Source organism: uncultured Mucilaginibacter sp. (assembly GCF_903893715.1).
Taxonomy (GTDB): domain Bacteria; phylum Bacteroidota; class Bacteroidia; order Sphingobacteriales; family Sphingobacteriaceae; genus Mucilaginibacter.
On the sequence record NZ_CAITNG010000073.1, the window covers coordinates 1 to 46,582 of the forward strand.

The 46,582-nt window shown below is 44.1% G+C and carries 44 protein-coding genes; 21 read left to right on the forward strand and 23 right to left on the reverse strand.

The features are described 5' to 3' along the window. Positions 1-112 precede the first annotated feature (112 nt). The 4 genes from QZX97_RS08850 to QZX97_RS08865 all read right to left on the reverse strand — a co-directional run bounded on the left by QZX97_RS08850 (position 113) and on the right by QZX97_RS08865 (position 2,859). Positions 113-607, reverse strand: a complete 495-nt coding sequence (locus QZX97_RS08850; RefSeq protein ID WP_295652813.1) for a PorV/PorQ family protein — start codon at positions 605-607, stop codon at positions 113-115. A gap of 269 nt (positions 608-876) precedes the next feature. After that, positions 877-1,527, reverse strand: coding sequence for a glycerol-3-phosphate 1-O-acyltransferase PlsY (gene plsY / locus QZX97_RS08855; RefSeq protein WP_295652816.1), 651 nt, complete (start codon positions 1,525-1,527; stop codon positions 877-879). A 43-nt stretch (positions 1,528-1,570) separates the two neighbouring features. Next, positions 1,571-2,419, reverse strand: a complete 849-nt coding sequence (gene nadC / locus QZX97_RS08860; protein WP_295652820.1) for a carboxylating nicotinate-nucleotide diphosphorylase — start codon at positions 2,417-2,419, stop codon at positions 1,571-1,573. Between the two features lie 47 nt (positions 2,420-2,466). Then, positions 2,467-2,859 (reverse strand): DUF4783 domain-containing protein, encoded by a 393-nt coding sequence (locus tag QZX97_RS08865; RefSeq protein ID WP_295652823.1) that lies wholly within the window; start codon positions 2,857-2,859, stop codon positions 2,467-2,469. Between the two features lie 70 nt (positions 2,860-2,929). Between QZX97_RS08865 and gpmI the strand changes: the two genes are divergently transcribed. Both gpmI and QZX97_RS08875 read left to right on the forward strand, forming a co-directional pair. After that, complete coding sequence (gene gpmI, locus QZX97_RS08870) at positions 2,930-4,456, forward strand: 2,3-bisphosphoglycerate-independent phosphoglycerate mutase (RefSeq protein ID WP_295652825.1); 1,527 nt, start codon at positions 2,930-2,932, stop codon at positions 4,454-4,456. After that, positions 4,443-4,982, forward strand: coding sequence for a hypothetical protein (locus tag QZX97_RS08875; RefSeq protein WP_295652828.1), 540 nt, complete (start codon positions 4,443-4,445; stop codon positions 4,980-4,982). The genes gpmI and QZX97_RS08875 overlap by 14 nt, the downstream gene beginning before the upstream one ends. Here QZX97_RS08875 and QZX97_RS08880 read toward each other — a convergent pair. Continuing rightward, positions 4,975-5,604: a tetratricopeptide repeat protein gene (locus tag QZX97_RS08880; protein WP_295652830.1), complete on the reverse strand. Its 630-nt coding sequence runs from the start codon at positions 5,602-5,604 to the stop codon at positions 4,975-4,977. The two genes, QZX97_RS08875 and QZX97_RS08880, sit on opposite strands and share 8 nt — an antisense overlap. Before the next feature lie 153 nt (positions 5,605-5,757). Then, entirely contained in the window at positions 5,758-7,797 is a 2,040-nt protein-coding gene (locus QZX97_RS08885; protein ID WP_295652833.1) for a M13 family metallopeptidase, read from the reverse strand. Between the two features lie 252 nt (positions 7,798-8,049). On the opposite strand from QZX97_RS08885, the gene lon reads away from it, so the two are divergent. The 3 genes from lon (at position 8,050) to QZX97_RS08900 (ending at position 12,803) form a co-directional block, all read left to right on the forward strand. Beyond that, positions 8,050-10,524, forward strand: coding sequence for an endopeptidase La (lon, locus tag QZX97_RS08890; RefSeq protein WP_295652870.1), 2,475 nt, complete (start codon positions 8,050-8,052; stop codon positions 10,522-10,524). Positions 10,525-10,536: 12 nt separating this feature from the next. After that, complete coding sequence (locus QZX97_RS08895; RefSeq protein WP_295652872.1) at positions 10,537-10,770, forward strand: hypothetical protein; 234 nt, start codon at positions 10,537-10,539, stop codon at positions 10,768-10,770. Between the two features lie 329 nt (positions 10,771-11,099). Beyond that, the gene (locus tag QZX97_RS08900) at positions 11,100-12,803 is read left to right on the forward strand and encodes a M3 family oligoendopeptidase (protein WP_295652875.1); all 1,704 of its coding nucleotides are present in this window, start codon (positions 11,100-11,102) and stop codon (positions 12,801-12,803) included. 58 nt (positions 12,804-12,861) lie between these two features. Here QZX97_RS08900 and QZX97_RS08905 read toward each other — a convergent pair whose 3' ends face one another. Continuing rightward, on the reverse strand, positions 12,862-13,251 hold the full coding sequence (locus QZX97_RS08905) for a hypothetical protein (RefSeq protein WP_295652878.1): 390 nt from the start codon (positions 13,249-13,251) through the stop codon (positions 12,862-12,864). A 183-nt stretch (positions 13,252-13,434) separates the two neighbouring features. Here QZX97_RS08905 and QZX97_RS08910 point away from each other — a divergent pair, with 183 nt between their 5' ends. Then, entirely contained in the window at positions 13,435-14,766 is a 1,332-nt protein-coding gene (locus tag QZX97_RS08910; RefSeq protein ID WP_295652880.1) for an alpha/beta fold hydrolase, read from the forward strand. Positions 14,767-14,774: 8 nt separating this feature from the next. On the opposite strand, the gene QZX97_RS08915 is transcribed toward QZX97_RS08910, so the two are convergent. Continuing rightward, entirely contained in the window at positions 14,775-15,263 is a 489-nt protein-coding gene (locus tag QZX97_RS08915; RefSeq protein WP_295652883.1) for a DinB family protein, read from the reverse strand. Positions 15,264-15,445: 182 nt separating this feature from the next. Here QZX97_RS08915 and QZX97_RS08920 point away from each other — a divergent pair, with 182 nt between their 5' ends. Further along, positions 15,446-16,126, forward strand: coding sequence for a porin family protein (locus QZX97_RS08920; RefSeq protein WP_295652887.1), 681 nt, complete (start codon positions 15,446-15,448; stop codon positions 16,124-16,126). 80 nt (positions 16,127-16,206) lie between these two features. Here QZX97_RS08920 and QZX97_RS08925 read toward each other — a convergent pair whose 3' ends face one another. Together QZX97_RS08925 and holA are read right to left on the reverse strand one after the other, a co-directional pair. Next, on the reverse strand, positions 16,207-18,849 hold the full coding sequence (locus tag QZX97_RS08925) for a carboxypeptidase-like regulatory domain-containing protein (RefSeq protein ID WP_295652890.1): 2,643 nt from the start codon (positions 18,847-18,849) through the stop codon (positions 16,207-16,209). 257 nt (positions 18,850-19,106) lie between these two features. After that, positions 19,107-20,129, reverse strand: coding sequence for a DNA polymerase III subunit delta (gene holA, locus QZX97_RS08930; RefSeq protein WP_295652893.1), 1,023 nt, complete (start codon positions 20,127-20,129; stop codon positions 19,107-19,109). Between the two features lie 124 nt (positions 20,130-20,253). Here holA and QZX97_RS08935 point away from each other — a divergent pair, with 124 nt between their 5' ends. After that, entirely contained in the window at positions 20,254-20,715 is a 462-nt protein-coding gene (locus QZX97_RS08935) for a type I restriction enzyme HsdR N-terminal domain-containing protein (protein ID WP_295652894.1), read from the forward strand. On the opposite strand, the gene QZX97_RS08940 is transcribed toward QZX97_RS08935, so the two are convergent. Then, entirely contained in the window at positions 20,703-22,523 is a 1,821-nt protein-coding gene (locus QZX97_RS08940) for a response regulator (RefSeq protein ID WP_295652898.1), read from the reverse strand. The two genes, QZX97_RS08935 and QZX97_RS08940, sit on opposite strands and share 13 nt — an antisense overlap. A gap of 109 nt (positions 22,524-22,632) precedes the next feature. Then, a complete protein-coding gene (locus QZX97_RS08945; RefSeq protein WP_295652903.1) occupies positions 22,633-25,305 on the reverse strand; it encodes a valine--tRNA ligase in 2,673 nt (890 codons plus the stop codon). Between the two features lie 338 nt (positions 25,306-25,643). Between QZX97_RS08945 and QZX97_RS08950 the strand changes: the two genes are divergently transcribed. Further along, complete coding sequence (locus QZX97_RS08950; RefSeq protein ID WP_295652906.1) at positions 25,644-27,713, forward strand: M13 family metallopeptidase; 2,070 nt, start codon at positions 25,644-25,646, stop codon at positions 27,711-27,713. 195 nt (positions 27,714-27,908) lie between these two features. Here the strand turns inward: QZX97_RS08950 and gpmA are convergent, their stop codons facing one another. Next, positions 27,909-28,598, reverse strand: coding sequence for a 2,3-diphosphoglycerate-dependent phosphoglycerate mutase (gpmA, locus tag QZX97_RS08955; RefSeq protein ID WP_295652908.1), 690 nt, complete (start codon positions 28,596-28,598; stop codon positions 27,909-27,911). Positions 28,599-28,718: 120 nt separating this feature from the next. On the opposite strand from gpmA, the gene QZX97_RS08960 reads away from it, so the two are divergent. From QZX97_RS08960 to QZX97_RS08975, 4 genes are all read left to right on the forward strand, one after another. After that, on the forward strand, positions 28,719-29,306 hold the full coding sequence (locus tag QZX97_RS08960; protein WP_295652911.1) for an acetate uptake transporter: 588 nt from the start codon (positions 28,719-28,721) through the stop codon (positions 29,304-29,306). A gap of 150 nt (positions 29,307-29,456) precedes the next feature. Beyond that, complete coding sequence (locus QZX97_RS08965; RefSeq protein WP_295652914.1) at positions 29,457-29,684, forward strand: hypothetical protein; 228 nt, start codon at positions 29,457-29,459, stop codon at positions 29,682-29,684. After that, complete coding sequence (locus tag QZX97_RS08970) at positions 29,677-30,003, forward strand: MmcQ/YjbR family DNA-binding protein (protein ID WP_295652915.1); 327 nt, start codon at positions 29,677-29,679, stop codon at positions 30,001-30,003. The genes QZX97_RS08965 and QZX97_RS08970 overlap by 8 nt, the downstream gene beginning before the upstream one ends. A 5-nt stretch (positions 30,004-30,008) precedes the next feature. Further along, positions 30,009-30,674 (forward strand): hypothetical protein, encoded by a 666-nt coding sequence (locus tag QZX97_RS08975; RefSeq protein ID WP_295652917.1) that lies wholly within the window; start codon positions 30,009-30,011, stop codon positions 30,672-30,674. Here QZX97_RS08975 and QZX97_RS08980 read toward each other — a convergent pair. The 9 genes from QZX97_RS08980 to QZX97_RS09020 all read right to left on the reverse strand — a co-directional run bounded on the left by QZX97_RS08980 (position 30,671) and on the right by QZX97_RS09020 (position 37,090). Next, entirely contained in the window at positions 30,671-31,219 is a 549-nt protein-coding gene (locus QZX97_RS08980) for a glycosyl hydrolase 108 family protein (RefSeq protein ID WP_295664578.1), read from the reverse strand. The genes QZX97_RS08975 and QZX97_RS08980 overlap by 4 nt on opposite strands. A 95-nt stretch (positions 31,220-31,314) precedes the next feature. After that, positions 31,315-32,715: an OmpA family protein gene (locus tag QZX97_RS08985; protein ID WP_295652922.1), complete on the reverse strand. Its 1,401-nt coding sequence runs from the start codon at positions 32,713-32,715 to the stop codon at positions 31,315-31,317. 340 nt (positions 32,716-33,055) lie between these two features. After that, positions 33,056-34,234, reverse strand: a complete 1,179-nt coding sequence (locus QZX97_RS08990) for an aminotransferase class I/II-fold pyridoxal phosphate-dependent enzyme (protein WP_295664579.1) — start codon at positions 34,232-34,234, stop codon at positions 33,056-33,058. 23 nt (positions 34,235-34,257) lie between these two features. Continuing rightward, positions 34,258-34,689: an OsmC family protein gene (locus QZX97_RS08995; RefSeq protein ID WP_295664580.1), complete on the reverse strand. Its 432-nt coding sequence runs from the start codon at positions 34,687-34,689 to the stop codon at positions 34,258-34,260. 341 nt (positions 34,690-35,030) lie between these two features. Beyond that, on the reverse strand, positions 35,031-35,345 hold the full coding sequence (locus tag QZX97_RS09000; RefSeq protein WP_295648301.1) for a hypothetical protein: 315 nt from the start codon (positions 35,343-35,345) through the stop codon (positions 35,031-35,033). Next, positions 35,338-35,475: a hypothetical protein gene (locus tag QZX97_RS09005; RefSeq protein WP_295648298.1), complete on the reverse strand. Its 138-nt coding sequence runs from the start codon at positions 35,473-35,475 to the stop codon at positions 35,338-35,340. Before QZX97_RS09005 ends, QZX97_RS09000 begins: the two co-directional genes overlap by 8 nt. A gap of 92 nt (positions 35,476-35,567) precedes the next feature. Beyond that, positions 35,568-36,065 (reverse strand): DUF6141 family protein, encoded by a 498-nt coding sequence (locus tag QZX97_RS09010; RefSeq protein WP_295648296.1) that lies wholly within the window; start codon positions 36,063-36,065, stop codon positions 35,568-35,570. A gap of 65 nt (positions 36,066-36,130) precedes the next feature. Continuing rightward, entirely contained in the window at positions 36,131-36,616 is a 486-nt protein-coding gene (locus tag QZX97_RS09015) for a hypothetical protein (protein WP_295648295.1), read from the reverse strand. A 57-nt stretch (positions 36,617-36,673) separates the two neighbouring features. Then, a complete protein-coding gene (locus QZX97_RS09020) occupies positions 36,674-37,090 on the reverse strand; it encodes a DUF3052 family protein (protein ID WP_295648292.1) in 417 nt (138 codons plus the stop codon). A gap of 173 nt (positions 37,091-37,263) precedes the next feature. Between QZX97_RS09020 and QZX97_RS09025 the strand changes: the two genes are divergently transcribed. From QZX97_RS09025 to QZX97_RS09045, 5 genes are all read left to right on the forward strand, one after another. Continuing rightward, positions 37,264-38,502 (forward strand): nucleoside recognition domain-containing protein, encoded by a 1,239-nt coding sequence (locus QZX97_RS09025; RefSeq protein ID WP_295648290.1) that lies wholly within the window; start codon positions 37,264-37,266, stop codon positions 38,500-38,502. Between the two features lie 17 nt (positions 38,503-38,519). Next, positions 38,520-40,586, forward strand: a complete 2,067-nt coding sequence (locus tag QZX97_RS09030) for a S9 family peptidase (RefSeq protein ID WP_295664581.1) — start codon at positions 38,520-38,522, stop codon at positions 40,584-40,586. A gap of 510 nt (positions 40,587-41,096) precedes the next feature. Continuing rightward, positions 41,097-41,240, forward strand: coding sequence for a hypothetical protein (locus tag QZX97_RS09035; RefSeq protein WP_295664582.1), 144 nt, complete (start codon positions 41,097-41,099; stop codon positions 41,238-41,240). A gap of 75 nt (positions 41,241-41,315) precedes the next feature. Then, complete coding sequence (locus QZX97_RS09040; protein WP_295648283.1) at positions 41,316-41,717, forward strand: OsmC family protein; 402 nt, start codon at positions 41,316-41,318, stop codon at positions 41,715-41,717. Between the two features lie 222 nt (positions 41,718-41,939). Further along, entirely contained in the window at positions 41,940-42,797 is an 858-nt protein-coding gene (locus QZX97_RS09045; RefSeq protein WP_295648281.1) for an N-acetylglucosamine kinase, read from the forward strand. A gap of 4 nt (positions 42,798-42,801) precedes the next feature. Here the strand turns inward: QZX97_RS09045 and QZX97_RS09050 are convergent, their stop codons facing one another. Next, entirely contained in the window at positions 42,802-43,494 is a 693-nt protein-coding gene (locus QZX97_RS09050; RefSeq protein WP_295664583.1) for an NUDIX domain-containing protein, read from the reverse strand. Positions 43,495-43,618: 124 nt separating this feature from the next. Here QZX97_RS09050 and pfkA point away from each other — a divergent pair, with 124 nt between their 5' ends. The 3 genes from pfkA to gap are packed head-to-tail and all read left to right on the forward strand — an operon-like array spanning position 43,619 to position 46,455. Next, positions 43,619-44,599, forward strand: coding sequence for a 6-phosphofructokinase (pfkA, locus tag QZX97_RS09055; RefSeq protein WP_295648277.1), 981 nt, complete (start codon positions 43,619-43,621; stop codon positions 44,597-44,599). Between the two features lie 4 nt (positions 44,600-44,603). After that, on the forward strand, positions 44,604-45,452 hold the full coding sequence (locus QZX97_RS09060; RefSeq protein WP_295648276.1) for a hypothetical protein: 849 nt from the start codon (positions 44,604-44,606) through the stop codon (positions 45,450-45,452). 7 nt (positions 45,453-45,459) lie between these two features. Continuing rightward, positions 45,460-46,455: a type I glyceraldehyde-3-phosphate dehydrogenase gene (gap, locus tag QZX97_RS09065; protein ID WP_295648274.1), complete on the forward strand. Its 996-nt coding sequence runs from the start codon at positions 45,460-45,462 to the stop codon at positions 46,453-46,455. Positions 46,456-46,582 lie beyond the last annotated feature (127 nt).

Genomic DNA, 46,582 nt, shown 5'->3' on the forward strand with positions numbered 1-46,582 from the left:
ATATAGTTTTCTGCTGTTTGTTTCTTCTTGGTTTCCATTGTCTTAAAGTTAATTAATCTTTGGAAACACTCCACAAGCTTAGCACCCTATCGGTCCACTTTCAGCTGACGATTTACACTGTTAAACCAAGCGAAAAGTTTTCGCCATATTTTCGGGCAAGCGATACATCAAACGAGAACTCGTTAGGGTGTAAAGTACCCAACGAGGTAGCTACATCATCGTAACTGTTAACACTGCCCATGTTAAAATACCGCATTGAGGCACCTATGGTATTACGTTCATCAAGCTTATCGAAAAAGCTGATATAAGCCAGGTTAACATCGGGGAAAACGGTGCGCATCCATGGGCTGTATGAAGCGCTTATGTTTGTTGGTTCTCCAACAAAGGCCAGCTTAGCAGGGTTCCAAAAAGTGGCGTTTGCATCGGGCGATAAAGCAACACCTGCCTCACCCAACGCCCCTGAACGTGCATCGGGCGATATGGTTAAAAATGGCACAGCGGTAGTTATGGCGTTAGCATCACTGCCATTTGCAAAAACGCCCGTGGTTTGCGCCATACTTACGGAAGAGAACAAAAATAGCGCAACGAATGGGTAAAAATATTTCATGTAGAATTGGTTATAATTTAATGGTACAGTTATCGAATCAATGAATAACACTATTAAAAAAAACGACGTTGGTCTGTCAACAAAAAAGCAGTAAAATATAATGAGTAAAATACTAAACTCCTAAAAAAATTAAATATTAAATAGGTTCAGAAATCTACTGCCGGATAAGTATAAATCAAGAAAATATTTGTTCTGAAACTAAAAGACTTTAAGTAATACTTCATTATCACCTCTTCTGTGCTAAGCAAAGTAACAATTGCAGGCAGAAACTATGAAGACCTTTTTTTGAAAAGGTTGACTTTTGATTCGCGCCCGTTCAATAAACGCTCCACATTGCGCTGATGGGTAACCAAAATGAGTACGCAAATAGCCATGCCATATATGATGACGGACTTGTTTACGCCTTCGGAAAAAATGAATGTAACACCAATGAGATAAGTAAAGCTGGCGATAATTGAACTTAAGGAAACGTATTTTGTGATGAGGAGCACAATGATAAATACCACCACGCAAAGCAAAGCTGCCTGTATGTTAACGGCCAACACCATGCCGAAAAGTGTGGCAACACCTTTGCCACCCCTAAAACCCGCAAATATTGGAAACAGATGCCCCATAACGGCTGTAATGCCGAGTGCAAGCTGGTAATTTGTAAAAGCCTGCGAGTGGATGGCCCCGGTAGTTGATACACCGATGAAAAATGCCAGGTTAGTTGCTGTCCAGCCTTTCAGTATATCAATAAGCATTACGGGTATACCGGCTTTTTTACCCAGTACCCTGAAAGTGTTTGTCGCACCGGCATTACCGCTACCATATTCACGCACATCGACTTTGTAAAAAGCCAGACCAATCCATACAGCAGTTGGTATCGAACCAAATAAGTAGGCCAGTATGAGCGCTGAAATCGAATAAGTTGATATCATCTCAGTACAATTATACTAAATGCCAACGTAAACACCATATTAATTAATCATTAAAAGCTTTAAGGCTGAGGTCGAGGCTCTTTACCGAATGTGTTAAAGCACCTATGGAAATGTAATTTACGCCGCATTCGGCATACTCGCGTACATTTTGGATAGTAATGCCGCCGGATGCTTCGGTAACAAATTTGTTGCCTATCATTTCGACTGCCCTTTTGAGGTCCAACACTGAAAAATTATCGAGCAGGATACGTTGCACCCCTCCTGTTTGCATTACCTCGGCCAACTCGTAAAAATTACGCACCTCGATTTCGATATCCAATTGTTTATTGTGCAGTGTTAAGTATTGTTTAGCGTTTGCGATGGCATTGGCAATGCCGCCCGAATAGTCAACGTGATTGTCTTTTATCAAAATCATGTCGTATAAACCAAAGCGATGGTTTACCCCGCCGCCAATTTTAATGGCCAGTTTTTCGAAATAGCGGAAGCCGGGCGTGGTTTTACGGGTATCCAATACTTTTGTATCGGTCCCTTCCAACAGTTTAACAATTTGATGGGTTTGTGTGGCTATTGCCGACATGCGCTGCATGCAGTTGAGTACCAAGCGTTCGGCTTTTAGTATGCTATGTACGCTGCCGTTAACAGTTAGCACAATGTCGCCGTAAACAATGGGTTCACCATCGTGCATCAGGACATCGACCTTTATCGCGTCATCAATACAATTGAAAATTTCTATGGCTACATCAACTCCGGCCAATAAGCCGTCTTCCTTAACCAACAGTTTAGCTTTGCCTAACGTGCCTGCGGGGATGGTTGACAATGAGGTGTGGTCGCCATCACCTACATCTTCGGCAAGGTAACCTTTAATCAATTCGCGGATGATATTTTTATCCAATACAGTGTTTTTTAAAGACGCATCAAAAGTAAAGAAATACTTTAAAGCTAATTGGGTTTTTCTTCGCGAATACTCAATTCGATAAGCTGGTAAACCCCTTTGTTATTTTTAAGTGTGAAGGACGTGCGGTAAGGGCCGTTTTTGGTGGAGATAATGACGATTGCGTACTGCATATCGGGATTGGAATTAATCTTGTGTACCACCGATACGGCATTCGGTGGGTTTTTTGCAAAAAAATTCTGGAGTATTGTTTCGGCTTGCTTCGCGGGATAGGTGTTTTCATCTTCCAAAATACCTAAATCAATATTTGGTGCCAGTGTCTTGTATAGCTCAGGCAGGTTATCCTGCTTCAAGAGGGTTACAGTATGCTCGATAGGATCGCCCGTTCGGGGCTGCAACATGGCCAATGAAAATATAAAAGATAGATAAAGTAATTTCATAGAATGTGATGTACATCAATCTTACGCATAAATATACTTAAAGTTGCCTATATCAAATTATATTTGTGCCGTGGAAAAAACGAACAAAAAAGTAGCCCTCATTATCCTTGATGGTTGGGGATACGGCCGAAATGATAAATCGAACGCCATATTAGCGGCAAATACACCATTTTTTGATTCCATGCTGGAAAAATACCCGCACTCAAAGCTGCAGGCATCGGGCATATCGGTTGGTTTACCGGCAGGCCAAATGGGCAACAGCGAAGTGGGGCACATGAACCTTGGCGCTGGCCGGGTAGTGTATCAGGAACTGGGCCGTATCCACAAAGCTGTTGATGACCAGGAGTTTGACGAAAACCCGGTAATCAAAAACGCTTTTGACTATGCCAAACAACACAAAAAAGATGTTCACTTTATCGGGCTGGTATCCGATGGTGGCGTGCACTCGCATATAAAACATTTGAAAGGCCTTTGCGACGTCGCCGGCCGATTTGAATTGCCCAACGTATACATACATGCTTTTTTAGATGGCAGGGATACCGACCCGAACGGCGGCGTTAAATATATTACCGACTTAGAGAACTATGTTAGCGGAACCAATGTAAAGATAGCATCGGCCATTGGCAGGTATTATGCCATGGATAGGGACAACCGCTGGGAGCGCGTGCGCAAAGCTTATGACATGTTGGTAAACGGCGAAGGCAAACATACCCACGACCTTGAGAAAGCCATTGCCGAATCGTATACCGAAGGCGTTACCGATGAGTTTATACTGCCGATAGTTAAGACTGACGATAACGACCAACCTATCGCGGTAATCAAACCCGGCGACGTGGTGTTATGCTTTAACTTCCGTACCGACAGGGGCCGCGAAATAACCGTGGCTTTAACGCAAAAGGCATTCCCTGAATACAATATGCACCCGCTTGATTTGCACTACATCACCATGACCACTTATGATGAGACCTTTAAAAATGTGCAGGTGGTATTTACCAAGGACGATCTGTCATTCACTTTAGGCGAAACTTTACAAAACGCAGGGAAAAACCAAATCAGGATAGCTGAGACGGAAAAATACCCGCACGTTACGTTCTTCTTCTCGGGCGGCCGCGAAAAGGAATTTGAAAACGAGAAACGTATCCTCATCCCGTCGCCAAAGGTTGCGACCTATGATATGCAGCCCGAGATGAGTGCAGCCGGCATACGCGACGCCATCATTCCTGAATTAAAATCCGGATGGGCTGATGTCATTATCCTTAACTTTGCCAATACCGATATGGTTGGCCATACAGGCGATTTTAACGCAGTTATAAAAGCCGCAGAAGCGGCGGACCAGTGCACCCAAGCTGTTGTGGAGACAGGCATTGCCAATGGTTATTCGTTCATTATTATTGCCGACCACGGCAATGCAGAGTTTATGATAAACGATGACGGCACGCCAAACACAGCGCACACTACCAACCTGGTGCCTTGCATATTGATAGACACGGACTACAAAGAAATAAAAGATGGCAAATTGGGCGATATTGCCCCTACCATCCTGAAAATAATAGGTGTACCCATTCCAAAACAAATGAGTGAAAATGTGCTGGTATAAATCGGGACGCATATTATTGTTGTTTTTATTATTGGCGGCGGCAAGTTGCGCCCCCGAAACCAAAAACGATAAAGGGCAGCTGAGCTACTTTGATATAAAGAAATACTTTGCCGACGAAGCTGCAAGGTTGAGCAAAAAGTATCCGCATATCACAAAAACGGTGAGTTATAACGGGCAACAGGAAACCAAAAGCGTTGCTATAAAGCATTGGCAGCAGGAACTGAACTTGTTTATTGAATCGGACATTAACAAGCCCGCCTGGAAAAACAGCTACATAATTTATAAATGCGATACGGGTATTACCTATTTGAATGTGGATTCGACGTTGCACACGAGGCAGCTGACCGTTTTGCTCAAAAAAGACAAAGTGACAGGCATCAAAGTGGATAACGTTACCGACAATATGCTTTATCAAACCACCGAAAGCCTGGTTTATTATCCGGATAGCCTTTATGTGATAGAAAAGCACCAAAAAGTAAGGCTACTTGGCCGCAACGACTATAAGATAACCGGGAAGTTTAAGTAGGCTGCCTGGCCGATGCTGTGGCCAACAGGTTTTTTGACTGATCCAGCAGTGTCGAGATATCTTTTCGTTCGGGGTTCTCGCTCAGTATTTTATCGAGGTCGGCTACGGATGCTTTTAACGATTCGATGCCGCGGTTCCTGTCGTAAAATTTCGTGGCTTTTTGCAGTTTAAAAATGCCGTATTCCCGGTAAAATATTCCCCGGTTTTGATAGAATTTTGGGTCGGATGGCTCAATTGAGATAGCTTTTGTCAGATCGATAATGGCGCCTAGCCAATTTTTTTCCTTATCGGGCGGTGTAGCCTGGGCATCCTTTGCCAAAAAGCTTTTGGCCAATGCGCGGTAGTAATAAGCCGAGCAATCGGTAGGTTTTATCTCAATAAGCTTGCTATAAGTAGCGATGGATTTTTTATAGTTTTCGCTGTGGTAATAAGAGTAGCCGAGCATCCAAAGGGCGTTTGAGTTGGTGGAATCGACCACGCAGGCTTTTTCCAATTGCGTTACCGCGGATTTAAAATCGCCTTCCAATAAAGCTTGCTGCCCCAATTTGATATAGGCGCTTTGAGCCTGCACGCCCCCGATTGAAGAGGCCAATAAAAAGGGGAAAATAAATGAAAACTTCATTAGGTTTTTTAACCGATTAATCAAAGTAACAAAATTATTAACTCATTTATCAAGAAATTATTATGCCAAACTTCATTAAAATTTCATATTCAATTATCCTTTTATAAAAAAGGCCGTTAACCTTGCAGCTAACGACCTTTTAATATTGGTGAATTACCAAACGTTCACACGCTCGCTTTCGGGGCGGTAAAGTTTATCGCCGGGTTTAATGTCGAAGGCTTTATAAAAAGCAGCGGTGTTAAACAGCGGGCCGTTAACGCGGTACATTTCGGGCGAGTGCGGGTCGCCGCTGATGCGCATACGCATAGTTTCGTCGCGGGTTTTAATGCGCCATACCTGGCCGAAGGACAGGAAGAACCTTTGATCTGGCGTAAAGCCATCAATCTTAACGTCGCCTTTGCCTTGCGGAGTGTTTTTAAATGCCTGGTAAGCAATGGCCACACCACCTATATCGGCTAAATTTTCGCCTAATGTTAGTTGGCCGTTTACATGCAGGTCGTTCAATACGGTGTATTTGCTGTACTGATCGACAACCACCTGCGCACGGGCCTTAAATTTGGCGGCATCGTCTTTTGTCCACCAGTCTTTCAGGTTGCCGTCTTTATCGTACTGGCGGCCCTCATCATCAAAACCATGGGTCATTTCGTGGCCAATAACGGCACCTATGGCGCCATAGTTAATGGCATCATCGGCATCCTTGTCAAAGAAAGGGAACTGCAATATCCCCGCCGGGAAAACTATCTCATTAAATTGCGGGTTGTAATAAGCATTTACGGTTGGCGGTGTCATCCCCCACTCTGTACGATCGACCGGTTTGGAGAGTTTATCGATCATTTCTTTATAATCGTGTTTTGCAATTGACTGCCGGTTTTGGTAGTAGGCATCCTTGCTGATGGTTACGTCGTCATATTTTTTCCACTTATCCGGATAGCCGATTTTTTTGGTGAAGGCGGCCAATTTTTCGACTGCACGTTTTTTGGTTTCCGGGCTCATCCAGCTGTTTTGCTCGATGCGTTGTTTGTAAACAGCTTGCAGGTTGTTCACCAGGTCGAGCATGCGTTTTTTAGCATCGGCGGTAAAATATTTCTCTACGTAAACCTGGCCCAGCAATTCGCCAAGGCCGGCATCCACGTTGGTGACCATTTTTTTCCAGCGGGGCTTATCGGCCTTTTGGCCACTCAGGGTTTTGCCCCAAAACTCAAAACTGGCATCGCGGAATGGTTTGCTCAAGGAGTTGGCCGCTCCGTTCAAAGCGGTAAACTCGAGGTCGGTTTTCCAAAGGTCGATGGGCTGGCTTTTTAACAAGCCATCCAAAGCCTGGTAGTATTTGGGTTGGCCAACCAATACCGTATCGGTTTTGGCACCTAAGCGGCTTAGCAAATCTTTTACATCCACATCGGGCATTTGTTTCTGAAAGTCCGTTACGGCAAATTTATTGTAGTTTTTTACCGGGTCGCGCAATTCAACGGGGGTTGAATGCGATGCGGCTATGGTGGTTTCCAATTTTAAAATGTCGTTGGCATCTTTGGCCGCCGTGGCGGCATCTGTCCCCGAAAGGGTGAGTAATTTGGCAATATATTTAACATAGGCCGCGCGGATTTTTACGCTTGCCGTATCTGTTTTAAAGTAATAATCACGGTTGGGCAAGGTTATACCGGACTGGCCAAACTGAGCAGCGTTTTTGGTGCTTATCTTATCATCGGGCTGCACATAAAATCCGAATAAAAAGCCGTCGCCATCTTTAAAGCTATCTGCCGAAAAGGCGATGAGTTGTTTATAGTCTTTTACCGCGGCAATTTTGTCCAGCAATGGCTTAACGGGCTCATAGCCTAACTTGTCGATAGCTACGGTGTCCATGCCGCTGGTGTAGTAGTCAGCCACCTTTTGTTCTTTGGAGCCTGTTTCGTTGTTTTGGGCGGCCAAATTATCTAAAATGGTGTGCAGGTTTTTCTGGTTATCGTCGTACAAGGTGTAAAACGAACCCCAGCCGCGCTCAGAAGCGGGTATCTCTGTTTTTTTAATCCAGTTACCACTGGCATACAAAAAGAAATTGTCGCCGGGTTTAACGGTGGTGTCCATCCCGCTTTTGTCAAAAAAAACGGTGCGCACGGGTACATCGGTAATTGTTTTGTTTTTGCAGGCTATGGCAAATACCAAAGGCATAGCCAGCCAGGCATAAGATCTTGTTTTCATGAAATAATGATTAATCAGTTTTTATGAAGGTAGAAATTATATTTTATTCGGCAAAATTTGGCCCCGTACAGGCAATTTTTAATTGAACTAAAAGATTATCTCAATTTTAATTACCTTTATTTACCAGCTTGGCACAGCTCTTGAAATATTAATACCCCGACGGTAAATACACCATAATTTACCCAAAACAACCTGTCTACCATGAACAGGCTGACAACTTGACGTTATTACAGACATATAGAAAGATATTTGATGAGTTTTGATCCCTTTGATTTTAGAAGCGCTTTACCAATTATAAACGAAGATTCCGAGTTTTTCCCCCTGATGTCATCGGAAGATGAGGAGGAAATGAACAACGAAGAGCTGCCCGAGGTACTGCCAATATTGCCATTACGCAATACGGTGTTATTTCCGGGGGTGGTTATCCCTATTACGGTGGGCCGGGATAAGTCGATAAAGCTGATACGCGATGCCAATAAAGGCAACCGCATGATCGGCGTGGTTTCGCAACAGGATGTGGGTATTGAAGACCCCACTTTTGAACAACTGAACCATGTTGGCACCATTGCACTGATTGTAAAGATGCTGCAAATGCCCGATGGCAACACTACGGTTATCATCCAAGGAAAAAAACGTTTTATCCTGAAGGATGAGGTGCAAAGCGAACCTTATATAAAAGCTACCATACAACCTTTTGTAGAGGTAAAAGGAAAACAAGACAAAGAGTTTAAGGCGCTGATATCATCGATTAAAGATATGTCGATGAGCATTATACAGCTTTCGCCGAATATACCGAGCGAGGCAGGCATCGCCATCAAAAACATTGAGAGTACGGCATTTTTAATCAATTTCATATCGAGCAACATGAATGCCGATATGTTGGCCAAGCAGCACTTGCTCGAAATAAACAACGTGCGCGACCGCGCCAAAATAGTTTTGGAGCATTTGACCACCGAGCTGCAAATGCTGGAACTGAAAAACCAGATACAAAGCAAGGTACGTGTTGACCTGGACAAGCAGCAGCGCGATTACTTTTTGAACCAGCAGCTAAAAACCATACAGGAAGAATTGGGCGGCAACTCGCCCGACCTGGAAATTGAGAACCTGCGCCAGCGAGCCGCTAAAAAGAAATGGAGCAAAGAAGTTGGTGAACATTTTAACAAGGAGCTGGAAAAAGCATCGCGCACCAATCCTGCGGCGGCTGATTATTCGGTACAGATAAATTATTTAGAGTTACTACTTGATTTGCCATGGAACGAGTTTACCAAAGACAATTTTGACCTGAAACGCGGGCAAAAGGTATTGGACAAAGACCATTTTGGTTTAGATAAAGTAAAGCAACGCATAATAGAGTATCTGGCTGTATTGAAGCTGAAACGCGATATGAAGGCCCCTATATTGTGTTTGGTTGGCCCTCCGGGGGTTGGTAAAACATCGCTGGGAAAATCGATAGCGAAGGCGCTTGGGCGTAAATATGTGCGTATGAGCCTGGGCGGAATACGCGATGAGGCTGAGATACGCGGGCACCGTAAAACTTATATCGGCGCTATGCCGGGGCGGGTAATCCAATCGCTAAAAAAGGCGGGGGCGGCAAACCCCGTGTTTATTTTGGACGAGATTGACAAAATTGGCAACGATTTTAGGGGCGACCCATCGAGCGCTTTGCTGGAGGTGTTGGACCCTGAACAAAACAGTACTTTTTATGATAACTACGTGGAGATGGATTTCGACCTATCGAACGTAATGTTTATCGCTACTGCCAACTCGTTGAGTACCATACAACCGGCTTTGTTAGACAGGCTCGAAATTATCGAAGTAACAGGTTATACCATTGAAGAGAAAATAGAGATTGCCAAACAACACCTGGTGCCCAAACAGCGCGAAGCGCATGGCTTAAAAATAAAAGATGTTACCCTTAAGAACAATATACTCGAAAAGCTGGTGGAAGATTATACCCGCGAGTCGGGCGTGCGGGCGTTGGAGAAAAAGATAGGCTCGCTGGTACGCGGCGTAGCCAAAAGCATCGCGATGGAAGAACCGTACAACCCGGCCATCACTAAAGAAGATGTGGAACGCATTTTAGGAGCCCCGATATTTGACAAGGACCAATACGAAAACAACGAAGTTGCGGGCGTGGTAACAGGCCTGGCCTGGACACAGGTAGGCGGCGATATTTTATTTATAGAAGCCAGTTTGAGTCCCGGTAAAGGCAGGTTGACTTTGACCGGTAGCCTGGGTGATGTGATGAAGGAATCGGCAACCATAGCCCTCGCCTACTTGCGGGCGCATGCTGCACAATTTGGTATTGACCAGAAATTGTTTGAACAATGGGACATCCATATACATGTACCAGCGGGCGCGACGCCTAAGGACGGGCCATCGGCAGGTATTACGATGCTGACAGCATTAACCTCGGCATTTACGCAACGTAAGGTAAAAGCAAATTTGGCCATGACCGGCGAAATTACCCTGCGCGGTAAGGTATTGCCTGTTGGCGGAATTAAGGAAAAGATACTGGCGGCAAAACGCGCCAATATCAAAGAAATCATCCTGTGCAAATCGAACGAGAAGGACATCCTCGAAATAAAAGGGGATTATATCAAGGATATGCAGTTTCATTATGTTACCAAAATGAGCGAGGTTATAGACTTGGCATTGTTGAAACATAAGGTGAAAGACGCTATTGACATGACTATTAAAGAAGACCTGAAACCCCTATTAAATTAAACCTATATACCAATGGCTGATAATGTATTTAAAGTATTGTACCTGCTGATAGGCATGGCGCTGGTTGCCATTTTGTTTGCTATGTATCAACACCAAACCGAAAGCCGTTACCAGGTGATCAACCAGGCTTCGGGCGTTATGCTGTTTGATACCCATACGAATGAAGTTTACTTTAATGCCGATAACAAATGGCATGTGGTAAGAAACGATGGCAAGATGGAAACGTTGGCTGAATTGCCGAAGTGAGGGATTAGAATCAAGAGCTGAGAATCGAGACTCAAGAAAAAATTCTTGAAATTACCCATAAATACCCATAACCATGGAAGATGTAAAATGGAAAACGGAAGATGTAAAATTCGAAATTGAACATCCGAAATTCGAAATTAAAATTTCAAAACACCCATAATTACCCATAGTGAAAGCAAAAGCGTACGGAAATCAAGTACATAAAATACTCATTTTTACCCCCCCCCCCACTTAGAGACCTAAATCGGTGAAATCAAAAATAATCGGTGAAATCATCTTATAAAAAACACCCATAAATACCCATATTTGCCCATCAGCATATTGATACCATGATCCACAAAAAACAAAGAAAATATATACCTGCCGAACTGGAAATTAAGTGGGAAGTACTGGAACCCTTTTACAGCGAATTGCTGAACAGGCCCATCAATTCGGTTGAAGAGCTTGAAAAATGGCTGCAGGACCGCAGCGAACTGGAGGCAGCTTTGGAAGAGGATTTTGCCTGGCGCTATATCCGCATGACCTGCGATACGGCCAGCGAAGAGTTGCTGCAAAAATTCCAATACTTCGCTACCGAAATTGAACCACAGATAGCGCCCTATAACAACAAGCTGAACGAAAAATTTGTAGCCAGCCCCTACGCTGAAAAATTGGATGGCGAGAAGTTCTTTATTTACCTGCGTGGCATAAAAACGGCCTTGGAAATATTCAGGGAACAAAACATACCCATATTTACCGAGATACAGGTTGAGCAGCAAAAATACCAATCGATAACCGGCGCGATGAGCGTACATATGGACGATAAGGAGTTTACCCTGGAGCAAGCTGCTGTATTTTTAAAAGACCTTGACCGCAACAAAAGGCAGGCGACCTGGGAAAAGATAACTGCGCGCCGCCTACAGGAAAAAGACAAGCTAAACGACCTTTACAACCACCTGCGCGGTTTGCGCCACCAGGTAGCGATAAATGCCGGTTTCGAAAACTTCCGCGATTATATGTTTAAGGCTTTGGGACGTTTTGACTATACCCCGCAGGATTGCTACCATTTTCATGAAGCAATTGAAAAGGAGATTGTGCCGATATTGCGCGAGCAGGCTGAAAAACGCAAACAGACTTTGGGCCTCGACCGTTTAAAGCCTTGGGATACCGAAGTAGACACATCGGGAAAACCAGCGTTGAAACCTTTTAACACCGGCGAAGAATTGATTGAGAAGTCGATACAATGCTTTACCAACATCGGTCATTATTTGGGCGAGCGCCTGGAAATAATGAAAGAGAATGGCTTATTTGACGTGGAGAGCCGCAAAGGCAAAGCGCCGGGTGGGTATAACTATCCGCTTGCCGAAACCGGGGCACCTTTCATCTTCATGAACTCAGCCGGTGGCATGCGCGACCTGACCACTATGGTGCACGAAGGCGGGCACGCGGTACACACCTTTTTAACAGCCGACCTGGAACTGAACGACTTTAAGCATTGCCCAAGCGAAGTAGCTGAGCTGGCATCAATGTCGATGGAGCTGATGTCGATGGATAACTGGGATGTTTATTTTAAGGATGAAGCCGAATTGAAACGTGCCAAAAAAGACCAGTTGCTGGATGTGTTAAAGACATTGCCATGGGTAGCCGTGATCGATCAGTTTCAACATTGGATATATACCAACCCCGGCCATACCACCGACGAACGTACCGAAGCCTGGTTAAAAATATTTGACCGTTTTGGTGCCAACTTTGTTGACTGGAGCGAGCATACCGAAGCCAAACAAAACCTGTGGCAAAAGCAGCTTCATGTTTTTGAGATACCGTTTTACTACATCGAGTATGGTATGGCCCAGTTAGGTGCCATAGCAGTATGGAAAAACTATAAAGAAAATCCCGAAAAGGGGCTTGAGCAATACCTTGCCGCCCTAAAGTTGGGCTATACTAAAACCATTGGCGAGATATACGAAACAGCCGGCATCAAATTCGACTTCAGCGCGGCTTATGTAAAAGAACTGGCCCAATTTGTAAAAGCAGAAATGGATAAGATAAATTAAATAAAAAAGGCAATAAGCGCGATGCTTATTGCCTTTTAAAACTATTTACACTTAAAAATTAAAAGCCTTTTTTACCTGTTGTGGGTATCAGAAACTTCTGAGTGGTCGTTCTTGCTTTTTGGTCAGCTATCATTTGGTCGAATATCTTTTTCTGATCGGGGGTAAGCAAAACGTCTATTTGGATATTGGCATCGGCCCTAACCTGGTCTATTTGAGCTCTGTTTGCATTACCGGGCGCCTTCAAATCTTCTACACGGCCATTCCTGTCGGCTATAATGGCGGTTATTTGTTTGGTTTGGTCGTCGGTAAGGTTTAACTTTTTTTGGAGGCCGCGGGCTTCTTTTGCGGCGGGGTCGGATGTGGTTTTTTTAACTTTTGAGGTATCCTGAGCTTTTGCAAATGTTGCAAACCCGGCTACGATAAACAGCATTAAAATAAATTTTCGCATAATGGTGATTGGTTGTTATTTTGATTAATGCATTAGACTAAACAAGCACAATAGGTTTAAAGGGCAGTACAAAAAATGGTTCTTTTTTTACGAATTTGAGTAAGGCCGATTAAAACACTAATTTAGCAAGCCGATAATCTTGTTTAAAGATAAGGCAAAGATTAAAAACCAAGAAAACCCTCGATGAAATACATACTGATTATAGCACTTATCTTTACCGTTTCGACCGGTGTTGCACAAACAGAAACACCTGCTTATGCGACGGCGATAAGTAAATTTAAAAAGTACTACAATGCCAACCAGCCCGATAGCTTGTTCGCGATGTTTGCACCCGCTGTTAAAACAGGTTTGCCCTTAGACAAAACGACCGAGCTTTTTACTCAAATGCATGGACAGTTAGGTACACTAAAGCAAACTACTTTTACCAAATACTATTCGACCGCGGGTATTTATAAGGCCGATTACGAAAAGATGAGCTTGCTCATCAACATCTCGTTAAATGATTCGCACCAAATTGACGGCCTTTATTTTAACGAGTACAAGCCTGAGAAGACTACCGATGCCGGTGCCACAAGCCCTGCACAGGTTTCATCTTCATCGCCAATAAACAATCCATTGCTTACCGAATCGCCTGTAAGCCTTAAAACATTGGGTGGTACTTTATCGGGAACGTTAACGATGCCCAAAAATGCTGCCGGGAAAATACCGGTGGTTTTGATCATAGCCGGCTCGGGCCCTACCGACAGGAACTGCAACAGTACTATCGGCTTAAAAACCGATGCCTTTAAGTACTTAGCCGAAGGCTTGGGCAAGGCGGGTATAGCGTCGCTACGCTACGATAAACGCGGCATTGGCCAAAGCACGTCATCACAAAAAGAGATAGATACGAAACTGACCGATTTTAGCGACGATGCCGGTGCGTTAATAGCACTGCTAACCGATGATGGCAGGTTTTCGAAAGTGATTGTGTTGGGCCATAGCGAAGGTTCGCTGATTGGCATGATAGCTGCTTATGGTGCAATTGAAAACGTGGGCGGATTTATATCGGTTGCAGGTGCCGGCAGGCCGGGCGATGTGGTATTGGCAGAGCAGATGAAGGCGCAACCACCATCAGTAGCAGCCGAATTTAAGACGATTGTAGACAGTTTGCGTAAAGGGAAAACAGTACCAAAGGTTGATCCGGCGTTGTACGCTCTGGCAAGGCCAAGTGTACAGCCCTATTTAATGTCGTGGTTGTTTTATGATCCGGCAAGAATCATCCATAAGATAAAACTACCCATCCTGATTATACAGGGAACCACCGACCTACAAGTTAGTGTTACCGATGCCGACTTGCTAAAAAAGGGCAAAACAGATGCCACCTTAAAAATTATTGAAGGGATGAACCACATCTTAAAAATTGCCCCTGCCGATAGGGAGCAAAATATTGCGACTTACAACAAACCCGAATTGCCTTTAGCACCCGAGCTGGTGCCCGATATCGTCGACTTTATCAAAACCTTAAAGCTCCATTGATGCCTACGTTAAGACCAAGCATTTAATAACCGCCTCACGAGTATAATTTGACCGATATGGTAACTGGTATGATCGGCCAGCCATAAGGCATTTTTGAACAGGGTTTGATCTTCTTCGTTTTCAAAAGAATCAAAAAGATCCTGGTCTTCGTCCATAATCAAATTGAGGAATTTTTGTCTGTCGGTATAAAGCTGGTCGATGCATTCCAGCCACTCTTCTTCATCCTTTGGCGCGGCGCGTTTGTGCCAAAACCCCTCCGGCCATTTAGGCGATGTATGCTCGGGGTTGGTGCAAATCTTCAATATGTCCCACTGCACTATGCGGATGTGGTCGAGCAGTTGAAAGATACTATAGGGTACCTTTTCGGGTTTTAGCCCTACCTGTCTCAAAGTGAGCCCGAATACCGCTTCTTCAATGGTGGCATGAACGTTGCCACCGGTAAGCAATGCGTACAGCTGTCTGCGTGCCGTTTGCTGGGTAGTATATAAATCGGCCATGGTGTTTTATTTATAGTAAGACAAAATTAAGCAACAATGGTTGCCTTTTATTTGAACGTTGGTCACATTATTTAATAATGCCCGGCAGAAAATTTCTTTTGGGACTGTATTAAATTATTTACACAATAAACCTTATGCCATTTAAGTTATCTATACCGTTATAATAAAAACCAGATACCAACATGAAAAAGATCATTTTATTTGCAATATGCCTGATAGCCATTGCAGGCTCCGTTAAAGCACAGGGTTTTTACAGGCCCCGGCGTTACGGACCACGCCGCCAACAACAAGCACGAGTTATAGATAAAGATTACTACCGGTTAAAATTTGGCTTTGTGGGTGGTGTAAACCTGGCGAATGTTTTCGATCCCTACGATCCAACATTCAGCACCAACATTAAAACAGGATATCATGCGGGTGTAAGTCTCGATATCCCGATCAGTTACCCCTTTATGCTGGAAACTGAATTGATGTATTCGGTAAAAGGTTACTCGGCCAATACCATTAACGGGCAGTTTACCCAAACCAGCAATTTTATCGACTGGCCTTTGTTGTTGAAAATGAGGCTTGCTAAAAACTTCAATATGGTGGTGGGGCCTCAAATATCTTTTTTGACTTCAACTCAAAACACTTTTTCGCCAACATTTCCTATAGGTTTACAGCAACAATACAACCAAGACAGTGTGGGCTACAGCACAACCCTGCTTGATGGCGTTTTTGGGTTGAGTTTTGACCTGAACAGAAACCTTGAATTGCGCGGGCGATATACCGTAGACCTTCAAACCACAAGTGCATATAATGCCTATTATAACCCTCAATATACCAATCAGGTTTTCCAAATAGGTATTGCTTATAAGTTTTAAAGTTGGAAGAGGGCAATAGAAATGCGTACTATCAAGAAAAGCCTGATTGAAACCCATCGGGCTTTTCTTGTTTTGGCCCTTTACTGAACTTTATATCGGTAAACAAAACGCCCGATGTTACCATCAGCATCAATACCTTCAACAACGGCCTTGTAAGTACCTTTTCCATCAGCGTTGTAAAACTCAAGGGAAGCTGCGCCTGTTTTGTCGGTATTTACTATCGGGTTCCAATAAATAGTAGTTCTTAAATCATTGGCATTTTGCACATAACGGGGCACGTCATATTTAGGCGAATAAAACACCCTACCCATGGAAAACCCTTGCGGGGTGAACGAAAGGAGATATTTTGGTGGAAAAAGCGTCTTCAGTTCATCAGCGGTAATTTTGTGTCCCACCGGTGCTTTTCGCATATTGATAACCAAAACACCATTTGTATTGCTCATGCGGTTTATCCCACTCAGGCCATCGTTATTAAATATCTCGACCGATTCTACTTCGTTAGAGTTTATGGTATTCAGGTAACTATAATCGACCGGGAAACCATTAACATATATTTGTACCGGTATCTTTTTATTGTTGTTATAGTCGCGGGTGATGTAAAAATTATTGTCGTTGTAGGTCAATCCAAACAACATCGTTTCGGCACATAATGCAAAAGTACCGCAATCTTTAAAACGTTCGCCCGGCACTTCGTGGTCGGCCATCATATTCAAGCCCGATAGTGCCGGAAAATCGGCATGGGTTACTTTGTGAACAGGCGGCTTATCTTTAATTTCCACCTCTTTTAGGGTGTGCGAGTTATTGAACTGTTTTTTGCTATTGGTTAAATACGTATTTAAAACACTGTCGATGTTTGCTACCTCATCCGGCGCATTATTGTTTTTTGTTAAGCCTTGCGGGCGCGGATAATCGAGCATGATCATCAGGCTGTTGTTATTTACATTGTCGCGTGCATTCAGCGTTATTTTCGACGAATCGATCAATAACAACTTCGAAAATTTAAAAACGCCATCGGCATTTGTAGATGTTCTGACGGAGTAATTCCTATCAGGTATGGTCAAACTTATCGATCCTCTATTTATTGGCATCCCTGTTTGATTTCGCAGTGTACCGGTAATTTCAATACTCTGTTCTGGCAAAAAGAATATTGAAGGGGCTTTATCGCGTACAATATCCCGGTAGGAAAACCTGCGGTAACCTTGCGTGAGCATCAGAACATCCAAATCGGCAATGGTCTCCGGAGTAACATGGTTAAAATAATAGTTAGGCTTTTCGATGTAACCCTTCAGCTCAGAATTGAGCAATAAACTTGTTAAAATTGTGGTTTCTGCATTTTCATCAAAAGGAACTTTCGACTCATCGATAACTGCTACCGAAAGATTTGCTTCGGATGGCAGGTTATTGGCTTTGGCCAAAATATCCAACTTCACTTTCTCCCTTGTACCAAATGTTGGTTTTGCGGTGCTTAATGTAAGTTTAAGTCCATCGTCGTTACGCTGTATAAATGTTACCCTTTCGGATATCGGGTCGCCTTTGTCGGTAAACAATGTAAATTGTATCAACCCGGTTGGGAATTTATTCTTAGCTATCAAAGCCGAATAAACAGGGCTAAGTAGCGTGCTTTGCGCAGCATAATAGATGATGCCGCCGCTTTGCCCTACTATGTAGAATTTTTGGTTTTGATAGCGCTGAAAGAACAATGGATTGGCCGCTAACTTTATACTAAGGTTATCGGATTCGACATTGTTGATAGCAAGGTTGATGCCACTTAGCTGTACACGCGGCAAATCATAGGCATGCGTAGTTCCATCAGGGTAGACGATATTTGCTTTGTAACTTTTACCATCTTCGGGGACCAGGAAAAAGACTCCCATTCCCAGGTGCTTTGTTTGAAGGTCGATAACTGTTTTCCCTTCATTGTCCACTATACTACCTTTCACGTCAACTCCCAACCCATCGGCTTTTATAGCTTTAAAAGCTACGCGCGACCGCACTCCGCTGATGAGTTCACCCCCTTCGGGGAAAAACTGGACATCAATATTCGGCTCGGCATATTTTAAATGGAAGGTACTGGCAATTGGCTTCTTCGTACCGCGGTCAAGTGTGGTTACCAGGTCGCGGGATGTAAGCGCCAAATCTTTGCTGCCCTCAAGACTGATGCTCAGTATGCCATTGTTGTCGGTCATACCTTTGCCTTTTAACGGCTTATCGTTGTCGGTTTCAACCTGCCAGCTTACTTTTTTGTAGCTGTATGGCATACCGTCGCCGTCTTTATACACAATACGGGCATTTACTTTCGTCAGGTTGTTCTTTTCGGACGAGGTAAACGAGGTTGTGGTAACCAATTCATTATTGATGGCATCGCCAACGGTTATGTTTTTGTTAAAAAAGTAATCGCCATCAAAATTGCGCATCCAGTTGGTATAGGCCCTAAGGCGGTAATTACCTTTTTTAAGCGTATATTGTGATAACGGTATATCGCCCGTAGCAACCCCATTCATCACCTGTAACCTTAAACTCGATACGAGCGAATCGGTGCTGTTGATCATCTCGACATATACTATTTTGCTCAATGCCGATGGTTGATGCCCAAACATGGTGAGGTAAACTTTAAACCAAACGGTATCGCCTAAGGCGTAGTAAGGTTTGTCGAAGTGTATGTAAACTTTCTCGAAGGGGTAACTATTGGTGCGCTTAGCAGTTTTGCTAATGAGGGTATTCAAGCTAATTGTATCCCTTTGGGCCAAGGCAGGTAAGTGCACACTGCCGATTATTAATGCTATAATTAATATAATTTTCCGTGTCTCCATCAAGTTTCTCCGTTCGGTTTTTATTGGAGTTAAATATATAATTTACAAACGGGGGTTGCTAATATTGCTTTGGAATTTAACATAATTTTACAATTAAAAATTGGTCGTATAATTCACAATACCCCTCTTTACCGGACAAGCCGAAAGCCGGCTTCTTTGTCTGACAACAACTAATGCAATATCTTGAACATCATCTCCTTCATCAGCTCACCGTTATCGGCATTGCTATCAACACCCTTTATCTTCACATCATACTCACGCAACAAGCCGATGACCTGCATGGTTTTGCCATAGTTAAAGGTACGGGCTGCCTGCTCATAATCTCTAACGAAATATGGACTGATACCTAATTCCCGGGCTATACTGTTAGGCGATTTATCAGGTGCGTAATGGTATCGCAGTACCTTGCTGAAATAGCTGTACAGGTTACCAAAAACCAAAACCAGTGGGTTAGCTTTTTGATTGGCATCAAAATAATTGATGATGCGGTTAACCTTTACTACATCCCTACGTGCAAGGGCGGTTTGCAGCTCGAACACGTTATATTCTTTACTGATACCGATATTGTCCTGTATCTCTTTCGAAGTAATTTCCTGACCAGCGCTAACGTTCAGCATCAGTTTTTCCATCTCATTGGCGATTTTTGACAAGTCGTTACCCAAATACTCACCCAGCAAAGCTGCTGCCTGAGCGCCAATGCGGTATTTCTTTTCCTTTACAAAAGCTTCTATCCATGCCGCTACCTTATAATCGGCCAAGCTTACAGACTCGAACACCAATCCGTTTTTATCAATGGCTTTATAGGTTTTCTTTCTTTTGTCGAACTTGGCGTATTTGTAACAGAAAACCAATATAGTGCTCGGCAGCGGTTTCTCCAGGTAACTTAACAAAGGGTCGATAGTTTTGCCGTCGCCGTCTTCTTTGCCCCATTTCATATCCTGCGCTTCCTTTACAAGTACTACCTGATAATCGGCCATCATAGGGTAGCGTTTGGCGGCGTTTAAAACGGTCATTATGTCGGTATCCTTACCATACACAACCGTTTGATTAAAGCCCTTCTCGGCCTCGCTTAGCAGACTGTGCTCGATATAGTTGCTCACAATATCAATAAAATATGGCTCTTCACCGTGAAGCAGGTACAATGGTTTGTACTTACGGTTCCTCAGGTCGGCTAATATTTCGTGGGCTGTCATATGAAGTCAAAAGTAAAAATTCAAAACTCAAAAGTTATCGGCATGTTCGATTTATTCCTAACATTTTGCTTATCTAAACCATATCTTATTTTGATTCTTTACTTTTGGCTTTCAACTCCTTAAAATGCTACAACCGTTAAATCTTCCTCCCCACCCTTTTAAATTGACGGAACGCGATGGGCAGCTGTTTTTATTTGATGAGATACGCAAGAAAGAAATATTATTAACGCCAGAAGAATGGGTGCGCCAGCATTTTATACAGTATTTGATAAAGGAAAAGAACTACCCCCGGTCGTTAATAAAGCTGGAAGGAGGCCTAAAGCTGAACGGGCAGCCAAAACGAACCGACATCGTACTGTTCAACAACAAAGGCGAAAAGATTTTACTGGTGGAGTGCAAAGCTCCATCCGTAAAAATAACTCAACAAGTATTCGATCAGGTAGCGCGCTACAACTGGGTGCACCGGGTTCCGTTGTTAGCTGTTACCAACGGTCTGGAACACTATTACTGTAAAATCGATTTTGATAATGAGCGCTTCGATTTTATACCTGAATTGGAGCCTTACACAAGCAATCAAGCTTCCTGAGGGGTAACCAAAGTCATCATTTTCTCTACCAACTCGTTCGGTTTAAACGGTTTCGAAACATAGTCGTTAATGCCGGCTTCATAAACACGGTCTTTGATATCAAACAAGGCAGAAGCTGTCAACGCGATAATCGGTACGTTTGCTTTGCGCGGATCGGGCATTTTGCGGATAATTTTTGATGCCTGGAAACCATCCATCACCGGCATTTGAAGGTCCATCAGGATGATATCGAAGTTCCCATACTGGAAAAGTTCGATGGCACGTTCACCATTCTCAGCTATAACCGGTGTGATGCCCCATTTAGAGAACAGCTTTTTCATCAGCATCACATTCACCGGGTTATCCTCGGCAATTAGCACCTGGATATTGGCCAAGCGGTAATCGCTGCGGTCCATATTGGTAACCAATACTCTGGCGGCCGGTTCTTCGGTAACAATCACTTCTGATGAAACAGGTAGCGTCATCAGGAAATAAAATTCTGAGCCGGCACCTACCTCGCTAACTAAACTAATATTTACCCCTTGCAATTCGAGCAGGCGTTTTACAATGGCCAAGCCCAAACCCGTGCCGCCGAACTGACGTGTAGTAGTAATGGATTCCTGTGTGAAGGGTTCAAAAATAGCATTTACCTTTTCGTCAGAAATACCAATACCTGTATCTTTTATCGAAAACCTGACCACTACTTCGTTCAATCTGTCTTGCGCACAGGTAACATTAACTTTTACGCCACCTTTAGTGGTGAATTTAATGGCATTGCTTACCAGGTTAAACAATATTTGCGATAAGCGGGTTGGATCACCAATAACGTAGCGCGATTTAAAAAAATCGTCCACATGCAGTTGAAAGTTCAATCCTTTTTCGCTGGCTTTCATCATCTGCCCGCCGCAAATGTTGTTCATCAGTTCGCTCAGGTTAAACTTGATATTTTCGAAAGCAATTTTGCCCGATTCGATTTTGTTAAAGTCGAGCACATCGTTAATAAGCGTGAGCAGGTTGCCTGCCGAAAAGCGCAATATCTCTAAATTCTCTTTCTGGTCGGGGCGCGGGCTTTCCATCATGAGCAAATTACTCATCCCGATAACGGCGTTAAGCGGTGTCCGTATCTCGTGCGACATAGTCGACAAAAAGTCGGACTGTACCTGCGATGATTTTTCGGATTTCACCATGGCCACTTCCAGCTTTTCGTTCAGTTGTTTTTCCGAATCGGCCAGGTCTTTCAGCTCTTTTATATTTTTAACAAAGGCCGCATAAAAGTGCCCCTGGATAAACATGATGAGGATGAAATTAAAAAACAACCCAACAATCATGGTATAACCATCTATTTTTTCGGGTTTTATGCTGAGTAAGGTATTGTTAAAATCGCTGTAGATGAGGTAGCCCAATACCGGCAATAAATTGGCCAGCGAGTAAATGGTACCCCATTTGGTACCCAGCATGTAAAACGTGAACAATATAATCAGGATGATTAGTTGTATAATGATGATGTTGATACTTTGAAAGGTAACGAACACGCTAAACAACTCGAAAAATGTACCAATGATGAGCAATGCATGTGATACAAAAACAAAATCGGGCTTATAGGTAAAGTATTTAAACAGGATGGCAAACGCCCCCAACAAGAAATAAGCGCTTACCAATTGTATATCATCATGTTGGGTAAAAGCATTGGGTAAAATAACCAATATACCCATCATGGCAAGCAACAAACCATAATAAACCAAACGTATCCTTGCCTGATCTATAATCGATAGATCATCGGACAGGATGTTGTTTATTGATAAGTTAAAAAAACCTACGCGGTTGCTCATTAATCAATTGATAATTAAAATTATATAGTAGCTAAAGATAGTCAAAATCCATAATTTGTCAATGCAAATATTTTGCACAGAAAAATTATGGTGACAGATAGAATTACAATTACTTTGCCAAAGCAGACAGGCTATCTTCGATGATGGCTATTTTGGTTTCGGCGTCGGCTTTTTTCTTTTGTTCGTTTTCAACAATCTCGGGTTTGGCATTTTGCACAAAACGTTCGTTTTGCAGTTTGGCGTTAACCGACTTTAAGAAACCTTGGAGGTATTCCAGTTCTGCAAGTAGCCTTTCGCGCTCGGCATCAACATCAATATTGTCAGCCAAAGCGATAAAAAACTCATCAGTACCTACCAAAAAGGCATTTGCGCCGTTTATTTTAACGCCAGTGTATTCTACAGCCTCTAAATTGGCCAGCTTGGTAATAATAGCCTCAAACAAGGGGTAATCAATACCCGAATTGGTTTTTATGGCTAGCGGCAGTTTGTCTTTGGGCGATATTTGCTTGCTGTTGCGCACGTTACGTACCTCGGTAACCAGTTGCTTTACATTTTCAACGGCTGTTAACAGCTGGGTATCAATTTCCCCAATGGCAGGCAAATTGGCAACAATGCAGCAATCTTTTTCGGCACGGGGGCCAAACAAATCATCATGCCACAGTTCTTCGGTAATAAAAGGAACAAAAGGATGCAGTACCCGAAGCAGGTTTTCAAAAAATGCCAAAGTAGCCAAATAGCTTTCTTTATCGATTTTTTGCTTCTCTACGAACGGCTGGTATGGTGGTTTTACCATCTCGAGGTACCATGAGCAATAATCGTCGAACACCAACTTGTATACCGACATCAGCGCTTCTGAAAGGCGGTACTGTTTAAACTGCCCATCAATATCAATCAATACCTGGTTAAACCGACCGCTAAACCAATCGATTGAAACTTTGTTGATGCTGCTCAGGCTTTCATCAATTTCCCAACCTTTAATGAGGTTGAACGCGTTCCATATTTTATTGACAAAGGCGCTGCCTTGTTTGCAATGGTCTTCATCAAACATCAGGTCGTTACCGGCAGGCGATGATTTCAACATACCATACCTTACACCATCGGCACCGTATTTTTCGATCAGTTCCAACGCATCCGGCGAGTTACCCAGCGATTTCGACATTTTACGCCCCAGCTTATCGCGAACGATACCGGTGAGGTACACATTTTTAAAAGGCAAAGCTCCCCTAAACTCGTGCCCCGCCATAATCATCCTCGCTACCCAGAAAAATAAGATTTCGGGCGCTGTGATGAGGTCGTTGGTGGGGTAATAGTAGTTGATATCCGCATTATCCGGGTTTTTAAAACCATCGAACACTGATATCGGCCACAGCCATGACGAGAACCAGGTATCTACAACGTCTTCTTCTTGTTTAAGATCGTTAATAGTTAATAGTTCATAGTTCATAGTATTGGCGCTTTCGGCTTTTAGCTTTAAGCTTTTAGCCTCTTCAAGTGCTTCTTCAACCGTCTTCGCAACCACATACTGTCTATTTGGTAAATACCATGCCGGTATTTGCTGTCCCCACCATAACTGGCGGCTGATGCACCAGTCTTTTACATTCTCCATCCAATACTTGTAGGTATTGGTAAACTTTTCGGGGATGAGTTTGATATCGCCGTTCAGCACATAGTCGAGCGCGGGTTTGGCCATTTCATCCATCTTACAAAACCACTGCATGGACAGCTTCGGCTCAATAACAGCGTTGGTACGTTCTGAAAAGCCAATTTGCGATTTATAGTCTTCGACTTTCTCCAAAGCGCCGGCTTCTTCTAACATCACAGCTATTTTTTTACGGGCGGCAAAGCGGTCCTCTCCGATAAGGATGACTGCCTTTTCGTTCAGCGTACCGTCATCATTCAAAATATCAATAACGGGCAGGTTATGTTTTATACCCAACTCGTAATCATTTAAATCGTGCGCCGGGGTAACTTTTAAACAGCCGGTACCAAAGTCCATGGTCACGTATTCGTCCAGTATCACCGGTATTTCCCGGTTTATCAGCGGAATCAAAACCTTCTTCCCATGTAAATGAAAATAACGCTCATCATTAGGGTTGATGCATATTGCTGCATCGGCCATGATGGTTTCGGGCCTAGTGGTTGCGATGGTCAGATGTCCTTCAACTCCAACTATTTTGTAATTAATATAATAAAGTTTTTGATTAACCTCTCTACGGATCACCTCCTCATCGCTTACGGCGGTCTTCCCCTGCGGGTCCCAGTTTACCATGCGCACGCCGCGGTATATCAGTCCTTTTTTGTACAGGTGGATAAAAGTATCAATTACGGCCTCGCTCAGGTCGGGTTCCATGGTAAAGCGGGTACGCTCCCAATCGCAGGATGCGCCGAGCTTTTTTAACTGTTCCAGTATAATTCCGCCGTATTTTTCCTTCCACTCCCAGGCGTAGCTTAAAAACTCTTCGCGGGTTAGATCTTTTTTATTGATGCCTTTTTCTTTGAGCATGGCAACCACTTTGGCTTCGGTGGCTATCGAGGCATGGTCGGTACCGGGTACCCAGCAGGCATTTTTGCCTTGCATACGGGCGCGGCGTATCAGCACATCCTGTATGGTATTGTTCAGCATATGGCCCATGTGCAGCACGCCGGTAACGTTTGGGGGCGGCATCACAATGGTATAAGGCTCGCGCTCATCGGGCACCGAACGGAAAAAACCTTGTTCCATCCAGTAACTGTACCATTTATCTTCGGCTTGTTTGGGCTGATATGTTTTAGAAATACTCATATGCCGCAAAAATAGGGATTTTTTGTGATTTCGGATTTCGGATTTTCGATTTCGAATTTGGTTTGTCGAAGATCTTGTTTACGTAGGGTTAACCAACAGCTGTCGGGTAGTTTCTTTTAAATTCAACATTGCAACGTATTTGTTACACCTAATAATTATGGCCGTTGGTATTATCAAATGACCCAAAAACTGTATTTAAAGTTATTTTTTAAGGTTTTATATCAAAAAACGCGCAAACCGTAGTTTTCACCGGGTTTATTTATTTTAGGTTATAGCTTATAACCGGTTGCAAAAACACTTTGCCATTTGTAATTTCAAGAACTCATTAACTAAAACACATGAAAATAAAGTTCACCAGTTTAATGCTGGCAGGCGCGGTTTGCTTGTCGGCCAATGTTTTTGCTGCCAATGGAGGTGGTAAAATCAAACCTAAGTCAACCAATCCCCCACCAAAAAAGTATATTGACCCAGCCAATATGGACCTGTCGGTAAAACCGGGGGATGACTTCTTTGAATATGCCAACGGTACATGGACCAAAAACAACCCTATCCCCGGCGATAAAACAAGTTGGGGAAGTTTTATCATCCTGCGCGATGAAAACAACAAAAACCTCATCAGCTTGCTGAAAGAGGTCAGTACTACCCCAGGTTTGCCTAAAGGTAGCTTAAAGCAACGTGTTGGTGATTTATTTGCCAGCGGGATGGACAGTGTTGCTATAGAAAAGGCAGGATATAATCCGATAAAAGCTGATTTGGTGCGCATCAACAAAATAGCCTCGTTACCGCAAGTAATAGACGAAATGGTATTTGAACGCGTCAATGCCCGCGGTGGTGCCTTGTTTGGCGTTGGCGTTGGCCAGGATTCAAAACATCCTACCAAAAACATTGTGGAGTTTAGGCAAGGTGGTACGACTATGCCCGACCGCGATTATTATTTGAAAGACGATGCCCGCACCTTGAAGATACAGGCCGCTTATCATAAATATATGGTTACGCTGTTTACTTTGACAGGGTCGAGTGCTGAAGAGGCAGAAAAAAACGCCAATACAGTCTACATCATAGAAAAAGCATTGGCCACCGCGCAAAAAAGCCGCATAGCCATGCGCGACCCTAATGCCAGCTACAACAAGTTTTCGGTTGCCGATTTTAGTAAGACTACCCCTAACTTAAATTGGACCGTATTGCTGCCTGCATTAAAAATGCCTGGCCAGGATACCGTGATCGTAGCTCAGCCTGCTTTCTTTAAGGTAGCCGATGCCATGTTAACATCGACACCTGTTGATGATTGGAAAGTTTACCTTAAATGGGAAATTTTAAAGGGTTCGGCAGGCTCGTTAAGTTCTGATTTTGTGAAGGCCAACTTTGCTTACAGCAGTGTATTATCGGGCCAAAAGGTGCAAACGCCACGCATCGAGCGCATGAGCAGCCAGGTTGATGGCAGCTTGGGCGAGTTATTGGGGCAATTGTATGTTGAAAAATATTTTACCCCTGCCGCTAAACAGTACATGGTAAACCTGGTAAACAACCTGAAAGCTACACTGGGCGACCGTATTAAACGTGTTGACTGGATGAGCCAGGAAACTAAAGATAAAGCGCTTAAAAAATTAGCTGCCTTTACTGTTAAAATTGGCTACCCCGACAAATGGCAAAATTACGATGGCGTAGAAATTGACCGTAACGACTATGCGGGCAACCTAAAACGCATTGCTGTTTGGCGCTACAACTACAGTGTTAGCCAATTAGGCAAACCGGTTGACAAAACCCGTTGGGGCATGACACCGCCAACCGTTAACGCATACTACAGCCCAACCGGTAACGAAATTGTTTTCCCGGCGGGTATATTGCAGTTCCCTTTCTTTGATTTTGGTGCCGATGATGCCGTTAACTATGGCGGTATTGGTGTGGTGATAGGCCACGAAATGACCCACGGTTTTGACGACCAGGGCAGCCAGTATGACGGCGACGGAACATTGCGCAACTGGTGGACAAAAGCGGATAACGATGAATTTAAAAACCGCACCCAAAAAGTGGTGGACGAATTTAACGGCTTTAACCCGGTTGACACCATGCACATTAAAGGCAAGCTGACCTTAGGTGAAAACCTTGCCGACCTTGGTGGCATTAACGTAGCCTATGAGGCTTACAAGAAAACCAAAGAAGGCCAAACCAACCCTAAGATTGATGGCTTTACCGGCGACCAGCGCTTCTTCCTGTCATTCGCGCAGGTTTGGCGGGGTACGATGCGTCCTGAGGCTTTGGCTCAGCAGTTAACTACCGACCCGCACTCGCCCGGCAAATACCGCACCGATGGCACTGTGGTTAATATTGATGCCTGGTATGATGCCTTCAATGTTAAACCCGGCGATAAGATGTACAAAGCACCTACTGACAGAATAAAGATTTGGTAAGTTTTAAAGAAGTCGGATGTCTGAAATCAGAGGTCTGATATATATCAAACAAAAGCCCGGTTATGCCGGGCTTTTTGTTTAGTTTTTTATCATTGCGAGGAACGAAGCAATCACTGAGAAAGGTGGCAAACTGTGCATGTCGGTTCCCCGTCTCAGGGATTGCCACGCTCGCGCTCGCAATGACAAAATTTAATTTTAGGTGAGGTAATAATGCCGCAAACTATTTAACTCTTCATCCAACTCATAAACCAGCGGCACACCGGTGGGTATTTCCAAAGCGGTTACTTCGGCATCGCTTAGCTTGTCGAGGTATTTCACCAATGCGCGTAAACTGTTACCGTGAGCGCTGATGATGACTTTTTTGTTATCGCGCAGCTGGGGAACAACGGCATCGTTCCAAAAAGGCAATACCCGGTTAATGGTTTCGCCCAGGTTTTCGGTGAGGGGCAGTTCGCTTTCGCTGAGGTTATGGTAGCGCGAGTCGTGGCCGGGGTAACGGTCATCGTCTTTTGTGAGGGCAGGCGGATGTTCGTTTGGGTCGCGGCGCCATTTTTGTACCTGTTCCGCACCGTATTTTTTGGCGGTCTCGTCTTTGTTCAACCCCTGCAAGGCGCCGTAAAAGCGTTCGTTCAACCGCCACGATTTTTCTTCGGGTATCCACAATCCGTTCACCTCTTCCAAAACTATATGCAGCGTTTTGATGGCACGTTTTAATACCGAGGTGAAAGCGATGTCGAAATCATAGCCATGCTGTTTAAGCAACTCCCCTGCCCTTTTGGCCTGACTGTAGCCGGCGGGGCTCAGGTCGACGTCCGTCCAGCCGGTAAAGCGGTTCTCCAAGTTCCAAACGCTCTCGCCGTGGCGAATCAAGACTAATTTTTGCATGAGTTTATTGTTGTTGGGTAAATATCTTTTTGTTGTTTTTGTTTTAAAAAACATTTACTTTTAATCGCGTCAATAACACAATTGTATTGATAACCAATTAAACCAAACCTAAAAAAAATTATGACAGACACAAAAATTGTCTCGCTTAAAGAGAACACCGCGAACCCCGCCCCGCTTGGGTTGCTTGCCTTTGGCATGACCACTGTTTTATTGAACTTAAAAAACGCAGGAATTATCGAAATGAGCCCCATGATATTGGCTATGGGCTTTTTTTACGGCGGCCTGGCACAGGTTATCGCCGGCATCATCGAAGCTAAAAAGAATAACACTTTCGGGCTTACTGCCTTTACTTCGTACGGTTTTTTCTGGCTCACGCTGGTAGGCCTGGTATTGATGCCTAAGTGGGGCTGGATGCCTGCACCGAGCGAAAAATCGATGGTGGCTTACCTGTTGATGTGGGGGATATTTACGCTATGCCTGTTTTTTGGCACTTTGAGATTGAGCCGTGCCTTACAACTGGTATTAGGTACGTTGGTTATCCTGTTCTTTTTATTAGCAGCTGAGCATGGTACAGGCAGCGAAGATATAGGCCATATTGCCGGTTATGAAGGTATTCTGTGCGGCGCGCTGGCTATTTACACCGGTGTTGCCAATGTGTTGAACGAAGTTTACGGCAAGGTTGTTTTGCCGATTGGACCGGTTTCTTGATATAAGATGGAAAACGTAAGATGGAAGATGTGGTCTTTCATCTTAAATGATATATGCCCTTGGGTTTTCTAAGGGCATTTTTTGTTTCTCCTTGCAACAAACCCGCCTAAATATCTATTTTTGCTACCCCAACACAACCACACACCTGCTATGGCAAAATGGATAGAATTGCGCGAGATAGGCGTTAACGGCGTGGCCAATACCGTGAACGTTGATGCCGAAAGAATCGAGACCTTTGGTATTTCGGTACTGGAGTATAAGTTCTCTTGGATAAGGATGGCCAGCGGCCACGAGTTTATGGTGAGCAATTTCCCGGAAGACATCAGGCGTAAAATAAAAGAAGCGACCGAGGAGGTTAAGGCAAATAAGAATGGTTGATACCGAAACATTCAGGCAGATGGCGCTGGCATTTCCGGGCGTAAACGAGGAGTCTCATTTTCATAAAACATCGTTCAGGGTAAATAAAAAGATTTTCGCTACGTTGGATGAGGCTGTAAGACTCGCGGTGGTGATGCTGACACCGGTTGACCAGGATGTTTTTTCCTCGTTCGACAGGTCGGCCATCTACCCTATTCCCAATAAATGGGGACTGAAAGGCTCAACCTATATAGCCCTTGATGAGGTTGGCGAAGAAATACTCAACGACGCCCTCGCGACAGCCTACAATAAAGTCATTTCGAAAAGTAAATCAAAATAACCCTAATGAAAACTTCCAAACTAATATTAAGTACTTTAATTTTCGTGTCCGTTATTTTCCTTACTGCCTGCGGTAACCATTCGAAAGAAAATACGGAAACCGGCACTGTAGCTAAAGATTCGTCAGCTGATTCTGCAAAAGCACAACCTGCATCGGGGCAAAAGGCTGTTGCTGCGCCCTCGGAGCCGATAAAAACACGAATGCCCAAACAAGATAAATTTGCCGACCAAAGGCTGAACGCCTTTACCATTGTGCCTAACGAATTAAACATCCAGATACCGCGCGATAAGGAGGTGGTTTATGGCATCATTATAGACCAGGAAAATGCCGGAGCGATTACCACACTGGCCTGCTACCAAAACGGCAAGACTGTATTTTACGAAAGCAATGGAGGAACTCTACAGAAAAAGGCCGACAACGATGCCATACAATTGGTATTACAAGCCAAACCCTTATTGGATAAAGCCACCAAAGCGCACGATACTTCAATACCCGCTACCGGGAGGGTAAAATTTTACCTGCTCACCAATAAGGGCATTTATGTTGCTGCCGAAGATGTGAAAAACATCAGCGCACATACCTCGCCGTGGACAAGCTTGTTTGAACAGGCCAATAAAACAATTGCCCGGTTGAAAAGCGATAAAGAATATGTAATCAGCCCGGCTGCTTAAGCTGCCGGATTATAAGGCCAAAGCCTGCTAAACCAACTGTTTTTAAATTGGGCTTGAGATGGATTAGCTGCAATTATATTAAGGTAATATTGCTTGCGCAAGGCGATGAACTGGTTATACAAAGTTTCCGGATTGGCGCTGTTAACCGCCGCCAGCGTTGCCGGACCGATTTGCCTGTCGACCGTTACACCTGCAGCTTGCTGTAAAAACTGCGCGCCGCGCCCGGTACCCATATTTACCGAAGTATCAAAAACCTGATTGGCAATTTGCTGATCGTTGATAGAACCTGTTTGGTTCACGTTCCAATAGTTTACCTGATAAAACTGCATAATTTCGGCAAGCAGATTTGCATCGGCATTTAAAGCCGCGTTCAAATTTGCAGGATGGGTGGCTTTAATGGCATCGATAGTTGCCCAGCCGCTCCAGTGCGGGTTTGCGTTGCGTGCAACACCTTTAAAAGTTTCGCCGCCTGTATCGGCAGGATTGTTGGCGTAACCGCCTTCAATCGCCATTGTAAGCTTATATGAAATATAAAAATCGGCCATGATAAATATTACTTAGGTTTGGCTAAAGATAAAGAAATTGCTAACAAAAAAAGCCACCCGTTACCGGATGGCTTTGATATTATATCTTTTTAATCTTAGTACAAGGTAAACTCAACCCTACGGTTATCCTGACGGCCGGCAGCTGTTTTATTGCTTGCTATCGGTTGTGTCATTCCGTAACCGGTTGCTTCGATGCGTGATGCATTTGCACCTTTACTTACCAAATAAGCTTTAACAGATTCGGCACGATCTTTTGATAACCTCATGTTCAATTCTGCTGAACCTGTGTTATCGGTATGGCCGGCCAGTTTCAAACTGAAGTTTTTACTGATCAGTAAGTCGGCAACTTTATCCAAACTTGGCAATGAATGCGCGCGGATGGTGGCTTTTCCTAAATCGAACTCCAGGTTCTTGATGGCTTCTTTAACTACTTTGCGGTCTTCTTCGGTGATGTAAACCTTTACATTTTCAGGTTTTACAAGCGGACAGCCTGAACCGTCAACCTTTGTACCTGCCGGTGTATTAGGACATTTGTCAAAATAATCGGGAACACCATCACCATCACTGTCTTTTGTCAAATCGTTCAATTTGGCGTTTGTGGCAGTTAAGTTAGCATTTGTTGCGTTCAGGTTATCGTTGGTACGCGCCAAATCGGCTTTCAGCCTTTCGTTTTGTTCGCGTTGTCTATCTACCTCATCCTGTAAAGTACGCGCTTTCATTAAATACTCATAACGCATTGACGATACCGGGTTATGTGTAGCCAGCTGTGGTTTCGATTTTGAACCTAAAGCAAACTCTAAACCGGCATGTGCGTAGGCGAATTTATCGTAGGTATTACCAACGGCATATCCATCAACGAAATCAGATTGCACAAAATTCATTTGGTAACCCAAATCTAAATTTACGCCCGGCGCAATATCAAATTTTAAGCCCAAACCTACCGGAATAAAGAACTCACGAAACTCAGTTGATGAAGCATTTACAGCGACTGCTGTACCTGCCGCATTATAAACCGTTGGGGTAAAATCCATATAGCCACCACCTAAAGTAGCATAAGGCTGGATGGCACCTTTTTTATGGTGCCAGTTGATATTGGCCAATGTGAAATTGCCCGACAATGCTGCCGACCAGGCTATTTGCGTGCTGAAAGAGCTGTAAGGGCTTGTTGCAATACCCGTAGGCGCGCCTGAACCGGATAGTTTACCGCCAAAATAATCAGCTTCGAGGCCGAAAGATGGTAATATCTGGTCCTTGATATAACCGCTGTAGCCTAACTCGGTACCACGGTTCCTGAAATCTTGCTTGCCGCCTATAAAGGTGAACGGCGATGTAATGCCTGCACCCAAGCCTATTGACCAGGTGCGGAAGGCCGAACCGGGCGAAAAGGGCTCAACATAATTTTTTGTCGCCGCGCTGTCGGGAGTTTGCGCGAACAATGCGCCTCCGGCCAATAGGCCTGAAAGCAATAAGATCGATTTTTTATAAGAAATTTCCATTTTATGATGTTTTTTGTCCCCATTATTTTAGCGGACGTTACACCCGGGTATTCAACATTGATGCCATGCGCTGTTGGCATCGGCATGATACGATTGAAAATGGAGCGATTTATTTTGAGCAATAAGAAGATGCAAAATGCTGTTAGGCAGGGCTAAACAAGCTATTTAGCGATAACTTTTTGTGAGATATAACGCAGAAAAATAAAAAAGTATCCGGCAGAAAGTGGCACGGCACAGATTAATAAAATAGTACTGAATAAGATACAGAATTAGCAAAAAGCCGGATATCATTGTCTGATACCCGGCTTTTATTGTATTTGATGCAGATGGAAACTCCTGCTTAAACTGATTTTTCTAACGCTTGCAGTATATCGGCAATAATATCGTTCACCTTTTCCAACCCGGTTGATACGCGTATCAGGCCGGGGGTAATACCTACGGCAAGGCGCTCCTCTTCGGTGAGTTTGCTATGCGTGGTGCTGGCCGGGTGCGAGCAGATACTACGGGTATCGCCCAGATTAGCTGTTACCGATAGCATTTCCAAAGCATTTAAAAACTTACGGCCTGCTTCTACCCCACCTTTTATCTCGAAACAAAATACACCGCCTCCGGCTTTCATTTGCTTTTTAGCGATGGCATATTGCGGATGGCTTGGTAAATACGGGTATTTTACGAAGCTTATCAATGGGTGGCTTTCCAATGTTTCGGCAACTTTGAGGGCGTTGGCGCAGTGGCGCTCCATGCGTACATCTAAGGTCTCCAAACTCTTGCTTAAAACCCAGGCATTAAATGGCGACAATGATGGCCCGGTAACGCGGCAAAACAGGTATATCTCGCGAATCAGGTCGGCGCGGCCTACCACTACACCGCCCAAAACACGGCCTTGACCGTCAATCCATTTTGTGGCAGAGTGGATAACCAGGTCGGCACCAAAATCGATGGGTTTCTGTAGTATAGGTGTGGCAAAGCAATTGTCAACATTCAATATCAGGTTATGCTTTTTTGTGAACTTACCTATCCACTCCAGGTCCAGCACTTCGATTTGCGGGTTTGTGGGTGTTTCCAGGTATACCATTTTGGTATTCGGCCGCACGGCAGCTTCCCAGGCGGCTTCATCGCCGGCAGGGACCATGGCGTAGGTGATGCCAAAATTTGGCATGTATTTTTTTACGAATGTATTGGTATTACCAAATATCGAGCTGCTTACAATGAGGTGATCGCCGTTCTTCAACAACGCCATAATGGAGCCGACCACCGCGCTCATGCCGCTGGCGGTTGAAAAACCGGCATCGGCACCTTCCAGCATCACCATTTTTGCGGTAAACTCATCAACCGTGGGGTTGCTGAAACGGCTATAGATATTGTCGCTGCTTTCTTCGGCGAAAGCTGCGCGCATGGCCTCGGCATCATCAAAACAAAAACTGCTGGTGAGGTATAAAGGGGTACTGTGTTCGCCTTGCTGTGTACGCGGTGTTTGTATGCGTATGGCCTGGCTTATAGGATCTAAATTATCGGACATTATATGGTATGCTATAATACAAATTAAACATGCACCGGGTGCACAAAAGTTTTTGATTTGATGGTGGTTCCGGCACCCATCAGCGTGGCGGCTACCGAACAATATTTGTTCATGGATAACTCAACGGCGCGTTCGGCTTTGTCTTTATCTACATCGCCATAAATATGAAACTCTACTTCAATATCTTTCCATAATGATGGTTCTTTACCTTGCTCGCGCTCACCACGGACAACCATTTTATAGTCTTTTACTTCCTGGCGTTGCTTTTTCAGGATACTGATGACGTCGATACCGCTACAGCCGCCAAGGCCCATCAACAACATTTGCATCGGGCGAACGCCAAAATCCCAACCACCGTTAGCGGGGTTGCTGTCCATACGGACGATGTGCCCGTTCTCATCCTTCGCTTCAAAGCCGTAATCGCCTTTTTTGCGCTCCAATTCAATGGTAACCATATTATATTTGTTATTAAGCCGCGAAGTTATGCATTTATTCGGGGTATTTAAACAGGGTTTTGTAGGGGGAATGTAATATGGTTTATTGGTGAGTGGTGAGCGGAGAGTTGTGAGTGGTTATTTTTTTGCCACCAAGGCACGGAGGTACTAAGCCGATCGCTTTTTTTGTCTTGATTCCTGTCCCGATAGCTATCGGGACTTGATTCTTGACTCATTGTTCCCGATTGTTTTTTCAATATCGGGCAACCTTCATACAATTGCGCCCGTATACATCCTTGTAGAGTTTGTTCAAAATTAGTTAAGGTTTATCCCCTTACCATAGTGCGTGGTAAGGGGATTTTTTATGCTAAGATTATTTGCTCCAGGTGGTGCTCCATATGTTTCACATAATCATTCGCCAGCCATTCGACTGTACGCAGCGATACTTCGGTTTTGCCGGTATCGCAGGTGTTTTGGAGTTGTTGCACGGGGTAGTTGAGCAGTACGCGGGCTATTTGTTTATTGAGCAGGCGCCAAAGGGTAAGCAGGTCTTCGGCTTTGGCTTCGTTGTAGCGCTGTGTGGCTACCCATTCGTCTTGCGCGTAAACCAGTTTAAAGTTTTGCTCGTAGGTGCAGCGCACAAAGCGTTGCAGGTTGATTTGGGCGCTATCAATCAAATGGCCTAATATTTCTTTTTTTCGACCAGCCTTGGGGCGATGGTTTTGCTTCCCAATCGATATCGTTGGTGATGAGGATTATCAGAAAGTTCTGGATGATCTGATCGATATCGAGAATAGGCTTTTGCATTGTAGTTATTTTTATTTCCAATTTGTAATTGATGGCGTTGCAAACGCTGGGCCCTGTAAAGCGCTCGTTGCAAACGAGCGCAAGAATCCATACTAAGCCTTCGTCTTATATTGCTTTAGAGCGGCAGCTAACTCATCAGGTTTTTGTGTGCCGAAGATGAGTTTATCGCCGGTTTTGAGGGTGATATGCAGCCCTGTATTGCCTTTGATGTTGTGCATGGTGCCATCACCTGTGTAACGCACGCCCCAGCCCGGAAAATCAAACTTCTTCACTTCGGCAGTGGCGATATCCGCCCACGCAAATTTGGTGAGGCTGGTTTTAAATGGCCCCCAGCGGTAAAATACACCTTCGGTGTTGATTACTGTAACCAATTTTGTGCTGTAAAACAGTACGACTATCACTATCAAAAACAAGGTCAGGCCGATGAGAGCGCCGTCCGGCACCGATTTATGGGTAGACGCAGCGCCGGAAAACACCTGCCTGTAATCGCCATAGAGCATCAACCCGATCAATGCCAGCAAAAAGGCATAAATAAAATTGATCCCGCCCGAGCGGAATTGTTGCGTTTCGGTAAATTGGGGGTCGCTCATTTATGTGGTTAAGATTGCGGGGACAAGGTAAAGAAAATGAACTCATCATGCATAGAATACCAATTCTATTTAATGGTATCTGTCGGGTACGTAAATACAATTTCCATTTGTTTGGGATTAGTAATCCTCATTTCAGGATTGCCTTTGTTGTTATAAACAATACCGGTTATGCATAATTCCTTATTTACAAATGCGACTTCGGGAACGATTTTAAATTTTTTCCTGTCTTTTTCACTAATAACAATTGTTAACCATTGGTCAGGATACTTATCTCCAAAATATAAAAAAGTAGTCCCCGAAGTGTCAACTTTCCCACCGCTGAAAGAAACACATTCTGTAATTTTTTTTCCTGATTGAGCAAGCAAGTCGGTAATTGCACCTTTTCTCTGCCATTCCTTACTGGGAGGCAATAGAACCACACTAATTACATGGTGCTTTCTAACTAAAGTGTCGTTTGTTAATTTATTTGTGTCAGACGCACGCCTCACTTGTGCCAAACTAACACAATTGAGAGACGCCGTAAAAAAAATAAATGAAATTAAACGTTTCATAATTGACAACTAAAATATTCCTTTTTAATAATCTGCTACTGTCACCAAATCCTGCCACTACACCCTATCCTTCAACCTGATCACCAACTTCAACCCGCTCCAAACCTCATCAACAGCGCAAACTTTTACATCAACCAAGCCATTTTCCAACGCGTGGTTGCGGATGAAGTCTTCGGTAATATCGGTGGGTATTTTGGAGGCTTTTTTGGGCCATGATACCCAGATGCTGCCGTTTTGTACCATTTGGGGTTTAAGCTTTAGGAGTTGCACGGTATATTCGGCTTTATCATTTACGAAGAAATGGATGACATCCTTCAGTTCAGCCAGGTTTTGTGTAAAAATGGTGTCGGGCGGCAGGTCGGTAAAGAGGTTGAGGTAATGCTCGGGGGCGTTGACGAGCATTACTTTAAAACCGGGTTTTATGCCGAGCTTTTTTGCCAACGGAGTTCCTGAATATCCTGCGGTTTGTGCCATCGTTTTTTCAATTCGCGTTGCAAACGCTAACCCATGTTAAGCGCTCGTTGCAAAACGAGCGCAAGCAATTGTTTTTTAAATATCGCAATAAAAATACACAACAAAAAGAGCTTTCGGCTTTGCGCTTTCGGCTTTCGGCTCAAAAAACGTATACTTGTTCAACAAAAAACCTTATGGCATTAAATTATATCTGGGTCGCATTTTTTATCGTCGCGTTTGTTATCGCGCTCATCAAGCTGGTATTTTTTGGCGATACGGATTCGTTCAGGGTATTAAACGAGGCCTTGTTTTCGGCCAGTAAAGGTTCGGTAATGGATATCGCCCTGCCGCTCATCGGTACCATGGCTTTTTGGCTGGGGATAATGAAGATAGGTGAAAAGGCGGGGGCTATTAATTTCCTGTCGCGCATTGTAGGGCCGTTCTTCCACCGCCTGTTTCCCGAAGTACCGAAAGACCATCCCGCCACGGGCAATATGATGATGAATTTTTCGGCAAACATGCTGGGGCTGGACAATGCCGCCACCCCGCTTGGCTTGAAGGCAATGGGCAGTTTGCAGGAACTGAACCCGAACAAGGACACCGCATCGAACGCGCAAATCATGTTTTTGGTGCTGCATACCTCGGGGCTTACCATTTTGCCCATCAGCATCATCGCGCAGCGTGCCATTTTGAACGCTCATGACCCGACGGATGTGTTCATCCCCTGCATCATCGCCACTTATGTGGCTACCATCGTGGGCATGTTGGGCGTGGCCATTAAACAAAAAATCAACTTGTGGGATAGGGTCATCATCAGTTGGCTATTGGGATTGACCACTTTTATAGCAGGAATCGTATTTTACTTCCACTTTTTTTTAAACCACGACCAAATCAGCAAAATATCGACCGTGGCGAGCAACCTGTTGATATTTTTTATCCCGGTGGTGTTTATCGTAGGCGGGCTGATAAAAAAAGTAAATATATTTGAGGCCTTTATAGAAGGCGCCATTGGCGGTTTCGAAACTATTGTTAAAATCATCCCCTATTTAGTGGCCATGTTGGTTGGCATCGCGGTTTTCCGTGCGTCGGGTGCAATGGGCTACCTGATTGACGGGCTGCGCTGGTTTTTTAGCCTTTTTGGAACCGACACCCGTTTTGTAGACAGTTTACCCGTTGCGGTGTTGAAACCATTGAGCGGTTCGGGCGCCAAAGGGATGATGATAGACAACATGAAAACCTTTGGTGTGGATAGTTTTGTTGGCCGGATGGGTTGTATTTTTAACGGCTCGGCCGATACCACGTTTTATATCGTGGCGTTATACTTCGGCTCGGTGGGTATCAAAAATTCGCGCTACGCTATACCGGCAGGCCTGCTTGCCGACCTGGCAGGTGTAATTGCCGCCATATTTGTAGGATATTTGTTTTTTGGATAATAAAAAAATTAAAAGCGATGAGAGCATTATCATTTACGCTGCTATTTATAATTACGGGTTTATTTTGCCTGCAGGCTCAAAACAACCAAAATACGGTAAGGCTAACGCCCGAAGCGCTATGGCGCATGGGCAGGTTGGGCAGCGCGATAATTACGCCCGATGGGCAAAACGTAATTTACAGCGTTACCACGTATAATATCGGCGCCAATAACAGTCAGCCGAATTTGTTTATTGTACCGATAAGCGGCGGAGCTTCAACGCAGATCACTAACGAACCGGGCAGCAAAGCTGTGTTGAAAATTGACGATAAAGGCCGCATGACCTATTGGTACGACGGCCGTATTTGGCAAATGAATACCGATGGCAGCAATCTGGCCATGCTGACGGTTAACCAACAGGATAACTTTGACAATGTGCGCATATCGCCCGACGGCAAAAAAATAATGTACACCCGCGATGTACAAGTGCAAAAAGTAATGGGCAAAGACCGCTACCCGGATATGCAAAAAACGAGTGCCTATATCATTACCGACCTGAACTACCGCCATTGGGATACGTATAATACCGGCGCCTATTCTCACATATTTGTGGCCGATTATGATGCCGGCGGCAAAATAAGCAACGAAAAAGACATTATGCACGGCGAAGCCTTTGATGTGCCGCAAAAGCCATCGGGCGGTTTGGAGGATTTAATATTTAGTCCGGATAGCAAACGCGTATTGTACGTGTGCAAAAAGAAAAGTGGTAAAGATTATGCTCAAAGCACCAATACCGATATTTACCAGTACGATATAGCTACCGACGAAACCCGCGACCTTACCCAGAGCAACCCGGGCTATGATACACAGCCTGTATTTAGCAATGACGGTACCAAACTGGCCTGGCTGAGCATGCGCGAAGATGGTAATGAAGCCGATAAGAACGACCTGGTTATCCGCGATATAAAGGGCGGGGGACCGCGCATTAATCTGACGGCGCTTTGGGATGAATCGGTGTCATCGTTCACGTTCAGCAAGGATGATTCGAAACTCTACTTTTTGGCCGACCATGACGGTACCGACCAATTGTTCAGCATCGATCTGAAGGGGAACACCACCGGCGACCCTGTAGCCATTAAGCAGGTTACCAAAGGCCAGTGGGATGTAACCGGCATTAGCGGGCAGGTTGGCAACACCATGATTGTTAGTCGTACCGACATGAACCACGCCGCCGAACTGTATACCGTTGACCTAACCACCGGCAGCATGAAACAGCTGAGCGACATTAACAACCCGATAAACAACCGCTTGGCGCAAGCTAAAGTTGAAGAACGCCATACCAAAACTACGGACGGTTTGGACATGCTATCGTGGGTGATATACCCACCCGATTTTGACAAGACCAAAAAATACCCTGTGCTGCTGTACTGCCAGGGCGGCCCGCAATCGGGATTGACACAGTTTTACTCGTTCCGTTGGAATTTTCAACTGATGGCGGCAAACGGGTATATCGTCATCGCGCCAAACCGCCGCGGCATGCCGGGGCATGGTGTGGCCTGGAACAAAGAGATAAGCGGCGATTGGGGCGGGCAGGCCATGCAGGATTACCTGAGCGCCATTGACGACATCAGCAATGAGCCTTATGTGGACAAAGAACGTTTAGGCTGTGTTGGCGCCAGCTATGGTGGCTACTCGGTATTTATGTTAGCCGGTATGCATAACGGCAGGTTTAAAACCTTTATAGCCCACGATGGTATTTTTGACCTGAAAAGCTGGTACGGTACCACCGAAGAAATGTGGTTTGCCAATAGGGATATTGGCGGCAACTATTGGGATAATATGAATTTTAAGGCGCTCAAATCGTACAACAAATTCGACCCAAGTAAGTTTGTTGCTAAATGGAACACACCAATGCTGATTATACAAGGCGGCCGCGATTACCGTGTGCCGGTTGGGCAGGGAATGGAAGCGTTTCAGGCGGCGCAGTTGAGGGGCATCAAATCGAAACTGCTGTACCTGCCCGATGAGAACCATTGGGTGCTTAAACCACAGAACGGTATTGTTTGGCAAAGGGAGTTTTTTGAGTGGCTGAAGGAAACGCTTTGATTTCGGATTTCGGAGGTTCGATTGCGGATTTACTCTAAGTGTACTTGCAAAACCCGCAAATTTTCACGATATTGTATATCCTGAAACGTTTAGCCCTGATTGGGTAAGCGGCTCGGGTGTTCTTTGAAAATTATCTTACTTTTTCCCTCTTAGGCAATGATTGAATGATTGATTTTTGAATGATTGAATGAGAAAGAAAGTGGAAATATTTCTTACACCCCCCCCCCTTTTTGAGTGACAGTGGCAGTTTAAAGCAGCAGGGTTAAAGAAGCTATTAAATATTCCTACTTATTCCCCCCCTGCCTTGTTGAGTGGCAGTGGCAGTGTTGAGTAGTAGGGTTAAAGAAGCTATTAAATATTCCTACTTATTCCCCCCTGCCTGGCGAGAGGGATGGAAAACTTTTTTAAAATACCCATATCTACCCCCCCTCGTGCTGAAAGGTTTGGATAGAAAGTGCAGATGAAAACAAGTTTGCATGGCAATTGTTAATCGAAGTAAAACCAAGTCGAATGAAAACCGACCCAAAGGATAAGAAGACAGAAGATGAACGGGAGGATGATAACCAACCTGAGCGCCCGGTTTATGAGGATACCAAGGATACCCTCGACGATGATGAAAGCGAGATGGACGATGAGGACTATTTTGAAAAATGAGGTTTCGGCAATAATATTAAAAGGCGCTGACACACCTGCCCGCTTTTTATTCAGTCGGATGTGTACTTTTACATTATGAACCAGGTACCTCAACTCCAAGCCAGCGCCGACGCCGATACCAAGCGCGAACATTATCAAACTACCATCCACTCGGCCGGACATGCTTTAATTGCTGATGAACCGGCAAGTCATAACGGAACAGATTTGGGTATGAGCCCCTCGAGCCTGTTGCTTGCAAGTTTAGGTAGCTGCACTGCCATCACACTGCGCATGTACGTCGATCGAAAAATGTGGGCAGTTGAGGAAATTGCAGTACATCTCGACCTGTATAAAACCGAGTCAGGGACACTGATAGAAAGAAAGATCAGCTTTACAGGTGATATTACCGAAGAACAGCATACACGGTTGCTGCAAATTGCCAACTCCTGCCCTATCCATAAGCTGTTAACGGGGCATATCGAGGTAAAAACTACGTAAAAACACATTTTACATCTTCCATTTTACATCTTCTGTCCATATAAGTGTACAAATAACATTTTAAAATACAACACTGATTGCCAATTAAATAAGGGCAAACACCGGATTGGTTTGGTATTATTCCAAAAATCGTTTTAGTTTCATATAAAAATAAATTCCAAAGTGTTAGTTTTACACTTAGTAAAAGCATAGTTTTAAACCCGCATTAATAAAGCTAATTATATGATCATTATTGCAGATGGCGGTTCGACCAAAACCAACTGGTGCTTAGTCACCGATGAAGGAAAGAAAGTACTGTTCAATACCGAAGGTTACAATCCTTATTTTTCGAGTACGGATTATATCATCCGATCGTTAAAAGACCAATTGCCCAACGATTTGGACATCGAACATATTAGTGAGGTAAACTATTACGGTGCGGGCTGCTCGGTACCCGACCGTCAGAAAATAGTTGAAGAGGCCATGAAAGTGGTATTCAAAAACGCGCGTATTAACATAGGTCACGACTTGTTGGCTGCTGCGAGGGCTGTTTTAGGCATCAATGAGGGTTTTGCCGCCATTTTGGGAACAGGTACCAATACCTGCATATACGATGGCAAAAACATTGTACTGAACATCGATTCGCTGGCCTATATTTTGGGCGACGAAGGTAGCGGCTGTTATATAGGCAAAAAGCTATTGGGCGATTACGTGCGCGGCTACATGCCCGAAGCGGTAAGGGCCGAATTTTGGGAAACCTTTAAATTAACGCCTGATGACGTAATAGAAAACGTTTATACCAAACCCTTGCCAAACCGCTTTTGCGCCAGTTTTAGCAAGTTTGTGTACGACAATACGGTGAACATTGAGTACAGCCATAATCTGGTAAAAAGCTCTTTCGATGACTTTTTCCGCAACCTGGTATGCCACTATCCCAATTATCAGAAATACACGTTCAATTGCATTGGTTCGGTGGGCTACAGTTTCCGCAACGTGCTCGAAGAAGTGGTTTTAGAGAACGGCATGGCGATGGGCAATATCATTCGGTCGCCGATAGATAATTTGGTAAAATACCATTTGGAACTGGCACCGGGGAAATAAAGCCTTAAATAGCGTTCATATCGTTCTGGAATATCTTGTTGTACTTCCGACGGTCGAACTTGTAGAGTTTGGCAGCACGGTATGATACGCCCTTTTGCTTTTCGTCCAGTTCTTTCAAAAAGCCATAACTCAGCATTTTTTTGCGGAAATTACGTTTGTCGAGCTTTTTGTTGAGGATGGCTTCATAAAGCAATTGCAACTGGGTTAGGGTAAACTTTTCGGGCAATAGTTCGAACGCGATGGGTTGGTAACTTAACCTGCGCCTCAGCTTTTGTATACTGGTTTCAAATATCTTGATGTGGTCGAACGCCAATTTAGGCAAATCATTAATGGCATGCCACGAAGCGTTTTTGGCAAATCCGGTCATAGGCTTAACTTCCTTTTTACCGTTAATGCGGATAAGTGCAAAATAAGCTACAGTAATTACACGGCCTTGCGGGTGGCGGTCCACTTCGCCAAAGGTATGGAACTGTTCCATATGCAGCTCGCGCAGACCGGTCAATTCGTCAAGTATCCGCCCCGCGGCATCTTCAATACCTTCGTCGTTGTTAACGAGGTTACCGGGCAGCGCCCACCAATCTTTAAAAGGCTCCTGGTTACGCTCAATTAATAACACTTTCAGTTCTCCGGCTTCAAATCCGAAGATAACGCAGTCAATAGAAAATGTTGAATCGAATTTAGGTAAGCTTGTTTCCAAATGAATGAATTTCTAATTAAAAAATAAATATAGCCTGTTTTCGGTTTAAAAAAAATAAAAAATAAATTAAGATAGTGTAAAATTTACACATTATCTTTGTATACCGTAATAAGCCACAAAAAGCATGTCAAATATCCGGAAAATAGCAGTATTAACATCGGGTGGAGATGCGCCGGGAATGAACCCCTGCATCCGCGCCATAGTGCGTACCGCTATTTTTAACAAAAAGGAAGTTGTGGGCATCAGGCAAGGTTACCAGGGCCTTATTGACAATAACATGTTCGATATGCACACCCGATCAGTAAGTAATATACTGGCGTTGGGCGGTACCATTTTAAAGACGGCACGTTGTATGCCCTTTAAGACCGACGAGGGGCAAGACATAGCCTACCGCAACCTAAAAGAAAGGGAAGTTGACGCATTAGTAGTGATTGGCGGCGATGGCACATTTACCGGTGCCCTGCGGTTTTCGAAGAGGTTCCCTGACATAGCAGTAATTGGTGTACCCGGAACAATTGATAACGACCTTTATGGAAGCGATTATACCTTGGGTTTTGATACGGCCTGTAATACCGTTATTGAAGCTATTGATAAAATAAGGGATACCGCAGATTCTCACGACCGCTTGTTTTTTATCGAAGTAATGGGTCGCGATTCAGGTTGTATCGCTTTGCGTACCGGTATTGCAGGCGGCGCCGAAGCGATTATGCTGCCCGAAACCGAAACGGCCTTGGACGACCTGATCAGCGATTTGGAAAATTCGCCTAATAAATCGTCGAGCATTGTTATCGTTGCCGAGGGCGACCATCATGGCGGCGCTTACGATATCGCTAAAATAGTTAAAGACCGTATCAAGTCATATCATACTAAAGTTACTATATTAGGCCACTTGCAACGTGGTGGCAGCCCAAGTAGTTTCGATCGTATTTTAGGCAGTCGCATGGGTTATGCTGCAGTAAATGCATTGTTACGAGGCGAAACGCAGAAAATGGTTGGATTACGGGGAAACCATATCGAGTTGACCAGTCTTGAAGAAGCCTTGACCAATCATGAGTTCAAACTGGAAGATGACCTCATCGAAATGATAAAAATATTATCCATATAGATCAATGATCGCAGTTGTGTACAGTGGTTCAAATTATGCCGAATGGCGCTTAGCTGTAAGGGATAAAACCATTGCAACTTTTAAAACTCAGGGTATCAACCCGTACTTTAACGACGAGAAGTTCATTCTGCAGCTGCTCAACAAAAATATTAACCTCATACACCATGCCGAAGAGATAAAGAAGATTTATTTCTTTACTGCTGGCGCCTCATCGCCCGAGAGGGTGGCTACCGTGACAAACGCTTTGGCAACTTTTTTTAAGAATGCCAAAATATTGGTGGAACATGATATATTAGCGGCCGCAATTGCAAGTTGTAAAGAGCGCAAAGGTATCATTTGCATTTTGGGCAGCGGGTCGAACGCCGCATATTATGATGGCAGGAAGATAAAAAAGAATAATTTTGGCCTCGGTTATATTTTGGCAGATGAAGGCTCGGCAAATTGGCTGGGGCGGATGTTGCTAAAAAACTATATGTACGATACCCTGCCCGATAAATTGATAAACAAGTTTGAAAAACGATACGAATACGACAGAAAAAATATTTTAGAAAAAGTATACCGTAACCCGCACCCCGCATTGTTTTTGAGTTCGTTTACAGATTTTTTTGCCGACAACCGCGATGATGAATATGTAACGGAAATGGTAAAAACGGGCTTTAAAAAGTTTTTAAGTGCTTATGTACTGAGCCTGAAAAAAGAAGAACCCGATACACCTGTATATTTTGTAGGCTCGGTAGCAGCAGCCTTTCAGGATGAGTTGAGGCAAACGGCCGCGGGAATGGACATTAGCATTGCAAATATTATAAAAGAACCTATCAATAATTTATTAAACTACTATTCAAATAAAAATTAAAAACATCATGAAAATAGGAATTAACGGATTTGGCCGTATTGGTCGTTTAGCTTTCAGGGCCGCTATTGAAAGGCCTGATATTGAAGTTGTTGGCATTAATGACCTTGTTGAGCCGGATTACATGGCATACATGTTGAAATACGATTCGACCCACGGTAAGTTTAAAGGCACAATCGCTGTTGAAGGCGGCCACCTGGTTGTTAACGGTAAAACCATCCGCGTTACTGCAGAAAAAGACCCGGCAAATCTAAAATGGAGCGAAGTTGGTGCAGAAGTAATTATCGAATCGACTGGTTTATTCTTGTCGAAAGACACTGCTCAAAAGCACATTGACGCAGGCGCTAAAAAAGTAGTATTGAGCGCTCCTGCTAAGGACGACACTCCTACTTTTGTAATGGGCGTTAACCATAAATTGTTGAAGGCTACCGATACCATCGTTTCGAACGCATCATGTACCACCAACTGCCTTGCCCCTATCGCTAAAGTATTGAACGATAGCTTTGGCATTGAAGAAGGTTTAATGAGCACGATACACGCAGTAACAGCTACGCAAAAAACAGTTGATGGCCCATCACATAAAGACTGGAGAGGTGGCCGTGGCGCTTACCAAAACATCATCCCATCATCTACAGGTGCTGCAAAGGCGGTTACTTTGGTAATCCCTGAGTTAAAAGGAAAATTAACAGGTATGTCGTTCCGCGTTCCCGTTGCCGACGTTTCGGTAGTTGATTTAACCGTACGTTTGAAAAAAGCCGCTACTTATGAGCAAATCAAAGCAGCTATGAAAGCCGCATCGGAAGGTGAATTGAAAGGCATTTTAGGCTATACCGAAGATGAAGTGGTATCGGAAGATTTTAAAGGCGATCCACGCACTTCAATATTTGATGCTAAAGCCGGTATCGCGCTGAATGATAACTTCGTTAAAGTTGTATCATGGTACGATAACGAATGGGGCTATTCCAATAAACTGATCGATATGGTTCAGGAAGTTGGTAAGTTCTGATTAGTTAACTATCCACATAAAAAAAGCCGTTCAAATAAACTTGAACGGCTTTTTAGTTATACCCGCTTTAACACTACCGCACCCAACGGTGGTAAAGTTAAAACAACCGAGTTCTTTTTCCATTGCC

Coding starts and splice junctions, on each gene's coding strand:
- QZX97_RS08905 (WP_295652878.1), bottom strand. CDS start 13,251: ATGCGAAAATTTATTTTAATGCTGTTTATCGTAGCCGGGTTTGCAACA.
- gpmA (WP_295652908.1), bottom strand. CDS start 28,598: ATGCAAAAATTAGTCTTGATTCGCCACGGCGAGAGCGTTTGGAACTTG.
- QZX97_RS08915 (WP_295652883.1), bottom strand. CDS start 15,263: ATGGCCGATTTATATACTACCCAGCAAACGGCACGCAGACAGCTGTAC.
- QZX97_RS08900 (WP_295652875.1), top strand. CDS start 11,100: ATGATCCACAAAAAACAAAGAAAATATATACCTGCCGAACTGGAAATT.
- QZX97_RS08875 (WP_295652828.1), top strand. CDS start 4,443: ATGTGCTGGTATAAATCGGGACGCATATTATTGTTGTTTTTATTATTG.
- QZX97_RS08910 (WP_295652880.1), top strand. CDS start 13,435: ATGAAATACATACTGATTATAGCACTTATCTTTACCGTTTCGACCGGT.
- QZX97_RS09060 (WP_295648276.1), top strand. CDS start 44,604: ATGATCGCAGTTGTGTACAGTGGTTCAAATTATGCCGAATGGCGCTTA.
- QZX97_RS08865 (WP_295652823.1), bottom strand. CDS start 2,859: ATGAAATTACTTTATCTATCTTTTATATTTTCATTGGCCATGTTGCAG.
- QZX97_RS08960 (WP_295652911.1), top strand. CDS start 28,719: ATGACAGACACAAAAATTGTCTCGCTTAAAGAGAACACCGCGAACCCC.
- lon (WP_295652870.1), top strand. CDS start 8,050: ATGAGTTTTGATCCCTTTGATTTTAGAAGCGCTTTACCAATTATAAAC.
- QZX97_RS09035 (WP_295664582.1), top strand. CDS start 41,097: ATGAAAACCGACCCAAAGGATAAGAAGACAGAAGATGAACGGGAGGAT.
- QZX97_RS08895 (WP_295652872.1), top strand. CDS start 10,537: ATGGCTGATAATGTATTTAAAGTATTGTACCTGCTGATAGGCATGGCG.
- QZX97_RS09030 (WP_295664581.1), top strand. CDS start 38,520: ATGAGAGCATTATCATTTACGCTGCTATTTATAATTACGGGTTTATTT.
- QZX97_RS08935 (WP_295652894.1), top strand. CDS start 20,254: ATGCTACAACCGTTAAATCTTCCTCCCCACCCTTTTAAATTGACGGAA.
- QZX97_RS08975 (WP_295652917.1), top strand. CDS start 30,009: ATGAAAACTTCCAAACTAATATTAAGTACTTTAATTTTCGTGTCCGTT.
- QZX97_RS09025 (WP_295648290.1), top strand. CDS start 37,264: ATGGCATTAAATTATATCTGGGTCGCATTTTTTATCGTCGCGTTTGTT.
- QZX97_RS09005 (WP_295648298.1), bottom strand. CDS start 35,475: ATGCAAAAGCCTATTCTCGATATCGATCAGATCATCCAGAACTTTCTG.
- QZX97_RS08850 (WP_295652813.1), bottom strand. CDS start 607: ATGAAATATTTTTACCCATTCGTTGCGCTATTTTTGTTCTCTTCCGTA.
- QZX97_RS09020 (WP_295648292.1), bottom strand. CDS start 37,090: ATGGCACAAACCGCAGGATATTCAGGAACTCCGTTGGCAAAAAAGCTC.
- plsY (WP_295652816.1), bottom strand. CDS start 1,527: ATGATATCAACTTATTCGATTTCAGCGCTCATACTGGCCTACTTATTT.
- QZX97_RS08965 (WP_295652914.1), top strand. CDS start 29,457: ATGGCAAAATGGATAGAATTGCGCGAGATAGGCGTTAACGGCGTGGCC.
- QZX97_RS08985 (WP_295652922.1), bottom strand. CDS start 32,715: ATGGAAATTTCTTATAAAAAATCGATCTTATTGCTTTCAGGCCTATTG.
- QZX97_RS09045 (WP_295648281.1), top strand. CDS start 41,940: ATGATCATTATTGCAGATGGCGGTTCGACCAAAACCAACTGGTGCTTA.
- QZX97_RS08950 (WP_295652906.1), top strand. CDS start 25,644: ATGAAAATAAAGTTCACCAGTTTAATGCTGGCAGGCGCGGTTTGCTTG.
- gap (WP_295648274.1), top strand. CDS start 45,460: ATGAAAATAGGAATTAACGGATTTGGCCGTATTGGTCGTTTAGCTTTC.
- QZX97_RS08990 (WP_295664579.1), bottom strand. CDS start 34,234: ATGTCCGATAATTTAGATCCTATAAGCCAGGCCATACGCATACAAACA.
- QZX97_RS08885 (WP_295652833.1), bottom strand. CDS start 7,797: ATGAAAACAAGATCTTATGCCTGGCTGGCTATGCCTTTGGTATTTGCC.
- holA (WP_295652893.1), bottom strand. CDS start 20,129: ATGACAGCCCACGAAATATTAGCCGACCTGAGGAACCGTAAGTACAAA.
- pfkA (WP_295648277.1), top strand. CDS start 43,619: ATGTCAAATATCCGGAAAATAGCAGTATTAACATCGGGTGGAGATGCG.
- QZX97_RS09015 (WP_295648295.1), bottom strand. CDS start 36,616: ATGAAACGTTTAATTTCATTTATTTTTTTTACGGCGTCTCTCAATTGT.
- QZX97_RS08880 (WP_295652830.1), bottom strand. CDS start 5,604: ATGAAGTTTTCATTTATTTTCCCCTTTTTATTGGCCTCTTCAATCGGG.
- QZX97_RS08995 (WP_295664580.1), bottom strand. CDS start 34,689: ATGGTTACCATTGAATTGGAGCGCAAAAAAGGCGATTACGGCTTTGAA.
- QZX97_RS08945 (WP_295652903.1), bottom strand. CDS start 25,305: ATGAGTATTTCTAAAACATATCAGCCCAAACAAGCCGAAGATAAATGG.
- QZX97_RS08940 (WP_295652898.1), bottom strand. CDS start 22,523: ATGAGCAACCGCGTAGGTTTTTTTAACTTATCAATAAACAACATCCTG.
- QZX97_RS08980 (WP_295664578.1), bottom strand. CDS start 31,219: ATGGCCGATTTTTATATTTCATATAAGCTTACAATGGCGATTGAAGGC.
- QZX97_RS08970 (WP_295652915.1), top strand. CDS start 29,677: ATGGTTGATACCGAAACATTCAGGCAGATGGCGCTGGCATTTCCGGGC.
- QZX97_RS09010 (WP_295648296.1), bottom strand. CDS start 36,065: ATGAGCGACCCCCAATTTACCGAAACGCAACAATTCCGCTCGGGCGGG.
- QZX97_RS09040 (WP_295648283.1), top strand. CDS start 41,316: ATGAACCAGGTACCTCAACTCCAAGCCAGCGCCGACGCCGATACCAAG.
- QZX97_RS08920 (WP_295652887.1), top strand. CDS start 15,446: ATGAAAAAGATCATTTTATTTGCAATATGCCTGATAGCCATTGCAGGC.